We start from the raw sequence: 57,671 nt of genomic DNA, 5'->3' as shown, positions 1-57,671 counted from the left end.
CGGCATGTCTCAGGGGCTGATTTGTGCCGCAGGCACCCGTTCGCAAGTGGACAACGGGATTGCGGATGGGCCAGATCAGTTGTATCGAGACATCATGGAAAAGACTCGTGATCAGGCGGATCCGGTCGCCGCTCGTATTATTGCCGATCACTCTGGTGCAACCGTCGATTGGATGGTCGACAGTTTAAAGATGCCCTGGGCTCTGGATACGGGGTTTCGGCCCGGTTACGGCAATTCCACCTATCGGGTACACGGCTGGCATGGGCATAGCGGTCAGGATATGTTGGATCTGCTGCATCAGCGGCTGGCAGAAGCCGGCGTTGATGCGTTGCTCGGGGCTAGGCTCGACAAGGTTCACAGCAACGCGGAAGGACGCGTTATTGGCGTATCTCTGGTGCGACCCGATGGCGAAGTGGAATTGGTTGGGTGCGATACATTGATTTTGGCCTCTGGTGGCTATGCGGCTAACCACGAGTTGCTGGCGCAGTACATTCCTGAAATGGCAGAGGGGCGCAACAATGGCCATGAGGGCAGTCAGGGAATTGCTGTCCAGGTGGGGCTCGAGCTGGGCGCGGCGCTGGGTGATATGGGTGCCTACCAGGGCTACGGTATGCTCACAGAACCCCAAGGTGTTTCGGTGCCGCCCAATGTCCTGATCAATGGAGGTATTCTCATCAATTGTGAGGGCGAACGCTTTGTGGATGAAACTGAGGACATCGCAGGTGTCGTACAACCCGTCATGCAGCAGCAGGCGGATTTTGTGTGGGTAATCTACGATCAGCGGATCGAAGACAAGGTCGCCTACGTGCCTGAAACCCAGCAATTAAATGAACTCAAGGCGCCACGCGTTGCGGAAAGTTGTGAGGCGTTAGCCGAGAAAATTCAAGTACCCATCGCCTCTCTGAAAGCCACTTTGGCGGCGGCGGAGTCTGCCCGCGAGCGTGGTGAACCCGATACGTTTGGTCGTGTCTGGAATGAGGATTTGCCTCCCCATGGCAATTTGCGAGCGTTGAAAGTCGTCGGGGCCATCTATCACACCCAAGGGGGATTGCAGATCAACAGTGAGGCGCGGGTTGTCAGAGAGGATGGCTCGCCGCTACCCAATGTCTTCGCGGGTGGCGGGGCGGCGAGATCGGTCTCTGGCCCTGCGCACTGGGGATACCTGCCTGCCATGGGACTGTCAACGGCGGTAACCCTCGGGCGCATAGCCGGTATTCATGCCGCTCAACTCAGCCGCGAGACAGAGGCGGAGTAATACGTCTAACCCGTCATTGATTTTCGTTTTTAAGTCGGGCCTAGAACGGCAAAAAAACAGGCTAACTATTAAGCCTGTTTTTACTACCGTAGAGACACTGCATATTGAGAAAATCAACAGCCTACTAGGCTGCGCGACGTCGATTGAGGCGGTCGGCGTTGCTGGTCACCCGATGATGGATTGGATGCAGGCTTTTTTGCAAAATCGTATGGGTTGTGGAAATGGTATGTCCCATCAGTTTTTGTTTTTTGCGGCCTTTGGGGTTTAAGCAAATATTGTAGAGATCGCTGGCCATTGCAAAACTGAGCAGATACGGTGATTTGGCCGTTTCCAGCCAAAAGGTCAGTACCGCCTGCGAGGGAAAAATCACTTTTTCGCTGGTCATACTGAGGACTTCTTTTTGGACTTTCGCGGATGGCGGTAGTCCGCCCGTCGCGATCAAAAAAGACCGCATGAACATGATTTGAGGAGAGAGCATGGCGATTTCTGCGACCTGCTCAGCGACGTTGCGTTTTTTACGACTTCTGGCCATCTTACCTACACCCTGACTTCTGGATATGAAAAATAATTCGGTAGCAGAGAGGTCTTGCTCACATCTTTTGACTTACATTCGTAGGTCAAGCCTTCGGCGCGGATCCTGCCGCTAAACTCTGTCAGCGAACTACACATTGCATGCCAACTGTCGCTGTGGGTTCTGCTCGACCGATATTAGGCGCACAAAACCAACCGAGCGCGCGAATTGGCACTTACGTTATTGTTCAGTATGGACAAAATTCGAGAAAAACAAACTGATCTGCTGGTGTGGCCGCAATTATAGGCATTTCGCCCGGTAAAATCTGCATTCCTCGTGCAAAATACGCTAATGGCCATCTTGTGTCAGATCATTCAAACAGACCGTCCTTGCGGTCATACCAATCCCAGAGCGTCTGGCTGCTGACCAGGGTCAAATAGCCACCTTTGAGTAGGGTATCTATCCAGAATTGGTTTCCAGTACGTCGCGGCGAGCGGTCGTTCTGGTGGCCTGCCACCAATAGGTCGATACCGGAGACTGAGGCCTGCATGGCGGCATTGCCATGGCGCATCCACATGCCCATTTTTACATCGTCTTCGGGGAGATGTTCGGGGGTGTACAGGTCGGACCAATGCAAGTGCCAACCTGCGTGGATGACACCCACGTTTCCCCGGTCGGTCGTCAGGCTGATGGATAGCGGCAGAGTGTCGATCTGCGCGCGCACCTGTTGTTGGCTCGCATCGTTTAATTGACTGTACCAGAGGCCGCCGTGAAGTTCGTGGAGGGAGCAGGTGACATCGCGCTCTTCCTGGCTGCCACGATGACGGTTGAGGATGAGCTGTTCGTGATTGCCCCGCACGGCAAAAAACCAGGGCTCCCTGAGTAAATTGAGCGCTTTTTGACTGTCCGGACCTCGATCGACCAGATCGCCTGTGCTGATTAAGCGGTCCTTTGATGGGTTGAAATTGACCGATGCCAGGGCGTCGATCAAACGGTCCACTTCTCCGTGTATATCGCCAACAAAGTAGTCTTCGCCTCGGTTATTGGTCTGCAGGCGTTGATGAATGATCATGGAATTTTCTCAGCGAGTTAACAACACAAGATGAGACGGGGATTGCGTCGGTACATGGGTAAGAGGAGGCCAATTGTGCAGTAAGCGCAATTGGCGACAAGGTGGCGACACAAGACGGATGATCGTGTGGTCACGTGTCTTCGTTGCCATCAGGTCGTAAGCATCATGTCAAATCTGAACAGCAAAGGCAAAAGTTCTCTGTGGCCTAAGGTTTTCACTGATTTATCACCTTCAAGCCTGCAATTGTCAGGAATCACAGGGTAGAATGCGGCCTCTGAACTGAAACCGAGATATTTAACGCGCCATCAGCGTGAACCTTGAGCGACTGCTGTTGGGATAATAAGAACAACAATTCCTGCTAACCAGCAGTGCGCGAATTTACGAGCAATCGACAGGAAAAGCCTTTCATGATGAACCTGATGTCCTTTGTGGATTTTCTCATACTGTTAAGTTTACTCGGGGTCGTCTGGTTGTTGGTCGATATGCAGAAATCCCTGCGCAAATCGAATCGGCAGTCAGAGGCAATCTACTGTCGTTTACAGGCCTATGTAGATCTTGTGCGTTTGCTGGATATCAGAACGGGGTTGCCGGCGTTGTCAGGCTGGGCTGCCTATTCAGACTTGCTGTTGGTCATTGCCCGTGAAACCTTGAAACGCAAGCCTCAGACTGTGGTTGAATGCAGTTCCGGTGCATCGACCTTGGTGGTTGCTCGCTGCTTACAAATGAACGGCCAGGGGCATGTGCACAGCATTGAAAACGATGCGATCTACGCGGCAAAGACACAGGCCATGATCGACGACGCGGGTTTGTCGGACTGGGTGACGATTACCGTGGCTCCCTTGAAGCCTTTACCAGACCAGCCACAGCAGCATTGGTATGATTTGGAGGTTATTCCCGAGGTGCCCGCCATTGATTTCTTGATCGTCGATGGCCCGCCAAAGGTCAGTGGTGATCTCGCTCGCTATCCAGCGATGCCGTTCTTTGCGCAGAAGTTCAGTGATACGGCTGTCGTTTTGCTCGACGACAGCAAGCGTCCGTCAGAGGCGGAAATTGCCCGTCGCTGGGCTGCCGAACATTCCGGTTGGCAATTGGAGTTGCTCGATCTGGTAAAAGGCGCTGCAAAATTGACACGTAAGACTGCGCCTTGACGGATGGAAGAGATACAGGCCGACGGTTAATACGTCGGCCTGCAAAACGTTAGCTCAATAGGCTTGCAAGGGGGTGAAAGGTCTGCCCCAAAGACTCTGCGACGGCCTGGTTGGTCAGCTTGCCTTCGTAGACATTAACGCCGTTCGCCAAATGGGCATCTGCTGCAACAGCACCCGCAAATCCTCGATCTGCAATGTTCAGAACGTGAGACAGTGTTGCGTTGGTCAGTGCCAGGGTTGAGGTTCTGGCAACAGCTCCTGGCATGTTGGCTACGCAATAGTGCACCACGCCGTCGACAACATAGGTCGGCTCTTTGTGTGTGGTTGCCTTGCTGGTTTCAAAACAGCCTCCCTGGTCAATGGCCACATCCACCATGACGGCACCATTTTTCATCTTGCAGACCAGGTCGCGAGAAATCAAACGCGGCGCCGATGCACCTGGCACCAAGACGGCGCCAATGACCAAGTCAGCTTCAACAGCAAGGCGAGCGATGGATTGGTCGGTGGCGTAAACCGTTTGAATGCGAGCACCGAAAAGATTGTCCAATTCGCGTAAACGATCAATGGATTTATCCGCCAAGGTTACTGAGGCGCCGAGACCGGTCGCCATCTTGGCCGCATTTAAGCCGACGACACCGCCGCCAATAATCAGCACGCGAGCGGGTTCAACGCCGGGAACCCCGCCCAAAAGGGTGCCGTTGCCACCTTGGCTTACGTGCAAATGGTAGGCGCCAGCTTCTACGGCCAAACGGCCTGCGACTTCACTCATTGGTGCTAACAAAGGCAGTCCACCACGTGGTGACGTTACGGTTTCATAGGCGATACAGGCAGCGCCGGAATCCAACAGCAGATGGGTTTGCTCTGGGTCTGGAGCCAGATGCAAATAGGTAAACAACAGCTGTCCGTGACGGAGCTGGCGACATTCCTGGGGCTGAGGCTCTTTTACTTTCACGATCATATCGGCGCGAGCAAAGATCTCTTCAGCGCTGTCGATAATCTGCGCACCTGCTTCCAGGTAGTTTTCATTGGTAAAGCCGATGCGCAGGGCGGCATCTTTTTCGATCATGACTGAATGGCCATGATTGACGCACTCTTGGACCCCGGCCGGGGTCATTCCGATGCGATATTCTTGGGCTTTAATTTCCTTGGGGACTCCGATCAGCATAACTGAAAACCTTGTTGAATTTGTTGATTCGACCATTTTAAAGTAAAAAAAATAGTTTTATATTTATTAAAATATTTAATATGTGGTTGAATCGACTGTTCAAGTGCGGTTGTAATCTGAATTCCACTGTTACGGAGATGAGTAGAATTTGCTGGATGTCAATAGTGATTTTGAGAAATTGAGCCGTATCGATCGGCGCATTCTGAAATTTCTGCAAGAGGATGGCCGTCTTTCTTATGCAGAATTGGCTCGACGGGTCGGATTGAGCACCACGCCCTGTAAAGAGCGGGTGAAGCGACTGGAGAGAGAAGGGTATATCAGCGCCTATCAAGCCATTCTTAATCCTGCCAAATTGCAGTTGGGACTGATCGTGTTGGTTCAGATACGCCTCAATCGAACCGCGCAGGATGTGTTCGAAGAATTTAAACACCGGGCGCTGGAATTAAACGAGGTACAGGAGTGTTTTCTCGTCGCGGGCAATTTTGATTATTTGATCAAAGCGCGTGTTGCGGATATGAATGCCTACCGTCACTTTTTGGGCGATCGTCTGTTGAACATTCCCGGAGTTCAGGATTCAACCAGTTTCGTGGTGATGGAAGAAATTAAGGAGACCGTCAAGTTGCCCATCACCATTTGAGTCTTTAGCTGCCCAATATTTGATGGAAGATCTAGGGGCGAACTTTACTTAAATCCTTCGCTAGTAAGGCTTCATAGCGTTTTATCGATTGATCAGACAGTAGGTGATGAAAATTTTGATCGCTCTCACTGGTGATCTTGTTTTTATCGAATCCGTTGCCCGTATAACGAACGTTTCTCGCGGGAGCATCTAGCATGGCGGTAGCAAAGGGTAGCTCGATAAATTGACATAGATTCTCCAAGGTTGCTTGCGGGCGTTCTAGAAGACCTTCAAATGAAAGTACGGCAGGTGGCAATAGATTTTTGTGATGCTGATGTTCTTTGCCTAACTGGGTGATTAGCTCAATACAACGCTGCCAGCGATACGCGGCAAACTTGGCTCTGCGCCTCTCGCGTTTAATGATCGAGCTAATAACGGAATCAGGATTTCTGACGATACACACCGGCTGCACAGGGCCTCGCTCAAGATAATCCAACAAGCTTAGTTCGCTGCGGGGAATACGGTTGTAAAACATTTTTTTACGTAGAAAACCGCTGAAATTGACCAAGCAGTACCAAGGGTAGTAGCGCTTTGACCATTCCAATTGATTAGGCACACAGAGTTTATTGCCCCGAATTTTACCTCCTGTGACGTGGAAGACAGCCCCGGTAAACTCTTCATCTAGCATAGCAATATCTGGGTGGCTACCCAGAGCAGCTGTGATTAACGTCGTGCCACCGCGAGATGCTCCGAGTACGAGAAGAGAGGTGTTGCTATCTAGTGGCATTTTTGAAAGTTACTGAGGCGGCACACTGTAAGCCGGGCATTTTATCGATAATAAGCGACTAGTGACACCGTTTGAATGGAATTTAACCCGTTCTTTTGATAGAGGCTCGGGGTAGCGAAGACTAATAAATTACTTGTCTTTTCTTGATGTCGCGGTCTCCAATGTCTAGCGATGATATTTGGGCGTAAGCCAGCGTAAGGAATTCGCGTAAAGGGTTGGGCAGGAGTTGTGCTTGATTAATTCTCTACGCTTCGTTATGGTTCGAACCATAGTACCCTAACGAACGTTAGCGAGCTTTTGGTCGAGTGCCTTTTAACTGGGAATTTTCGGGACCTGAAAAGCTTTCAACGTGTGGATACTGCATTTTCTTTAGTGAACGAGAAGTAAAACCGGTGAGAGGGATGTAGAGGTATGCGAGGTGCTCAAGGTAACGAAGATTATTTGCCCTGGGCAAATGATGAATTTATTCGCAATCCCTACCCTTGGTTGCGGAAACTACAACAAGATAAGCCTCTCTATTTGATGGATGATGGCACTTACATCCTGTCTCGTTTTGACGATATCGCCAAATATTTGCGTTTACCTTCGATGAGTATTGTGGAGCCAGACTGGGTTCCGCCGACGGCGTGGTCAGCACTTGGCGACACAGTGCTCGGCATGGATCCACCTGATCATACGCAAGCGCGGAGAGTCTTTAATCGTTGGTTTACTCCCGCTAAAAATAAGGAATGGGTAGAGGCTGCCATTGCTGCGACTCACTCTGCTCTCGATTCTTATCAGCCTGGTGATGTCATCGACGGGCATCATACTCTCGCGGTCGTTCCGACCCATGCAGCAATGTGTAAAGCATTGCAGGTGCCAGTTTCAGAGCCTACGGAAGGACCTTTTCCTGCGCTCTCTGCTATGTTAACGGCCATGCGCTCTCTTAGTGTTTGTGCGTCGAAAGAAGATGACGAACGCACTGCAGAGGCGTTTCAGTATCTACGCTCTCAAGTTCTCAAGCTCATTAAGTATAAAGAAAAGCATCCTGGCGATGGTATGGTGGATGCTTTGATGGAGTTGAGAAATCAAGGTGAGATGTCTGAAGAGCAAATGATTCAAAGTATTTCTTTGTTCTGGGGATCAGGGCCCCATAATCCCTCTTATTTGATCGGTTCAGCGCTAGAGCATTTTGCCAGGTTTCCGGAGTGTTTTGAGTTATATCATCAGCAGCCTGAGAGCCGTCGAGCTATTCTCAATGAACTGATCCGGTTATATCCACCGGAGCTCTCCGTCGTGCGTTTTCCTACCGAAGATATCGATATTCATGGAGTAACAATTCCTGCTAAGTCTCGTATACGTTTTTTATTGAATGCGGCCAATCGAGACCCAGATGTGTTTCCTAATCCCGATGAGTTGATAGCAGACCGCCCACCGCAGACGGGACAGAGTTTGAGTTTTGGGGCGGGACCTCACACCTGTGCCGGTCAGGCTATAAGTCGAGCAGAAGCAGAAGCGGCGTTAAGTGTTTTCGTCGAGCGCATCGAAAAGATTGAGCTTGCAGATGAGCCGGAGTTTGATGCCACTCATCGATCTCGGGCTTATTTGTCATTACCATTAAGGCTAACTCTAGTTTCTTCCTAGTTAAATACGTGAACAAGGCTTTTGGAAAAATATTTTCAAAGTAGCGAATAATGATAAACATAGAGCAAAGGAAGAGTTTAGTTGTTGCAAAGCTGCCTTTAGAGTTACTGCTGTGAGTTTGGGATATATCGTGAAGGCGTAAAAAGACCTACAATGGGGTCGGGAAGATTAGGAGAATGACATGCCGCTGCCTAAACGAATTCTGCTAGCGCGCCAGGAATTGGAAAAACACCTCGAAAAATTTGATTGGTCGGATTTAACCAATGGACGTAAGAATATTCTCAATGCGTTCTTAAAACTGGCAACAACCCAAGGCTATGCTGCGGTTACTATGCGGGAATTAGGTAAAGTGCTCAACATGAAAGCACCTAGTATTTATTCTCATTTTGCTGGAGGGCGAGATGAGATTGTATCGGCATGTTTGCGCTGGCATTACTACAATTTTGGTATTGCGGTTCTCGAAGCGGTCGGGCCAACAGATAATGCTCGGGACTTCCTTCATGCAATGGTTCGCGTTCATTTTACTCGGCAATTACAACTCCCGGAAAACGATCTTTGGGATTTATTGGTGGCAAGCGACAAAATTGGTCAATTTCTTAACCCTGATATTCGACAAGAAGTCCAATACTGGTTGCGTTTATGTTTAAAGCTTTATGAAACTGCTGCCAGTGAGCTGTACGACGGTAACACCAAAGCCAAAGTGCCATTGGTGATGTCCATTCTGGATGGAGCGAACTCATGGAATCACTGGAACGGGAAACCGGCTCAGCTTGAAGAGTTGACGGAAGAAGCGCTAACCGTGGTAGACGCGATTTTTAAATCAGCAGGTTTACAGCCCTCTGATTCTCTATAGCTAAAATCTGCTTGCTCGTTTTCTTATCACTTGATTTAGGTGGTGCTGTCGGCTACACCAGTGTTTTGAGTTACCGCATTAAAACTAACGTACGATAGTTTGTGCGGTCGGATTGACTTTTACTTTGTAATTCTCATAAACCTCCAGGAGATATCTCGCGTGACTGACACCCAACAACTGGTTCTTAATGATGTACCAGAGGATGTATTAACGGCCATTAATGACAAACACGAATTGATGGTACAGGCCTATAACGAAGGTGATGCTGAAAAGATTGCCAAACAATTCTATACCCAGGATGCTTGGGTTGTCGGTAGTGACGATTCGACCTGGAAAGGAGAGAGCGGGATTTATCAGCTTTATAAAGATATCGTCGGTGTTTATCAGTGGCGGGTTGATCGTAAACATATCCAACGCCTTGCCGAGAATGCTTTGTCTGAATATATTATCGGTGCGATAGAGCCCGTCGAGCCGGGTGAAACCTTAGTTTATAAAATTCAATTTGTTTGGCAAAAAGTAAACAATGAATGGTTCTGTAGTTCTCAGTTTTTCGCTTTTGGTACTCACTTTGATGAAGCGAGCGATAGCTAGTTTTTTTCAGTTTTGATATCCGGCAGTTTGTTAGGGCTACACTGGATACCGTCGACATTGCGTCCATAATACTGCGTCGTCGGCTGTTCAGTGTTGCGAAAACGTGGTTGCATAACGTTAGCTAAGTTTATAGCCGGCCCTTAATAGAGGGGTGGATGTCTGCCTGCGCGATGATTGCTTTTTGGTTTAACCGCGTCATCGTGAGGTGGAAGTATATCGCTCGCCAGCTTGGCAATCATTTTTTCTTCATTGGTTGGAGCAACGTAGATTCCGACCTGGCTATGGAATGTCGATATTTCGCCGGCATTACTTTGGTTGCTATTGTCATCAAGAATAATACCCAGCCAAGACAAATGTTCGCAGATATTTTGACGAATCTCGGGGCAATGTTCACCAATTCCTGCGGTAAAAATAATGGCGTCCAAGCCGCCCAGTGACGGCAAGAGGGCGCTTATTTGTTTAGCGGCTTGGTAGCAAAAAAGTTCGATAGCCTGTCGGGCAGAATCGCTGCTACTGACGAGCAGCTCCCTCATATCGTTACTAATGCCCGAAACACCCAGGAGGCCGCTCTGTTTGTAGAGCAGATTCTGGACGTCTTCTGTTGCCATGTTTTTATCATGGCAGAGATGTAGTACGACTCCGGGATCTAAACTGCCGCAGCGAGTACCCATCATAAGACCATCTAGTGCGGTAAATCCCATCGTAGAGTCCACACTCTTACCGTTGAGCATCGCGCAGGCACTGGCTCCATTGCCGAGATGTACGGCGATCACTTTTTCTCTACTACGTAGCGGAATAATATGAGACAGCATACTGGCTAAGTACTGGTAGGATAGGCCGTGAAAGCCGTAACGTTTCACGCCTTCAGCATGCAGTTTACTTGGTATTCCAAAGCGTCGTGCAACTTCTTTGTAGCTGGCGTGAAAGGCGGTATCAAAACAGGCAATGTGTGGTATGCCGGGCAAAAGTGTCATCATGTGCTCAATAGCACTCAATTCTGCCGGTAGATGCAGAGGTGCTAAAGGATCAAGTTGATGGAGTTCTTTGATAATCTCATCTGTTATTAGCGTTGGTTCAATAAAATGATCACCACCGTGGACCACGCGATGACCGATAACATCAATGGTGGCAGTTGAGCTCTGGTTTTGAATGAGTTCGATGCACTCTTCCAACGCTTTTAGCATAGGACGAGTTCGGCTGAACTCAATTTTACCCTGTAATTGACAAGTAAAATTGGGCAGGGCCCAGGCCGAATACTTGAGATTGGAGGAACCAACATTGAAGGTTACGACAGTATGGGAAGCAACGGCTTGGCTCATAGTTGACTCCGCTTTTCTAGGTGAGATCGAGCGTAGAGTAGGCCCAGGGCACAGCTGGCGAGGCGCGTTGGACCAGGACCGGCGGCTCTACTGGTGAGAATGATAGGCACTCTAGCACCGAGAACAATTCCAGCACCATCGATACCAAACAAATAACCGATTTGTTTGTACAGCATATTGCCGGACTCTAAATCTGGTGCCACGATAATGTCGGCGTCTCCGGCAACCGGAGAAATGATGCCTTTGGCCTTCGCTGCTGCGGTGGAAATGGCGTTGTCAAATCCCAGAGGGCCATCGAGGATACCACCGATTATCTGGCCTCGTTCGGACATTTTGCAAAGAGCGGTTGCATCTAGAGTGGAAGGAATGGCTTCATTGACAGTTTCCACGGCAGAGACAATAGCTACCTTAGGGGTTGTGTGTCCCAGAGAGAGCACCAAATCGATCGCATTCTGCACAATGTCTTTTTTCGTGGCGAGATTAGGGTGAATATTGATCGCAGCATCGGTGAGAAAAAGGGGTTTATGGTAGGAGGGCACATCTAGGGCAAACACATGGCTCATCCGTCGCTCGGTGCGCAGTCCACCATTCTTGGATACGACCTCTGCCATTAATTCATCGGTATGTAGTTTCCCCTTCATGATGCCCCCGACCTCACCGGCGGCAGCCATTCTGACGGCAACGGCGGCAGCTTCGTGGCTGTGCTCCGTGGCGATCAATCGGTAAGGGCTAATATCTAGGTCAAGCTCTTCAGCGATCGCGCGTATTTTATATTCAGGACCAATTAAGACCGGCTCAATAATTTCCGCGTTCGCTGCTGACAAAGCGCCTTCCAGTGAAGCTGCATCGACAGGGTGTACAATCGCCGTTAAAAGGGGATGATGACTGCGCGCACGTGTCATCAGTTCATTGTATAAACGGCCTTCGTTGTCTTTAAATTCAATGTCAGGTAAAGCGATCCGTGGCCGACTGATTTTCTCTTCGGGAGCAATAACCACGGCCTCTCCGGTGATAACCTGTCGTCCTTCTTGGTTGGTACATTCACAAGTTAGCCGCAATCGATTATTGTCGAGCTTCTCTACCACGCTGACCGTGGCAGTAACACTGTCGCCAACTTTAACGGGGCGCACGAATTTAAGGCTTTGACTGAGATATATCGTACCGGGGCCAGGCAGTAGAGTGCCCATGACGGTAGATAACAGCGCGCCGCCCCACATGCCATGTCCAATGATTCCATGAAACATGTCGCTGGCAGCATATTCGGCATCCAGATGTGCCGGATTGACATCACCGGACATGACGGCAAACAGTTGTATATCCCGCATGGTCAACAAGTGCTCGACGCTGGCGACATCGCCGATGTCAATTTCCTTCCAGGTACGGTTCTCTATCACATTTTTCATGACACACTCCAACGAGCGCTAGCGCTCGAACACGTAAGTTCCTGGTGCATCCTCCAGAATCGGAAGTTGCTTTTCGGGTGCAGCCATCTCTGGAGGCGCAGCAAAGGCGCCGGATTTTTTATGTAACCAATCGCAGAGTGCTGGCCACCAGGAGCCTTCGGAGATCTGTGTTTGATCGAACCAGCGATCCGGATCCAAGTAACTGTCGGTATCGCTGCGACTGGACATCCTGAAATGTCGGTGGGGATGTCCAGGTTCGGAAACGATACCTGCGTTGTGTCCGCCGCTAGTGAGGATAAAGGTAACTGAGGTATCGCTTAACAAATGAATTTTGTAGACAGATCGCCAAGGAGCGATGTGGTCGGTTTCTGTTCCCACACAAAAAATCGGCGCACGAATATCGGTAATGGAGACAGGGGCGCCAGCCACTTCAAAATGACCTTGGGCCAATTCATTGCGTAGGAAGAAGTGATTGAGATATTCACTGTGCATACGGAACGGCATACGTGTTCCATCTGTGTTCCAGGCCATCAGATCATTGATTGGAGGCCTTTCCCCCATGAGATATTCGTGGATCACTCGTGACCAAATTAAATCATTGGATCGCAGCAGTTGAAAGGCTCCCAGCATCTGTTTCATATCCAGACTGCCTTTGTGCCACATCATATCTTCCAACAAGGTTACTTGAGCCTGATCGATGAACAGCATCAGTTCACCGGCTTCAGTAAAGTCGACTTGTGTCGTCAGAAAGGTCAGGCTCTTAAAGCGATTGCGGTTGTCTCTCGCTTGTGCGGCCGCGGCGACGGACAACAGTGAGCCGCCAAGGCAATACCCAATACCATGAATCTGAAATTGACCAGTGATGGTTGAAACCGCATCCAAGGCGGCTTCGATACCTAATTCACGATAGTCTTCCATCCCCATTTCACGATCTTCCCGCTCTGGGTTGTGCCAGGAAATGCAAAAAACCGTAAATCCTTGGCTGACCAGATAATTAATGAAGGAATTATGGGGAGACAGATCGAGAATATAGTACTTCATTATCCAGGCTGGAATAATGAGTATTGGTTCGGGCCTGACCTGTTCGGTATTCGGCGCATACTGGATAAGCTCGATCAAACGATTGCGAAATACGACCTTACCCGGGGTTACCGCCAGGGTTTCTCCCACCCGAAAAGCGTCCAATCCAGCCGGATCTTTTTGCCGGATAGTGCGCCACATGTCGTCCGTCCAGTTCCAGGCGCCACGCAGTAAATTTATTCCGACAGAATCAATGGTTTTGCGTAACACTTCGGGGTTGGTCAGGGCAAAATTCGAGGGAGAATAGGTATCGAGGATCTGACGTGCGCCAAAGGTCACCAAATTTTCATGGTGTGCCGCGACGCCTCGAACGTTCTGTGTTGCCGATTGCCACCAGGCTTCTGACAGTAGGAAGCCTTGCTTAAAAACGTTAAACGGCCAATTGCGCCAGCCTTTATGTGCAAAACGGCGATCATTGGCGCTTTGAGTTGCGCTAATTCCACCTTTTTCTTTAAAACCATTGACTAGAGCGAATTGCAAGAACCTGAGTCCATTGCTGATCGCTTCGGCGCTAAGCAGTCCGCGTTTACCTGGCGCCAATGACATGTGCATGACCCAGTCGGTGGCAGCTAAAGTGACGGCGGTTGGGGAGAGGGCGTAAGTGGCTTTTGCCACCAACGCATGGACGGTGCGGTCAAGGCGATCGGCAGTGATTTGAGTAGGGGAACTGATAAATTCTGTGTAGGCGCGCCAGAACTGTTGATAGAGCGAGGCCTCTGGCTGGCTTTGCTGGACAGGTAAACTGCTCGCCACTGGGACCGTTTCTGACTCGATGACAGTTGCAGGAAGTCGATCAGGTGTGGCCATGGACATATCTCCTCTCTGATAGGAGTTTATTCGTTAGGTCCAGTTTGCGCGTAGAAAGCGAACACAACCTTGATCTGGATAAAGTAAAGGATCTATATCAACGAATTGTCACGAAACTTATCATTGAATTAGGGGTTTTAATGCCACTTTGGCGCTTATAATAGTTCGTTATAGTGATGCTGGCAGCGGAGAAAAAGAAAAGTTTTAGGCTTCGAATAATGAATTTTAATATCTGGTTAGGTGAGAATAGCGTTGTTAAAAAAGACCAGTCAAACTCCACCTTACAAGGTAAGCTGGGATATATACGCTGCCACCTAAAAAGGCGGCAGCGGAATAACTGGCCGCAAGAGTTGAGTCAGAAAGAGGCTTAACGGGTAAAACTACATCGCGCCAAATTTGTAAGTGAACTGTAAACCATACCAACGAGGTCTGGCGTAAGACGCTAAGTTGTAGCCTAGAGAGGCTGGGTCGGCAGAATCATATGCGTAGGTTTGAATTTCTTCATCGAACAGATTATTGACGTAGGCTGAAATTTCCCAACCTTCATTTGAAATGTAACTGATGCGCGCATTACCTACGTAGTAGGAATCCATTTTGGTTGCAGGCGTATTGGAAACCGAAGAATATTGCTGTCCCACATACTGTCCATCCACTTGTGCCGCGATTTGGCCAAAATCCATGTCCCAATTCTTACGTAACATAGCGGTATAAGACGCTTTGGGGGATTTCGGGGTCTCCCGGTCGTAGAGGGTGTCTCCGATCGTTACATCTTTAACTTCTGATTCTAAAAATGCGGCGCCGAAGATAATATCAATGCCACCATTTAGCGTTGCAAAAAGCTCGATTTCGCTACCGTAAAGGGTAGCATCACGGTTTTGTACTATCGCAGTTAACGACTGAAAGCTAAATGCCTGATAGTCGTTATAGTCATAGTAAAATACAGAGGTATTTAAACGTACGCTGTCATTGATGGTCCACTTAGATCCACCTTCGTAGGCGTACAAGGTTTCAGGATCATAAGGTGTATTGTCGAAAGAAATTGTGCCATCGACTGCGCCATTAAAACCTCCCCCTTTGGTGCCTTTTGACGCGCTAACATACAGCAGTAGATCATCGACGGGACGATAATTTTGTTGAATTTTCCCGGACCATTCAGAATCCGTGCGGCTGGCTAGTTTTCCCGCCGTAGACGCGTCGAATTGATAACAAAGTTCAACGCCACAGAAAAATGTATCGGGATTGTAGGTGACGGAATCGAAGTCCATTTCGTCTCGGGTGTAGCGTAGACCCACAATCGTTGTCAGTGTATCGCTCATATCATATTCGACCTGACCAAAAAGTGCTGTCGATTGTGAGTCGAGACTGAATGTATTTTGTAATGACATTCCAAATTGGATAAATTGATAGTCAGTGTATTGATCAGCGGTTCGATCATAATAGTAAAGTCCGCCGACCCACTTCATACGCTCAAGTTGCCCTTCAAGTCGTAGTTCCTGAGTGAACTGGCTGAGTTCTTGTGTGGCAGGGAAACGACAGTATTCGACTGCCGAGCCATCACAATCTTCATCGTAGGCGAAAGAACCGTCTTGCCAGGCACTAATGGAGGTAAGGCTCAAGACGTCACTGATATCCCAGGTCAAATGATTGCTGACCAAGGTAATGTCTTTTTCCAGATAACCCGGTGTGAAAGAGGACTTAAATGCGTCGTTGGGTGCCGTATCGCGGACGTCCCAACCCCAGGTACAAATCAGTGTACAGCCGGCAATACCAAACTGGGTGGTGTCCCGGGGTAAATTAATTGGCATACCGTCAGCGTTTAGATCACCGGGCCGTAATTCATAATAGCCTTCGGCATGCTTTGGTTGCTCGGCATAGTTGACTGATATCCGGTTGGTGATTTTATCGCCGAAATCAAATTCAAGTTGGCCACGTATCGCTCTGGCATCTTGCTCAAACGCATCATCTTCGCCCTCCAGTTGATTTTCTACGTAACCATCGGCATTAATCCAGTTCGCGGAGAGCCTTCCTCTTACCGTATCGGATAGGGGACCGGTGACAGCTGCTTCAATACTTTTTGTGTTGTAGCTGCCGTATTCAGCTGTGATATAGCCACCGAACTCTTCTTTAGGTTTCGCGGGCACAAAGGAAATTAATCCTCCAGTGGCGTTACGTCCATAAAGCGTACCTTGAGGCCCACGCAATACTTCCGCACGCTCGGAATCGAAAAGGCTGAAGTCTAAAAATCCAGGAGAGCTAATATAGACTTCATCAACATAGATCGCGTTGGGCTGTTCATGGTGTGCCTGAAAATCATTCTGGCCAACGCCGCGGATAGTCGGTAAATTTATATAGCCACCACCCGCAGTTCCTTCGAATCTGAGACCGGGAGAGAATTTGGCAACATCAATGGCCTTGTTCATTCCCAGTGCACGCATCTGTTCACCACTGAAAGCCGTAATGGCGATACCGACATCCTGAACATTCTGTTCTCTTTTCTGAGCCGTAACGACTACTTCTTCAAGCACGTTGGCGGCATAGCTTCCAGTGGAGGACGTCACTGCAATGCCGATCAAGGCAGCAAGGCCGGTTGGCTTGTTTACATTTTTCATCGGTATACCTCGGTTCAGATAAAAGATTTATTTGTCGGAGTGCAAACTAACATTCGTTAGCAAAATTTAATGCGGTATGATCTGTAAACTTTTTCTTACGTTTCTTAAGTCGTTTATGCAAAGAGGTCTTGTTTGTGTTTTAGCAACCCTAGCAGTCAAACCGACTGAGCATGCTCTAGCCGGCTCGTCCCAATTGCTCATAGATCTCCGGACGTTTAAAACGAAAGAAGACTGTCAAAGCGACGCCGAACAGAAAAACCGCGGCAAACAGGAGAACTAGCCAATTGTATTGTCCTGGTAGTCCGCCAACCACTAGGTCTAGATGTAATGTCGCAAAGGTCGCCGTGGCCAATAATGCAATAGCGGCTAATCCTGGCGCGATGAGAGTTTTAAGTCGTGATTCACTAATTGTCAGGTTATATCTTAGAAACCAACTGACAATCGCTACGCTGACCAACCCCATCAAAAATAAAATACCTAGGCCGCCGAGCCCGATAGCGACGCCGTATAACGATTCTCCTCGGGTTTCGAACAACATTAATGGAGCCACTCCGATAGCGACGATTGTCGCTATCGTTGCTGACGCAACATGAGGTGAACGATGGCGTAAGTGGACTTTGGAAAACATTAGCGGTAACGCTCGATCAAGGGCCAGGTTACGAACATAGCGGGAAAGTACATTGTGAATGGAGATAGACGCAGCAATAAGAGACAGAAGGACCGAGCCATAGGTGATTTGCTTGAATACTGGGGCAACGAATACGCCAATTGCATTGGCGAACATACTAGCAGGTTCCTCTTTAGCGACCGACCACGCATCACTGCCATAGGCAGAGACTAACGCGTAAGTTGACAAGGTATAGAGCAAGCCAACAAAGATGACTGCCCCGTAGGTCGCTTTGGGAATCGTGGTTTCCGGGGTGCGTACTTCATCCCTAAATAACGCAGTTGCTTCAAAACCGAGAAAGACAAGAACGGTAAATAGTAGCGTGACAGCAACATCGCCAGACAAGAATGCGGATGGTGTGAAAGGCGTCAGACTTAAACCTTCGTGACCGCCTTGCCAGAGTACGGCAACATTGAAAATCATTACAATAATAACCTCGATAACCATAGCAATAGAGAGAAGCTTTGCCGATAGCTCGATATGAAAATGTCCCAGGGTACTCACCAATAGCCAGCCAATTACCGCCCATATCGCCCAGTTCGTTGCGGGACCATGTGTGCTTTCTATCAATGCTGATACGCTGATGCCGAGGAATACATAGGTTCCCCCCAAGATGGCAAGATAGGAAAGAATTGCGAGAAAGGCGCCACCAAGTCCAGCAGCCTTGCCCATTCCCTCAGAAATAAAAGCGTAGAAGTTGCCGGTTCGCGGAATATAGCGAGCCATAGTGACATAGCCAATGGCAAACAGAATGAGTAAAACAGTGGTAAGCAAAAAAGCAAATGCAGCGCCTGGACCGTCGAAGGCAATGGTAAACGGCAAAAAACCCTCGACGACCGCTATGGGTGCAGAAAAAGCTAACACGGTTAAACTCAGTGCCGTTGCGCTCATTCCACCGCTAAGTCGAGCTTGATGCTGGGTCGCCGTGTTGTCTTCCCCGCGCAGAAATCCTGTATCTATGCTGGGAGTGCTATCGATTGAATGTGGCACCGTCATCCTCATACCGTCTGTCAATTGACTGTTTAGAAATGCAAGCCTAACAATTGTTAGTTAGTGCATTTTGTGTGCCACCTAAATTTCTGGGGGTAGCGGGCATTTTCTGTCTTTCTTTGCGCCATGCTGGATCGTATACGCTCTAAGTGCACAGCTTTTGCGCAATTTAAATTTTTCTGTTTGGGCGTGAATGTAGCCTAGCCTCTCATTTACTCCGCTGGTGGCAATTATTTTCAGGTACTGCTTATTGTAAAAATTCGAGAATATCGTTGGCGCAACGGTCCGGGTCTTCCCAGTACATAGAGTGCCCTAAGCCATGATATTTTATAAATTTTGCACTGGGTATGGCCTTCCTTAATGTATTTTGATCACTCTCTAGTATCAAAGAATCCTGATCACCCCACATGATCATTGTTGGTGCCGAAATAGATTTAGCTGCGGGGGTCCAATCTAAAATTTGAAAGCCTTTGATGATACCCAGCCATGCACGTGCCGGAACCGCGGCTTCTTCTACTCGAAGTCTCTGCAAAAATGTCTCGTCGATTTTAGGTTCATTAGGAGCCCAAAACTGTTGAATAAACTCTCCTTCGGGATCCAATGGAAAATTCAATTGGGTTATGATGTCGTAAAGTGAGCTGGGCCCACCTGCAGCAGGATTTAAAGCAGAAGAAATTAAGATTAAATTTTTGACCTTTTGGGGATGCATAGCGGCAAATATACCTGCCGTAAAAGAACCCATGGAGTGTCCAATGATGTCAGCTTTTTTTATTCCTTTTGCCACAAGAAAGTCATTAATATCTTCGGCGAAGTCGCTCATATAATAACAGCACTGCGGGGCGCTACTGTCACCATGGCCTCTAAGGTCTACAGCGATAAAATGCTTTCCTTTTAAATAGGGAGCGATGAGAGAGTAGGCACGTGAATTATCCGAATAACCGTGAATTAAAATAACCGGCGCTTCCTGGGTATTTCCCCATTCTACATAAGCCATCGTCACGTCAGAATTAATCTTAATCCTCTTCTTGCTTGCTACCCAATCAATTTGGTTTGGCGGAGAAATGATGGAAGCCGTCGCTGTTTGGACCGCGATCATTAGCAAGCCTACAGCTAGACCAAATATATTTTTAATCATAGAAAGACTCTTATCTGAACCCTGGGAAAATAGAGTTTTGAACTGGTTTTTAAAAGGCCTCTCTGGCCCCTGTTAGCCAGCCGCCGTCAATAACGTAGGAGCTGCCGTGAATATAGTCTGCATCGTCACTGGTAAGAAACGTAACTAATTTAGCAATCTCACTGGGCTGGCACCAACGCTGAGCGGGAACTTTTTGAACAGCCGCTTCCATATCCGGTGAGTTGGCTGTTGTCGTGTCGGGAATAGCCATAGGCGTCGCTGTCGCGCCTGGACAAATTTCATTCACGCGAATTCCTTTTGAGCCATACTCGAAGCAAAGTTGTTTTGTCAAACCCTGTAAGCCATGCTTCGACGCGGTGTAGGCTGATCCGCCGCCGGCAGCGCTGAAAGAGGCCACGGAAGCGACGTTAATGATGATGCCTTTACCCTTTCGCAGCATGTGAGGAATAACATTACGGCACAGTAAAAAGGGACCGGTGAGGTTGATGTTTATAATGGATTGCCACTCATCCAACGTGACTTCGTGAGCTGGTGCGTAGGAATCGAGAACGCCAGCATTATTGATCAAGATATCAATGCCGCCCCAATGCTCAATAACCGCGGCGACGGATGTTTGGACATCAACTTCTGAAGCAATATCAGCTCTAACAATGAATAGTTCTCCTGGGCCTTTACATAGCTCAAGGGTTTTCTCCAGCTTGTCTTGGCTACGCCCGAGAGCAGCGACTTTTGCGCCTAGGCGAACATATTCCTGTGCCATGGCTCGACCCATTCCAGATCCTGCGCCAGTGATTAAAACAATTTTGTTAGTAAGGTCGGGCATTACGGTGTTGTCTCAGAGGGTCGTAGTTTGTTGATCGGTTAGGTCGACGGAATTTCTGCGATCGCGGAAATTTCTATCAACGCCTCGGTAATAGCTAAACTGGTCACGCCCATCGACGTCCAAGCCGGGTAGGGGGCAGGAAATAGATCTTTCTTCAAAGGAAGAAACCATTCATTGACGCGCGTACAATATCCGACATGGTAGGTATTCATGACAATAACATCCGCGAAACAACAGCCGGCCGCTGTAAGAACTTTTTCTAGATTCTTGAATGCTAGCTGAGCCTGTTCCTGCTCGGATTCTGGTAGTTCGCCGTGATCATTAATACCAATTTGTCCGGCAATATAGAGCAACCCATTGGCGATACGCCCTGGCGCAAACCCATAGTCGGGCCCTGAGCTTTCCATACCAGCAGGGACGACACTTTTTGGAGAAGGGGAAATTGACATAGTGTTAATTCTCAAGTGATGGGTAAGTTTGGTTGTACTCGTTTATGACTACTTCAAGAGAGTGACCGTGTCGTTGACATGAACTGAGGACGGACGCAAGACTTCTGCATAGGATCCGAATCCCGGTGTTGCATAGTCGGGCATCAGACTATTGGGTAGGTGAACCTTCTCCCTGTAACGGAGTAAGGCCGCCACCGTTTTAGCGTTATTAAGTCCGCTATCAGGATCAAGGTTGGTGACACTACAGCGGGGTATAGACGAACGCACCTTTAGGGTTGCATCACCGACCTGTAAGAGCTGACCATCCCACTGGTCTTCGATATGGGCTGGCCCCCCCTCGATAATGAGATTACTTCGGAAACGCCTCGGATCTACGGGTTTGCCAAGCCATTTTGATAACTCTGCCAGTGAGGCGGTGGTGACTAATGAAAGAGGAAGAACGTCAATACCGTCACCCGAAGTCTCGGTTTTAACCAACGAGACGGGGCGTCCTGAAAATTCTTTGAGTAATTCATTCCACGGGCCAGCAACTTCGCGAACCCAAATTTTACGCATACGCATATAATCAATAGAGAGTCTATTTTTACAGAGCTCTAGAGGTCGACTGACCGTTTTTCCATCTGGAAATTCAAGCGTCAACAGGTTTGCCGCGGGATCCCAGTTGAATTGCAGCGGTAAAAATAATCCGTGACGACTGGAGGATATGGGTTGCCTATCCTTGTCCAGGAGAACAAAGTCACGATCTCCCCGGAGCCCACGGGGTCCTACTAAGCTACTTTCCAAGCTGTGGAGTCGGCAGCATTTCACAGGGGTCATATGTATGGCTAATAACTTCATGGAGAGCTGCCGTCCAAAGACGTTACCTGGGCCATCTCATTGGAATCTACATGTAACATCTGTCGTTTTTTGAAAGGCGTAGTCAGGAAACTACTTTGATAAAGCCGATAAAATTTGCGCCGCCGCGGCTTCGCCAGCTTGTACAGCACCTTCCATATAGCCTGTCCAGTTTGGCGCGGCTTCTGTGCCGGCAAAATGAAGACAATGTATCGGTGCTCGGAGAGCACAACCGGCGGTACTCATTAAACCGGTTGGCATATGACAGACTGGACCTCCCATGGTAAAAGGAACTTCGTTCCAATTTGTTTCAATATAGTCCGCCGGCTGCAGGGCGTCGTCGCCTAGGCTGCGGGCGAGAGCCTGAAGCATTTCCGCTTTGCGAGCTTCGAGCCCCTTGTTAAACCAGCGGTCGTAATTACTGCCACCAATAAAGATCACTAAGGTTGCATGTTTATCTCCCGGGCGAGTGACATCCAGTGAAAAAAAGCCAGGATCTAGAGAAAATATTTCGCCGGACAATTGTTGTTGTAACCAAAACTGAGTCGTATATCGAATTTGCAATTTCATATAGCGGCCGAAATTGGTTCTTCGATTGATTTGACGTCGTGCACTGGGTAATTCAGGCGAGAAATATAGTTGTGCACTCGCTGCTGGTGGTAGGGCTAAAACAACTTTTTTAGCCTGGTAGATTCCTTTTAGCGTCCTTACTTTGGCGCCTTCAGCATCGTGCTCAATAGCGATAACCGCCTCATTCAATTTGACCTGTTCACTGCCTAAACGCTCTGCGATGGCCGTAGATATCTGTTGTGCACCGCCAGACCACAATAAGGTATTCGACGTCACCTGAAGCGCATACATATCCTCACATTGAGCTACGTAGAAAGCGAAAAATAAACAAGAGATTTCTGCCGCATCAACGCCGGTGATGATCGCAACGTCGCTTGCGACAATATATCTTGCGAGGGGATCAGCGATAGTTTTATCGAGCCAGGTGGCCATCGTCATCGCATCTAGCTCCGCTGCATTTGGAGCATCCCATGGGTTATCCTTACCCACTTGTCTGGCAATATCATCGATCGCTTGAAATGCGTCTGAGAGAGCTTGCTGGAGACTGATACCGTCGTTGAGCAGCTTATCTGGATAATGGCCTTCCTCGGCAATCAGGGTTTCATTGCCGAGATCCCAGACCGATTTTCCGGCCGGCCTAGCCTTGACTAATTCCAAGCCCATTTCTTTACCAAGGGCAGTAGAGCGGCTGTGAGTTGTACCGACGAACATACCTCCGAAATCAATAGCACCATTCGCAAACGTTTTATCCGACCAAGTCCGACCGCCAACTCGGTCTTTGCCATCAAAAACCAGTAGTGAGAGGCCCTTTTCCTGTAGCTGCTTTGCAGCCGTGAGACCGGATAAGCCTGCACCCACGACAATAACATCGACATCAATTAGGTTTGTGGATGACATGAAACAATTCCTTACATATTAAATAGCGTTGTAGAGATATGAGGTATCGGTAAAAAATGGGTTAAACAACCAGCCGCAGGGGAAGTCGTTTGTAATTGGCCGCGCGATCATTCTGTCCGTAGATCGGTTTGCCGCCCATTTCAATTTCTTTGACTCTTTCAGAAATAAGGTTAAATGCCGCTATCGCCTCTGCTTGTGATATGACCATCCCTGGGCAGGAATGTGCGCCGATACCAAACGTGAGGTGACGACGCTGGCTTTCTGGTCGTTCAAGGTCAAACTGATGTGGGTTACTGAAGGCTTCGGGATCCCGATTTGCCGACGCGATGAGAAAACGAATTTGTGATTGTGGCGGGATAGTTACGCCACGTATGTTGATTTCTTCAGTAGTGAAGCGGGTGAAGTATACTTCTGGCGTATGCAGACGGGCTATTTCATTGAGAATCGCCTGTTGCTGACTTGGGTCTTCGCGCCACAGCTTATAAATGTCTGGATGATGAGCAAAAGTCTCAAGTCCTCCGGCGATCAGATACGCCGCGTTCGGGGTTCCGGTTGCCCAAAAAAGTAGTACGCCTTCGAACAATTGAGTCTCGGTCATTTCCCCTTGGGCAACCAGGTCTATCCACGATGAAACCATGCCTTCGGCAGGTTCTTTACGCCGTAGATTGATGTAATGCTGAACACGGTCTCGAAGATAGTTGAATGCGGCTTCGCATTTCTCTTCCTCTTCACCGGTTGGGGCTGCGCCAAGCGCAATCATTGCATCGTGCATAAAAGCCGATGCCGTATCATAACCATCATTGGGTAAACCCAAAGCCTTACACATGGCGTGGTGAGCAGGAATTAATGCCAGATTACGATAGGCCTCAATCATGCCGCTGGGTCCCAGGTCGTCCAGAGCTGCATCGATCGCAGTGGTGGTTGCCTCTGCCCATTGTTTGGCCAGCTTCGGTGTAAACCATTTGTTAGAGCGACGACGTATTGCGGCATGTTCCGGTGGATCTTTAACGATCATGGAGTCTTTGAAAAAGCTCCATGGGCCTTTAGGTATCCAGGCGGGGGGCTTAATCGTGAGTGAAGGCAGCCGGCCATAAGTCATCACGTCCTCAAAGCGTGATATAACGTAAGTCCGCTCACTGATTGGATCCTCATAAACCGGCGCTTCTCGTCTAACTCGCTCATAAAACGGATAGGGATTTTGATGAAATTCTTTGTCTGTCCAAGGTAACAGAACCGGCTGGCGGGTATTTGGGGAGCCCATGGCGTATCTCCGTTTAGTTTAATCGCAAAGGAGTGGCTTTATGGATTCTATCCAGCTATTGGCGGCATCAGGTAGGGCTTCGCTTTTCGCTGCGTCGTGACGACCGGTAACTCCGATCTGCGTTGCGCCAAGTTCAGTTAACTTGGTAGCGACAATATCAATTCCGTTGCCGTAAGTTTCGTAGGTACTGTCACCAAGGCCAAAGGCGGCGAAGGTTAGATGACTGAGATCGGGAGCACTTTCGATTAAGCTATCAAAAAAAGGTTGTGTCGTTTCGGGCAGTTCACCATCTCCGTAAGTGGAAGTGATGACAATGGCCTTTGCAACGTCGGAGAGATCTGCGGCGTTTACATCTTCCATGGGAACTACTTGCGCAGCGACATCAGCATCTTGCAGATAACTGACGATATCGTCGGCCGCCATTTCTGAATTGCCACTTTCCGTTCCGTAGTACACGTTGATCATATTTCTATTCCTAACTGCTCATTCTTTTTAACGATATAAAGCGGTTTACTGATAAGAGATTGATTACTGGGCGGTATAACCCCCGTCAATTATGTGTTCAGCGCCGGTAATATATTTCGATTCGTCGGATACTAGGAACAGAACCAATGAGGCGATTTCTTCGGGAAGACCAAATCTCTTGAGAGGAACGAAATCGGCGTTGTAGCCACGACCTTGAATCATAGGCGTATCAGTATCACCGGGGTGCACGCTGTTTACCCTGATACCTGCGTCGGCTAAATCGAGTGCAGCAGCTTTCGTCATGCCCCTCACACCCCATTTTGCACCTGTGTAAGCAAAAAATCCGGGATAGCCCACCATACCGCCGGTAGATGACACGTTGACAATGGAACCACCGCCACCGCGGCGCATCGACGGAGCAACCGCTTTCATGCCTAAAAACACGCCGGTGTACATAACATCCGTTAGAAACCTGAAACTTTCCAGAGACGTCTGCTCGAGACCTTCTTCCACTAAGATGCCAGCATTGTTTACTAGGGCATCTATTTCACCAGTAAAGAAATTTTCCGCTGTTTTGATAACTTCGTCCCACTGTTCTTCTTCACGGACGTCAAGGGGAGCAAAGCGAGCTCCATCACCGAGCTCTCTAGCCAGCTGCTCTCCGAGAATCTCATTGCGATTAGCTATGACGACCTTGGCACCCTCAGCGATAAAGCGCTGTACTTCGGCGAGACCCATGCCGCTGGTACCTCCAACGACAATAATATTTTTTCCCGCAAGTCTCCCAGTCATAGTGCTACCTTCATTCAATTTATGGTTCGGCAAGTGTTAAGTTTTAATGTGTTAACCTATTGTCGAGCAATGGCGATCATAGACATAACATCGGTCAATTTTTGTCGGCAGCGATTAGCGGGGGCCGTCGTTAATTCGTGCTGATCAATTTTCTTCCAGCCATAAAAATCGATGACTTTACTGCTTAATGAATCCGCAATTCCCGCGTACCCGGGCTTACTCAAATCTAATTCGTTGTTTGTAATCGAGCGAGCGATATTTCCCACCAGCGCTTTTGCATCTTTGCGCGTTGAAGCGATGGTGCCTTTACCATTTTTGCTCAACCACCCAACTTTATAGAATGCATCCTCTTCTTCTGTGACTCTAGGATCGATCAATGTTCCTTCCTCGAATCCAATTGCGGTTATAAGCGTATCGAATACAATCGAATCTCGTTGACTGGGTGTATTACTAATTTCAAGATAGTGTTCATCACCGCGATGTATAACTGCTTCCGGACAGGACGCAAAATAAAAAACGACCTCAATCTTTCCGTCATCAGAGTAAGTTGCCAGTGAATGACGATACGCTTGGATAAGCGTAGCTGCTTTAGAATTATCTTTAGGTTGTATTCCTTCAAAAGTACAGTGAACAGAGCTAAGAGAAAGAATTTCTTTTAGCATAGATAGATCAAACTTTGCCTCGGAGAGAGGGGAGCGCCCAATAACATTAATTCGCTTGATTCCTTTAGCTCGCAGAGCATTAAGACATATTTCGTCAACGTCTGTGGTGTCGAATTCGGTCAGAGGTTTTGCCAGTAGTCGGATGACATCCATCGCGACGTTGCCGTTACCTATAATGGTTAGTCTTTCTCCCAGCGCTCTGAAGGATCCATCCATGTTTTTATGTAGTCCATGCGCTGGGTGGCCGTTGAGGGCTTTAAGTACCGCACCGGCACCAATGACAGGACAGGTTTCGCTGAGTTTCAGGTTTAGTTTTTTATCGGAGGGAAGCCCTGTCGCTTGTACAACGATATCGAAATTATTTCGTAGATCGGCCAGACTTAAATCTTGGCCAATAGTAATGTTTCCGGCAAAGCGAATATCGCCCCTTTCAAATAAACGATCAAATTGCACTGCAATTGCTTTTGTCCCCTGATGGTCTCCGGCAACGCCATAGCGTAAAAGACCGTAAGGTACGGGTAGAGCCTCGAATATTGTTATCTCGGCGGCAGGCCACGTTTTACGGAGAAATTGCGCGGTATAGCAGCCCGATGGACCGCTGCCAATAATTGCACAAGTTGGAGCAAGGTTTTTCATTTGACCAACAGTTCCTATTCTTCAGACTGCTAACTAACGAGCGTTAGGTTTTGTAACGCACAGTTCGTGCCAGTCTTATTGAGCCGAAAAAGCAAGGGAAAATCGTCACAATTGGGTGTAATCGTGTTTCAAAATTGGGCGTAATTTACTTAAAAGCTCCGACGGGGTGCATTTTTATCAAAAATTGATTAGCGTATCGCTTCGCTTCTATGCGTATCTAAAATTATTACCGTAGTACTAGTTCGATGATATCAGTCAGGAGCAATTGGAGCTGATAACGATGCTGTCTAGATTTCTGACGTGATCGGAAATTTGAATCGGAAGTCATTACCACCGCAAGATTCTGGGACGGTATCACATAAAGCATTTGGCCGCCGTAACCCCAGGCGTAATAAGCCCGCTCTGAAGCGATGGTTTTGATAAACCAACCATATCCGTAGGCGTCTCCCGTATAGCGGGATTGGGTGCGAGGCATCCAGGATTGCTCAATCCAGTGTTTCGACACGAGTTGTTCGCCGGTTGCGCTGCGGCCATCGCGGAGATATAGCTCGCCAAACGCCAGTAGGGACAGTGGGCTCATGGCCATCTGATTCCCGCCGAGGTAAATCCCCTGAGGATCTTGCAGCCAGTCGGTAATGGCAAAATCTTTTACAGGCGAGAACCAATCCCTGGCCAGCTCCAAGGTTGAGCGGCCCGTCGCTTGAGTGAGAATCGCCGACAGCAAATGACTGGTGCCCGTGGAATATTGCATCGCACCACCAGGATCATCCACAAACGGCTGTGCGAGCGCCGCTTGCACCCAATGTTTGCTGGCAACCCAGCGGCCATAATTGGGCCCGGATGTTGGTCGCAGCCCGGCTTGCATGGATAGCAGGTGGGAGATCGTTATGGTGTCGAGACGTGGATCGTGATTCTCTGGAAAGTCTTCCGCCAACCAGGTGCGTAGCGGTTGGTTTTCATTGGCCAAAATCCCTCGATCGATTGCCATCCCCGCCAGGGCGGCGAGTAGGGTTTTTGAGGCGGATTTAATGTTGGTCGACCGGTGTATGTCGCCACCGTGAAATCCCTGTTGAAATACCCGTTGGCCATCTCGGCTGATCAACAGACTGCGGAGATCTGGAAGGCCTTCGGCCTGTTGTCGAATCTGATCGAGTTCATCGGCGCACAGGACGTGAGGTGAGGCTAATAGGAAAAATGCCAAGCAAATAGAACGAACCACAGGTATCTCAGAATTGCGGGATAAACGATACCTTACGTTGTACCCGCTAGAGCGGTTGCAAACCCATAAAATACAGGCAGAGGGATAGGGTAATCAACGACCCGAGTGTGGAGATCAGAATCGTGCGTGACGCCACAGCGGCTTCCCGTTGATAAAGTTCAGCCAGCATATAAGGGCCTGTGCCGGTCGGCAGTGCGCTGAGCAACAAGGCAGAGTTCGCCCACAGTGGCGGTAGCGCAAAAACGTTGAATGCCAGATGCCAGGTCAGCAGCGGGTGCAGAATCAGTTTTACACCGACGAGGCCCCAGGCACCGTCGGTTTTCCCCTGGTGTTTTTGAGCGAGAAACGCGCCCAGCGAAACCAGAGCGCAGGGTGTCGTTGCCATGCCGAGCAGGTGCAAGAGGTCGTTGGCCATTTCAGGTAGAGGATAACCAAATACTGCCCAGAGAGCGCCAAGAAGTGGTGCTATCACCAGCGGGTTTTTTGCGAGCGCGAGAGCAACCTTGCTGCTGGCGGTACGCAGCGAGTTGCCGGACTGCAGCCCGATCTCAATACAGGCCAGAGCTATCGCGAACAACACGCAGACAATAATGAGGGTTGCAACTAACGCAGGCTCCATCCCGGCATCTCCCAGCACCAGCAGGCACAGTGGGATGCCGACATAGCCGGTATTCGCATAAGCCGACGCCAGGCCATCGATACTGGCATCGACCCAGGGGCGAGATCGGAGTAATCGGTAGCCAAGCGTCGCGACAAACAGCAGTAGCGTAGATAGGCACATTACTGCAATAAAGTCTGGATGCCAAATTTCCGCCCATTCTGCCGTCGCGATTGTTTTAAAAAGCAGCGCTGGCAGGCACAGCCACACCACCATCTTGTTTAACTCTGCGGCCGCTGTTGGTCCGAGTTTACCGGTGCGACGGCATAAAAAACCCAGTCCGATCAGAGCAAAGATCGGCAGCACTATGGCGAGAATGGCTAACATTGGAACCTGCAAGAAGGGGGATCGTTCAAAGATGGCGTCAGGATAACGATTTTAATTGATGCCTTCCAATGCTATTTTAGTGTCTTATTGATACCAAATGAGCATCAATTAGTGGAATTAAAACACCTCCGTACGTTCATTACCCTGGCGGAAACATTGCATTTTGGTCGCGCCGCGGAGCGATTGAATATGACGCAACCGCCGCTCAGTCGCCAGATCGCTGCGCTAGAGGATTCTTTAGACGTGCGTCTGTTTGATCGTTACACCCGTCACGTCTCCCTAACCACTGCCGGTGAACAGCTTCTGATTCACGCACGTCGGATACTTGATGATGTGGATATGGCGATAAATTCTGTGCGGGGTAGTGCGCAAAAGGAAAGCCGTCAATTACACATTGGTTTTACCATGTACGCGGCCTGGAATTTACTGCCGAACATGGTAAAGCGTTACGGCGAGACCTATCCGCAGGATAAAATCGCACTGGATGAAACGCTTCCCAGTGATTTGAACAGCAAGCTGGCAAAGTGCGACATTGATGTTGGGGTAAGCTTCGGTACTCCGGGAGAAAAAAACCTTAAGTACTTGCCAATGTTGCAGGAACATTTGTGCGCTGTTTTGCCAGAAGGGCATCGTTTAGCGGCTAAAAAGCGAATCTCTGTAGCGGCGTTAGCCACTGAAGCTTTTATCACATTTCCTGCGGTTACCGCGCCCGTGTTACATAAAGCGGTCATGGCCTGTTGCCTACAGGCACAGTTCACCCCAGAGATTCGGCTTGAAACACATCTGCAACAAACGATTGTGAACCTTGTTGCGGCCGGTTTGGGCGTTGCGTTGGTGCCTGAAAGTATGCAGAGATTGCAGATTCCCGGCGCTGTTTTTCGCCCGTTGCGGCAATCGCAAATCATTGAGCAGGGGATTTTCTGGAGTTCCAAAAACAGCAATCCAGCTTTGGTGGATTTTATTGCGATGCTTCGTCAAAAATAAAATGATTTCGGCGGATTCGTAGGAGCTGGCCAGAGATGTCCAACCAGCTCCAAGTGGAGTTATGTTCGAATTTCTGCTCCTACCGTTAAGCTGTTACGTTCATGCTGAAGCCCCATGTACAAAGTCACGCACATGGCCAGCAGAACCAGGGTAAAAGGCAGCCCCACTGAAATTGCTGCCGCCTGAAGCGCACCCAGGGCATCGGCGCCACCGCCGACCAACAGGGCAATGGCAATGACACCTTCCATGGTTGCCCAAAAGATCCGCTGGGGAACAGGTGCATCCAGTTTGCCACCCGCAGTAATGCTATCGATAACCAAAGAGCCGGAATCCGAAGAGGTCACAAAAAACACTAGAACGAGCACAATACCAATGAATGATGTGACCGTGGCTAATGGTAAGTTCGCAAGCATTTGAAACAGTGCCAGTGATACATCACTGATACCGTTAGCGAGTTCACCAACACCGGCTTGAACCTGGGATAAGCCAGTATCGCCAAAGGCGGTCATCCAAATAATGGTCACCAGAGTGGGAACCAATAAAACTGCGCTAACAAACTGTCGAACGGTACGGCCGCGAGAAATACGTGCGATAAACATACCGACGAAGGGTGACCAGGAAATCCACCAAGCCCAGTAAAAGATTGTCCAGCCGTGATAAAAGGTTTCATCCTCGCGACCAATCCAATTGCTCAAGGGGATAAGATTATTCAGGTAGGCACCAGTAGTGGACGCCAGTCCGCTGAAGAACCCCAACCCCTGACCCAGTACGATGACAAACATCATCAGAATCAGAGCAATACTCATGTTGACGTTGCTGAGGAGTTTAACACCGCCATCGAGTCCTCGGATCACCGAAATCAAGGCGACTGCCGTGACACATACGATAATAATAATCTGAAGGTTAATGCCAGCATTCACACCAAAGAGAAAGTGCATGCCGCTGGCTGCCTGCTGTGCACCAAATCCGAGTGAGGTAGCCAGACCAAATATCGTTGCTAAAACGGCGACCACATCAATGATGTGACCAAACCAGCCCCAGCAACGATCTTTCAGTAGCGGGTAAAACGCCGAGCGAATGGTTAAGGGAAGGTCTTTGTTGTACGCAAAGAATGCCAAAGACAAGCCCACAACCGCATAAATGGCCCAGGGATGCAGCCCCCAATGAAACATGGTCGCGCCCATGGCTTTTTGTGCCGCTTCGGGTGTGTTGGCTTCGACATTCAGTGGCGTACCATACCAACCTGTGTAATAGGCGGTGGGTTCAGCCACTGACCAAAACATTAAACCGATACCCATGCCTGCGGCAAACAGCATGGCGAACCAAGACCAGAGGGTATAGTCAGGTGTCGCGTCGGCTCCACCGAGACGAATACTGCCGACTGGAAGAAAGATTAACGCCAGGCAAAAAATCACAAAAATATTGCAGGCGACGATAAAAAACCAATCAAAATTATTGATCGACCAATTCTTGGCGCCGTCAAAGACAACCTTGGCGTCGGCGGGAAAGATAAGTGTGGATACAACAAAGATAACAACAAGAATTGCGGAAATGCCGAATACCGGATTATGGATATCCATTCCCCAGCGCCGGATATTATCCTGCCCTGGTGTGTAGTCAGTATCATATAGGTCAGCCACAATGATTACTCCTTCTGCTCTAGTGTGGATTCGAGTCAGTGCAACGGCCGCAACAAATGCAGAATCCGACGCCTATCTCATGTTGTGGTGAAACCGGGTGACAATTGGCTTCATTTTATCTCTCTAACTGAGCAAGCATTTTTCATATCTTACTTAAGCTCATTAGCAGTCTCTATTGTTATCTGAGAAATGACTGCGGCGGCTCTTCAATACCATCGAACCTGACGACGGCCAGTCAATGACTGTACCTGTGTCCTTTACGTATGGGGCCAGATGATAATCTGTCACTTGCCGGTCAGGTTCATTCACCCAAACGACCACTGCATCTACAAACACGACATTTCAAAAATTTGCTCTGGATTATTTTTTCAAAGAGAGACAAATTTTAGCTTGTGAACTTGAACCAGACATTCGACGCGATTTTCTATTGATTGGCAACAAGGAGTTACAGCATGAAAGGCAGTAAAACGGATTGGTCCTTTTTTTACCGAAGCTTCTGTGTGGGACTTATGACAGGAATGCTGCCTGCAACAGCAATTCACGCGCAGGAGGAGACAGAATCTTTAGAAACTTCAGTTAAAATGCTGCAAGCAGAGCTCGCAGAAGCCGAAGCCAAATTAAAAGAAGCTGAAGCGCAGAGTGCCGATGAAAGCGAAGCGGTAAGCGACGACATTTTATTCAATGTCGCTGGAGGAGAACTGAAAGTGGGCGGCACCATTCGCGCAAACTATGCTATCGGTGATTACGCTGAGACGGGAGGGGCATCACGAGCTACCGAAGATGGCGGTGATTTTGCGCTAGACACCTATCGAATCAACCTGGATTACACCAATGGCCCCTGGGTTGGTAAGCTGGAGTATCGTTGGTACAGCGGCTACAATTTTTTGCATACCGGTTGGTTGGGCTATAACTTTGATGAAGACAGCCAGCTACAAGTTGGCGTTAATCGAGTGCCCTTTGGTCCCGGTGCCTATGGTATTTCCCAAAGTTGGTTTTTCGATCAGCACTATTATGTAGGCCTTTCCGATGATATGGATTTGGGCGTCAAGTATTCCAGCACAGCCGGTTCTTTGAGCTACGATGTTGCTTACTATTTTTCTGATGAAGGTACCTATACCGGCGCATCAAAAGACAGTGCTCGCTATTCCTATGATGTAGTGAATGAGAGTGGTGATGGCTATGAAGAAAAGAATCAATTTAATTTTCGCGCCATCAATCACTTCGACGGAGAGATAACAACTGACCTAGGAATTTCTCTGCAGTATGGTGAATTGGAAAGTCAGGGGCCGCAGGATGACGGTAGCCAATCGGCGTACTCCGTTCACATGGTGAATAAAATATCGGGCTTTACCCTCGCCAGCCAATTGACCTACTTTAAATTTGATGTGGAAAGTGATCAACCACTGGGTACAGATACCTTGGTGCAAATGGGCGCTTACGATTTTCCTAGCACCGCGGCGGCAGAGGGGTGGATTCCTGCAGTATCCCTCAGCTACTACTTGGAAACGGCGTCTATCCCCTGGTTGGATTATGTCATTCCCTACGTTGAATACAGTTCTATCATGAAAGAAGAAAGTGGCTTCAACGACAGTGATTTGGTGACGCTTGGTGCGGCCTGGGCGCACGGAGGCTGGTATATTTATTCGGACTTGGTGTACTCCAACGGGAACGAATTTGTCGGTGGAGAAGCGACCTATGGTGACAGATTGGGTGCGAACGCCGATGATGAATGGCAGACTCGGTTTAATATTAATTTCGGATACTACTTTTAAAAGCCAATCTCGGATTTCGGCGGACTTGCGAGAAAACGTGCAATGAATACCGTGTGTACTAAGTACACTTTAATATCCTGATGCAGCATCTCTGCTGCATCGGATTTTCCGTAGTATTTATTCGCGTTATTAATTAGGGCGGTAGGAAGGTCAACCTTAAATAGGACTGACCAAATTTTAAGACGAATCCTTAAAATATCTGAGGATGTTGCCAGCCGCACTGGCAACCGAGTCGTTCAATGTTCACAAACGGTTAGCGTAACACCGCTCGCCGCTCTTCCCGGGGTGGGTTGCCATACATTTCACTGTAACACTTGCTGAAGTGTGGGGCGGTATTAAAGCCACAGCTGATGGCGATTTCGACAATGGGTCGACTCGTTTGCAACAATAATAAGCGTGCCCGTTGCAGTCGCAATTGCATATAGTAACGTGACGGTGCACAGTTTAAGTAGTTGTGAAAAAGCCGCTCAAGCTGTCGTCTGGATATGCCGACATAACTGGCAACTTCATCGAGCGCCAAGGGTTCTTCTGTATTGGCCTCCATGAGTGCTACGACTTCAACAAGCTTTGGTTGATTCACGCCAACCATATGTCGCAGGGGGGTTCTTTGAGGATCTTTATCGGTGCGAACACGCTCATAGCCGATTTGCTCAATGATATCCTGTACGACTTTTTTGCTGTATTTTTCAGATATCAATTTCAGCATCATGTCGATCGAGCTGGCACCGTTGGAGCAGGTATACCGATTGCGATCGATAACGAAGAGATTATTGTTGACCGTAAGATGCGGAAACTCTTCCCGTAAGCTGTCGGTATTCTCCCAGTGGATGGTGCAGCGGTAGTTGTCGAGGAGGCCGGCAGCAGCAAGTACGTAACTGCCGGTACACATTGCACCCATCGCCTTATCGGTTTTTCCAAATGCTCTGAGTTTTTGCAGTAAGGGTTTACTTACATACTGCTTAATGTCGTAGCCGCCGCAGATGATCAGTAAGTCGATATCGCTGACGTCATCGAGGGATCGATCAGGGTTGATGAGCAGTTCATCACTGGATCGGACAGCACTGCCATCCAGCGTAAACGTTGACCATCGCAATCCACTGGTCATGGACTGGCGGTTGGCCATTCGAAGTACAGCCACGGCGTTAGCAAATGTGACCATTGTGTATTGCGGCATTAGCAGAAAGCCGATGTGGTAGACCCCATCGGTTTCGGGTTTGCGAGGAACAATTTGGTGCATTAATCACCCCGTCGCCTTGTAACGAAACACGGTAAAAACGGTTTCTTTTCGTAACGCTCTTTCGAACGAGTGTTTCTCAAGAAAACCAGTCAAATATCAACAGTTTAGAAGCCTTTTTTTGATCTTTTCGCCTAAATGCTCAAGTATTTTTCGGCAGCTGTTTCTGTTTGTTTTCGGAGAGCATTTATTATGCCATATTGTCTGTCGCTCGAAGTGTCTTATTTCTGGCGATACTAATGCAAAGAAAGAAGTTTCCGCAATGAAATTTTATCGGTCGGGAATTGTTCTGGCTTGATGGGGAAGGTCTGGGAGGTGGGTAGGGCGGACAAAAAAATAGCCAGAGTGCGTCTGGCTATTTTAGAGTGCAAAAGAAATAAATCAGCAAGGTATTAAGAGGGGTCCGAGTTCTCTAAAACCCGATCGCTATACCAGTTAAGAAAGTTCACGATGCCAAATTCATAGGTTTCAGAATAGGGACCGGGTTCATAGGCGATGGAATTGATGCCTTCCTGATTTTGTTCCGCCAGAATACGATCCTGATCATTGGTGGCATCCCAGACTCTGCGCAATTGTTCTGGATTATAATCGACGCCTTCTACCGCATCTTTGTGCACCAACCATTTGGTGGTCACCAAGGTTTCCTCTGGGCCGATGGGTATCACACGAAAAGCGATGATATGATCGCCCTGGGCGTGGGACCAAGAGTTTGGAAGATGCAATATACGTAGGGAGCCCAAGTCCGCATTGCGAATCCGGCCCATAGGTTTATTGCACGCACGACGGCCATCGATGGTCATTGCCAGAGTGCCTTTTTTTAACGGCATGCGCACTAAGCGGTTACGGTTGTTTGCGAAGCTGATGTGCTTGTGTGGAATGTTCTCAGCATCCCAGGCTTTCGCCATTTCAGCAACATGTTGTTTAAAGGCATCTGTGGCGCGAGGATCTTCTGTATCGTCCCATTCCAGCAACGTATTCAACAATTCTGGGTGAGATCCGTTGCAGTGGTAGCATTCCCGGTTGTTTTCGATGACTAACTTCCAATTGGCTTTTTCAACGATGTTGCTCTCGACAGCAACCTTGCTGTTGTCCAGGTCATAGGGTTCTAGATAGCTGGCTAAAGCGTCGAGATAGTCGTCAAAGTAGGGGGGCTCTTCAGATAGGCATATGTAGATATAACCCCCTGCCACTTTAACGTTAACGTCTTTGAGAGCGTAATCGGACAAATTGAAATTGCTGCCCATTTCCGTGCCCGCATAGAGCAGTTTGCCATCCAATTCGTAAGTCCACTGGTGGTAGGGGCACACCAACTTTGCGGTTTTGCCTCGGTGACTCAAGCAGATTTTCGAGCCCCGGTGGCGACACACATTGTGAAATGCTTTGATCTCTCCCTGTTGGTCGCGGACGACGACAATGGGATTGCGTCCAATATTCAACGTGAAATAGCTGCCTTTCTCGGGCACGTCTGCCGTCACACCCGCAAACAACCATTCCTTTTGGAAGATCTCTTCCATATCCAACGCAAAGGCTTCCTGGCTGTTGTAAAACGGTTGTTCGAGGGAATGTGTTGGCTTGCGACGTCGGAGTAGATCGCAGAGTTCAGGAACGAGATTGTTGTTGCGAGTTGAAAAAACGAGGGAGGTCATCAGGAATCTCCAAAGAGCAGCTTATCAAGTGTGTTTAGTTCGATTTTCCAGGAAAGCCCGTGGCGCTGGTATACCCGTTTTGATCCGGCTTGGTTATCGATTCTGAACTAAGGGGCCGCGCAGGAGTTGCCTATAAACGACTTTCAGGAGGTCGTTTTGCGACTTCTTCGAATCGGCTATGGCAGCCGCCAAGTCCAGAGGGTTGAGCGAGATTCATAACTGACGCAAATGAATCATTTGCTAGTCGCTTTTAGCCAACTCGCAGAGAGAGCCTGTGCCCACAATAGCGGTCACTCCTCACTACTTTTGTCCGTCAGGCGAGCGACTATGAATGACGAATTTGCCAACTCGATCCGAACGCAGGCTTGGACCAATGGTCGCCATATCGTTCGATGCGTGAAAATCATCTACGAAACAGATGACATCAAGACCTTCTGCTTTGCCGCAGATAAACCCGTGATGTTTTTCTTTAAGCCTGGGCAATTCGTCACCTTGGAATTGGAAATCAACAATGAGCCTGTTTTGCGAAGCTATACGATTGCTTCCAGTCCGTCGATTCCCTACAGCTTTTCTATCAGCGTCAAACGACTTCCTGGCGGCAGAGTTTCCAACTGGCTGCACGACCATTTGGCGACGGGGGATGCCATCGCGGTTCACGGGCCGGTCGGGCGCTTTAATTGTATTGATTTTCCTTCCGAGCGAGCTCTCATGCTCAGTGGTGGCATTGGCATCACCCCGGTGATGTCGATGGCGCGCTGGTGGTTCGATACCAACAGTCAGGTGGATATCAAATTTATTCACAGTGCGCGGACGCCCCGAGACATTGTTTTTCGCCGAGAACTTGAACACATGGACTCCCGTGTGCCGAGCTTTGATCTGACGGTCATTTGTGAAAGATATGACATCGGCGATACCTGGTGTGGATATACCGGCTATTTAAGTCGCCTAATGTTGGATTTAATCGCGCCAGATTTTATGGAACGGGAAGTCTACTGCTGCGGCCCCGAGCCTTACATGAATGCCGTTAAAAAGTTGCTCGTTGAGGCCGGCTTCGACATGTCGCGCTATCACGACGAAAGCTTCGGAGTGACTCCTGAACCCGCACTCGAAGACGCGATCGATCAGGTGGAGCAGGCCCAGGTTGATCAAGAAGAGGCTCAGATTACTGAGGGTAACTGGGTAGAGTTTCGCAATTCTGGTAAGAAAATTTGCGTCTCCGAAACAGAAACCGTCAGCCTGGCTGCTGCCAAGGCTGGTCTGCACATACCCAAGGCTTGCGGTATGGGCATCTGCGGTACCTGCAAAGTTAAAAAATTGCAGGGCAGTGTCACTATGCAACACAACGGCGGGATCACCGACAGCGATGTTGAGGAAGGCTATATCCTCAGCTGTTGCAGCGTTCCAGATGGCGATGTCGTCATCGAATTTTAACTCTCACTTTTGACATCCACCCGATTTTATTTTGGGGCTTTTACTATGTTCACACGACAAGACACTATTGAAGAGTTTGACAGCGAGCTGTGGCACGCCATGGCCAATGAAGAACGCCGACAGGAAGAGCATATCGAACTGATTGCCTCTGAAAACTACACCAGCTGGCGTGTTGTTCAAGCCCAGGGCAGTCTGCTGACCAACAAGTACGCTGAGGGTTATCCTGGCAAACGCTATTACGGTGGTTGCGAGTATGTCGATGTGGTTGAAACTCTCGCCATCGAACGCGCCAAGGAGCTGTTTGGTGCGGAATACGTTAACGTACAGCCCCATTCCGGGTCACAGGCGAACTCTGCGGTCTATATGGCACTGTTGCAGCCGGGCGATACCATTCTGGGTCTGAGTTTGGATCACGGTGGACATTTAACGCACGGTGCGAAACCGAATTTCTCCGGCAAGATCTACAATGCTGTTCAGTACGGCCTGAATGATGAAACGGGCGAAATTGATTACGAGCAGGTCGCAACCCTCGCGCGTGAACATCAACCCAAGATGATTGTCGCCGGATTTTCCGCCTATTCCCGCATTATGGATTGGCAGCGTTTTAGGGATATTGCCGACAGTGTTGGTGCTTACCTTTTCGTTGATATGGCCCACGTTGCGGGTCTCGTCGCCGCTGGCCTTTATCCGAATCCGGTACCGATTGCCGACGTGGTCACAACGACAACCCACAAAACATTACGTGGCCCTCGCGGCGGCTTGATTCTGTCGCGCGATGCAGAAACCCTGGGCAAAAAATTCAACTCTTCTGTTTTTCCTGGCGGTCAAGGCGGCCCGTTGATGCACGTGATTGCGGCGAAGGCGGTCGCTTTTAAGGAGGCGTTGAAGCCGGAGTTCGCTGTCTACCAGCAGCAGGTATTGGATAATGCGAGAGAGATGGTTGATGTCTTTCAAAAGCGTGGCTTCAATGTTGTCTCTGGCGGCACTGACGACCATTTGTTCTTGCTCGACTTGGTCGATAAAGGCATCACCGGTAAAGCAGCCGATGCCGCGTTGGGGCGCGCTTACATCACCGTCAACAAAAACGCAGTCCCCAACGACCCACAGTCTCCGTTTGTCACCAGCGGCCTGCGTATCGGCACACCGGCGGTCACCACGCGTGGGTTCACGGAATTCGAATGTAATCAGGTCGCCCATTGGATTTGTGATGTCCTGGAGTCCATCGATGACGAAGGCGTCATTGATGCCGTGCGGGAAAAAGTCCGTGGCCTCTGCGGTGACTTCCCCGTCTACCGTTGATCCCGGCGCGTCAGGACAGGCGACGCATTCGCACAACTGACGGTCGCAATTGTTAATTCTGTCAGCGATAGAGTAGGACAAAATCGCTGACAGTTAACCAACTTCACAGTGAGAATAGCCCATGCAAACCCAGCAGCTGCACGAAGAAATGATTGTTATTGATGGCCTCGTCATTGCCAACTGGAGCCGCGACTTGTTTCTAGACATGCGCAAAGGCGGATTAACGACGGCCAGTTGTACCGTATCTGTTTGGGAAGGGTTTCAGGCGACCATGGACAACCTGGTTGAATTCAATGGTTTTTTCCGGGATCACGCCGATCTCATTATGCCAGTCAAGAGCACCGACGATATCCTCGACGCCAAACGTCAGAATAAAACCGGCATCATCTTAAGTTTCCAAAATGTCAGCGCCTATGAAGATCAGCTGGGTTATGTCCAACTGTTTAAGGACTTGGGCGTTGGTGTCGTGCAGATGGCCTACAACACTCAGAATCTGGTGGGGTGTGGTTGCTATGAGCGCGACGGTGGGCTCTCGGGCTTTGGTCGTGAAATCGTGGCTGAAATGAACCGCGTCGGCGTGATGTGCGATTTGTCCCACGTGGGCGCAAATACCTCTCGGGAAGTGATCGAAGCGTCGGCAAAGCCGGTTTGCTATTCCCACTGTTTACCGGCCGGACTTAAAGAGCATCCGCGCAATAAGTCCGATGCAGAATTGAAATTTATCGCAGATCACGGCGGTTTTGTCGGCGTCACCATGTTCGCACCTTTTTTACGTAATGGTATTGAGTCAACGGTAGACGATTACGTCGAAGCCGTGGGTTACGTGATCGACATCGCTGGCGAAGATGCTGTTGGTATCGGAACGGATTTCACCCAGGATCACGGTCAGGATTTTTTTGATTGGCTGATGCACGACAAAGGCTACGCCCGCAAGCTGACGGAATTTGGCACCATCGTTAATCCCGACGGCATACGAACCCTGGGCGATTTCCCCAATTTGACCGAAGCCATGCATCGTGCTGGCTGGGGAGAGCAACGCATCCGCAAAATTATGGGCGGTAACTGGATGCGGGTTCTTAAGGATGTCTGGGGCGAATAATTCGCCTCTTACCTAACACCTATTTGGGCGCTGCCCGTGACTGTTTTTGATTTGGAGACCATTATGGCAAGCCACGCTCCCGAAATGCCAATTACTGTTGATGACGAAACCGGTGTCTGGACGACAGACGCTCTGCCAATGCTCTACGTTCCCCGTCATTTCTTTGTGAACAATCACGTTGCGATTGAAGCGGAATTGGGTGCCGAACGCTATGCGGCGATCCTCTACGATGCCGGTTACAAATCCGCCTGGCACTGGTGTGAGAAAGAAGCTGAGGCTCATCAGTTACAAGGCGTCGCGGTATTCGAGCATTATATGAAGCGTCTTTCTCAGCGGGGCTGGGGAATCTTTACCATTGAAGCTCTCGATATTGAAGCGGGGACGGCCAAAGTTCGACTTGATCATTCAGCGTTCGTTTATCAGATGGGCAAGTGTGGGCGCAAAATTGATTATATGTTTACTGGCTGGTTTGCCGGGGCCATGGATCAAATCGCCCAGAGTTTAGGTTATACCGTTAAGACCCGTGCGGAGCAGACCTGCTGTGCCGCAGAAGAAGGTGTTGATCACGGTATGTTCGAAGTCAGCCCGCTGTAAAACGCTTTGTTTTGTGTCGCCGGCTGCTCTGGTAGCCGGTGTAGCAGCAGTCTTATCGACATCACGTTTTCCTCGGTTTATTGGCCGTTTATTTTCAGTGGAGTTCTTCCATGTCCCAGTTCGGCGCTCTGTTTCAACCACTTAACATCAATCAGCTGACGATTCGCAATCGCGTTGTCAGTACCGCTCATGCAGAGGTCTATGCCACCGACGGAGGTATGACCACTGAGCGCTACGTAAAATATTACGAAGAGAAAGCCAAAGGTGGCTGTGGCCTGTGTATTTGCGGTGGCTCCAGTGTGGTTGCTATCGACAGTCCTCAGAGTTGGTGGAGCTCCGTCAATTTGTCGACCGACAGAATTATTCCACACTTCCAGAATCTTGCCGATGCCGTGCACAAACACGGCGGCAAAATCATGATTCAAATAACCCATATGGGACGGCGGTCACGCTGGGACGGTGAAAACTGGCCAACCCTTATGAGTCCCAGCGGCATACGTGAGCCAGTGCATCGCGCGACCTGCAAAACGATTGAGGAAGAGGAAATCCAGCGCATCATCGGCAACTTTGCGTCGGCAGCGGCCCGCGCCAAAGCTGGTGGCTTGGACGGCGTCGAATTATCCGCTGTGCACCAACATTTGATCGATCAATTCTGGTCCCCCAGGGTTAATAAGCGCACCGATCAATGGGGCGGCAGCTTTGAAAATCGCATGCGTTTTGGTATGGAAGTCCTCAAAGCTGTGCGCGCTGAAGTTGGCCGTGATTTTGTGGTCGGCATGCGCATCTGTGGTGATGAATTTCATCCTGACGGTCTGTCGCACGATGATATGAAAGAAATCGCCGCCTACTACAACGCCACAGGTTTGGTTGATTTTTTCGGTGTTGTCGGTTCCGGTTGTGACACTCACAACACCTTGGCGAATGTGATTCCCAATATGAGCTATCCGCCTGAACCCTTTTTGCATCTTGCTGCGGGTATCAAAGAGGTTGTTGATGTGCCGGTGATTCATGCCCAGAACATTAAAGATCCCAATCAGGCCCAACGCATTCTTGAGGCCGGTTATGTGGATTTTGTGGGAATGACGCGAGCCCATATCGCCGACCCGCACATTATCGCCAAAATCAAAAACAACCAGATTGATCAGATTCGCCAGTGTGTTGGCGCCAATTATTGTATTGATCGTCAATACCAAGGTTTGGATGTTCTGTGTATTCAAAACGCGGCGACATCCCGTGAACATCTGGGTATGCCTCATATCATTGAGCGTACCACCGGCATGATTCGCAATGTCGTGGTGGTTGGCGGTGGTCCTGCCGGTATGGAGGCGGCTCGTGTTGCGGCTGAGCGGGGGCACAAGGTGACTTTGTTGGAAGCGAAAGAATCCCTGGGCGGGCAGATTACGCTGGCGGCGAAAGCGCCACAGCGAGATCAAATCGCCGGTATCACTCGTTGGTACGGCCTGGAACTCCAGCGTCTTGGCGTTGAGGTGCAATTTAATACCTGGGCAGACACGGCGATGATCCGCGATCTGGGCGCCGATGTGGTGATTCTGGCTACCGGTGCCGATCCCTATCTCGAGCAGGTCGACGAGTGGGGCGCTGCCGAAGGGCTGGTGGTTTCTACGTGGGATATTCTCAGTGGCAAAGTCGCGCCCGGAAAAAATGTGTTGGTTTACGACACCATCTGTGAGTTTTCCGGCATGTCGGCTGCAGATTATCTGGCTCAGCAAGGCAGCCTTGTGGAGCTCATTACCGATGATACCAAGCCAGGGGTTGGCATCGGTGGGACAACTTTCCCAACCTATTACCGCAGCCTCTACGAAAAAGACGTCATCATGTCGTCTGACCTCGCCCTGGAAAAGGTGTATCGTGAAAATGACAAGCTGGTGGCATTGTTGGTAAACGAATATACCGGACAACAGGAAGAGCGATTGGTCGATCAGGTGGTTGTCGAGAATGGTACGCGTCCCGATGAATCCCTCTACTACGACTTAAAGGCCGAATCCTGTAATCGCGGGCAAGTCGATATCGAAGCGCTCTACGCCAGTCAGGCGCAGCCCATTCTCCAGCAACAGGCTGATGGCAAAACGTCGAGCTACATACTGTGGCGTATTGGTGACTGTGTGGCGCAGAGAAATGTTCACGCGGCGATTTACGACAGCCTGCGACTTTGTAAAGACCTCTGATCGGTTTGCGCCGGAGTTACCGCTATGGATTTACTCAGCTCGGTTAGTCTGCTGTTACTGGCAGGTGCGCTTTTTCTGGTAGCCCTTGGTGCTTTGCGTCGCATTCTGCTGTGGCGCAGAGGCCGACCCGAGGCGGTTGCCTTTTGGTCTGGTCTGGCGGCAATACCCAGACGTTATCTTGTGGATTTACATGCGGTCGTTCATCGTGACCGCTATATGTCCAATACCCATGTGGCAACCGCTGGTGGCTTCGTCTTGGCACTGGTGATCTGGCTGTTACAGCTTTTGGTCTGGCAAGACAGCCTGCTGTTGGATGGCGTTTTACTGAGTGCCAGTACGCTCATGTTTGTCGGTACCGTGTTTGTCTATCGGCGTCGACTCAATCCGCCCGCGCGTTTATCAAAAGGCCCGTGGATGCGCTTTCCGAAAAGCTTGATGACCTTTGCGATAGCGCTGTTTGGCTTAACGTTGCTGAAAATGATCGCGTCTATTGATGGTGCCGGGACGATCATGGGCGGTGTATTGCTATTGGTTGGGATCGCCATCGGTCTCGCCGAATTGGTGGGGGGAATCGCTCTTGGAGGGCCTTTCAAACACGCGTTTGCAGGCTCCTTGCATCTGGCTTTTCACCGACGCCCGGAACGTTTTGGCGGTGGTCGCTCTACCGGATTAAAGCCTCTTTATGTCGAAAAGGTTGTCGCAGATGGTGGCAGCTTGGGAGTTGGCAAACCCGAAGATTTTGCCTGGAATCAGTTACTCGGCTTTGATGCCTGCGTCCAGTGCGGCCGCTGTGAAGCTGTGTGCCCAGCCTTCGCGTCCGGACAGCCGCTCAACCCCAAAAAATTGATACAGGATTTGGTGGTGGGCATGGCGGGTGGCAGCGATCACAAGTATGCGGGATCTCCCTATCCCAATGTACCCGTTGGCAAGGCTCAGGGTGGGCCCCACGACCCCATCGTCGGTGGATTAATTGCCGAAGAAACACTCTGGTCGTGCACCACGTGTCGCGCGTGTGTTGAAGAGTGTCCGATGATGATCGAGCATGTCGATGCCATCGTCGACATGCGCCGATTCTTAACCATGGAACGGGGCATCACGCCGGTTAAAGGTGTTGAAACCCTAGAGAACTTGATCGCGACGGATAATCCCGGTGGGCTTCCACCGAGTAGCCGCATGCACTGGGCGGCGGATCAGAATCTGCCGTTGATTCAGGATCGTGGTGAAACGGATGTGCTTTACTGGGTGAGTGACGGTGCATTTGATATGCGCAGTCAGAAAATTTTACGCGCCCTGGTTGGTATCCTGCGTGCGGCCGGTGTGGATTTCGCCGTGCTCGGCGATGAAGAACGTGACAGCGGTGACGTCGCCCGCCGCCTTGGCGACGAATCCGCGTTTGAGGCTCTGGCGCAGGCCAATATCACAACGCTCGCACAGTATCGGTTTAACCGAATCGTTACGACGGATCCCCATGCGTTTCATTGTTTGAAAAATGAGTATCCTGCGTTCGGTGGTCAGTATACTGTCTTGCACCATACGACGTTTATTAGAGACTTGGTCGATACCGGAAAATTACAGGTCGACGGTGAAAAACTGCAATCCACACTTGGAACCGTGAGCTGGCACGACCCCTGTTACCTGGGGCGTTACAACGGCGAGTATGACGCACCTCGGGAGCTGTTGCGGGCGCTTGGGTTAAACCTGGTGGAAATGGAGCGTTCCGGTTTTCGCTCCCGCTGCTGTGGCGGCGGAGGGGCGGCGCCGATTACGGATATTCCCGGCGAGCGTCGTATTGCCGATATGCGTATGGACGATGTTCGCGCTACCGGAGCGACGACGGTGGTGGTTGGCTGTCAACAGTGTACCGCCATGCTCGAAGGCGTGGTTGAACCCAGGCCCGCCGTCATCGACATTGGTGAGGTGATTGTCAGCGCGCTGGTGCAGAAGGATACTGGCTCTGTGCAACCGACCCGCACCAAGGGCGTCACGCCACAACGAGTAGAATCGGACAGCACTGAGCTTCTGGAAGAGGAGGTCGTGTAATGAGTGTTCAGGTTTTACGCCGCAATCGGCGGGAGGAATGGATTCTTCGCAACCGTCTGCATCCCCAGCACGCCGCGCTTTTACAGATGCAGATGGGGGACGCTGAAGAGGTTGTGATGGGGCCGTCCGGTGTACGGCGGCGCAATCCTAGGCTGCGCTGGTTTACGGGTCCAAACGGCCTGCGTCGAGTCGATCGCTCGCCAGATCGCCAGCGTGGATTGGTGGCTGTCGCGGCGTCCAAGACAGCGAACAGCAAACCAGTGTTACCCCTGCATCGCATCGTCGCACCGGATTCGTACATTGCTGTCGTTGCCGATCTGACGGGTGGTCGCCTCAGTAGCCACGATCGAGATGTGTTGGGGTTAGCCCAGGAGTTTGCTCAGCAATTCAATGACGAAATGTCTTTGCAGGCGGAGACCGTGTCTGGCACACAGGATACCCAGCTTGATGCGGGATGTGGCGTAGTACTGATTGCCTTCGGCGAACTGCGGGATGAATCACTGCAGGAAAATGGCGTCGATCGACTGCTTCTCTTCAACGGGAGTGAATTTCTCGGTTACTCTCCAGAGGCCCGGTTATCGGCACTTTCTGCGGTGGAAGAAACCTTAGCGCCACAGTTTTGGCTGTTCCCGGATTCTAATGGCGGCGGTCGCGACCTCGGTTTGAGGTTCGCAGCTCAGTCACAATTCACCGTTGCTCGCAACGTTTGGCAGGCCACTGTCGCGGATATTACCGCGCGTGGCGGCAGTGGGCTGACCGATTGTCAGCGGCCGACGCCGCGAGTGATTTTAGCGGCAGAAGAATGCGCAATGCCTGTTGTATCTCGGCGTCATGAAGCGTTGACGCTTGATTTAGGTACTGAGTTGTCTCTTGGGGGAGCCGTCCATATTGAAGATCGAGGTTTGATGGATGTGGATCCCAATGAAGTCCCCCTAGCCGAAGCCGAGTTTATTTTGGCTGGCGGCAACGGCATTGATGATTGGCCAAAATTTCACGCTGCGGCGTCTGCACTGGGTGCCACCGAAGGGGCCAGCCGCGTGGCGGTTGATGATGGCTTTATGCCGAGATTTAGACAGGTCGGCGCTACCGGTACTTGGGTGACCGCCCGTGTGTATTTCGCGGTGGGGATTTCCGGCGCGATACAACACCTTCAAGGTATTGGCAGCTGTGACAAAGTGATTTGTATCAATACGGACAAATCCTGCGCCATGGTTAAACGTGCGGATTTAAGTGTCATCGGCGATGCCGATGAGTTGCTTGCCGAATTGACAGAGCTCGCCCAGAAACGCCGTGCGGAAAATATTACAGGTCAGCAACCTGCTGATGAGCACTCAACAGTGATGGAGGTCAGCTATGCAGTATGAACCTCAACGGAAAGTGTACGATAAAGACCGAGGCCAGGAGGCGGGTTTGGAAATTGCCGTCTTGGTTTCCGCGGGTATTCATCCGGCATCACAGCGCATGCGACGCGCAGGGATGGATGCCAGGGCGATCGAATTAGCGTTGCAGATGCAACCTCAGCGTCTCGATATTGTTTTCGCGGGTGATCCGGAATGTCCCGCGTTGCGGGAATATTTGGGGATGGGAATTGCACGACTGCAAGTACTGCCGGTTGAATCGGCGTGTGATCCCTATCCGGCGTTACTTTGGTGGCTAAGAAACCATTCGCCGGATCTGATCCTCACCGGATGTCTTGCGGAACAAGGAGAAAGTTCGGGGATGATTCCCTATTTATTGGCGTCGGCTCTAGAGAGGCCCATGGTCAATAACATCACGTCCTTTGTTACTTGGGGCAAAGGTCACGCGGAGGTATTGCAGGCATTACCGAGAGGCCAAAGGCGCTGTGTTAAGGTGCAGATGCCATTGCTGGCCAGTGTCGATATGATGGCAGAGCTGCCGCGTCAGAGTGCTGCTGGACCTGCGCGGCGGGGAACCATTGATGTCTGCCAGCAGGTACCCAGAGAGCTTCTCTGTCAGGGGAGTCTCTACGGCAGTGAATGGGATATCAGTGCTGCCCGCAAAAGACCCAAGCGCCTCGCCGTTGCTGCGGCACCTGCGGGTCGCAGCGCTGCAGATCGTTTTAAAGCGGCGACGGCGAAAGCCGCATCGTCATCGGGCACCGTTATAGAGGCGGGTTCGACATCCGAAAAAGCGCAAGCCATGTTTGATTTCCTGCAACAGGAAAACGTGTTTCGCTAATTCATGTGGGGTTGGTGTTAGGTCAATAACCGGTGGTGTCTAGGCATCACCGGTATTGGCGTGTCATTTTACGGATCGCCCTCCACAAAACCTCTGAATTATTGTTTGACCCCGCGCAATTGACTTTCTGAAAAGACAGGTATTTCCCTAGTCTCTTTTGTCATTGAATGAGTCGCTTTTGGATAAGTTACCTCACCGGGCTTTCTTCACAATAGCCTGAAATTGACCAACCAGAGTAGGCGGTTATTGTGAGAATCAGTGTCTTTGAGCTTTTCAAAATTGGCATCGGCCCATCGAGTTCACATACCGTTGGTCCTATGCGCGCCGCCGCCCTCTATATCTCAAAATTAAAATCAGAAGGCGTATTAGATCGGGTGCATCGAGTACAGGTGGAGCTGTATGGTTCCCTGGCGTTAACCGGAAAAGGTCACGGTACAGACAAGGCCGCGCTACTGGGTCTGATGGGAGAGGATCCCGCAACGGTTGATCCTGACCATGCCGATACCCTGTTTGATCATGTTCTCAAAGAGAATACCTTGCCGCTGGCGGGTTTGCGTCAGGTTCCCTTTGTCTATTCGCGTGACCTCCAATTTCTACGTCGTAAATCCATGCCGGGTCACGCCAACGGTATGCGGCTTTTTGCTTATGGTGAATCCGGTGAGTTGCTGTTTTCAGAAGGCTACTATTCGATTGGTGGTGGTGCCATTGTGACAGAAGCCGAATTGGATGGGACAGATCCGGTTCCTGTTTCGTTAGATGCCTGCATACTGCCATTCCCGTTTGAATCTGCAGCGCAATTGTTATCGTTGTGTGAAACCACCAATCGTTCAATTGCATCACTGATGTATGCCAACGAGCTGGCGCGAGCGCCCGAGTCTGAGGTAACGCAGAAGTTAACCGCCATCTGGACGACCATGAAGTCCTGCGTCACCCGAGGCATTCGCACGACGGGCGTATTACCGGGCGGATTGAATTTGCAACGCCGCGCGCCGGATTTGTACAAGGGCATGATTGATCTTGATCGTCGTCACCTGGTATTTCCAAATATGGATGGAATGACGTGGATTAATCTGTATGCCTTGGCCGTTAGCGAAGAAAACGCGGCGGGTGGCCGGGTGGTCACAGCACCGACCAACGGTGCTGCAGGTATTATTCCTGCCGTAATGCACTATTACCAACGTTTCTGTTCCGGCCAGCAATCACAAGACAGCATGCTGCCAAGGCGTTCCGATGGCGGAGATCCTGCCATGGAAACCTTTCTGCTGACGGCCGCGGCGATCGGCGCGTTATTTGTAAAAAATGCATCCATTTCTGGTGCCGAAGTTGGTTGTCAGGGCGAAGTCGGCGTTGCTTGTTCCATGGCCGCGGCAGGACTTGCCGCAGTGCTGGGTGCATCGCCCAAGCAAGTGGAAAACGCCGCTGAAATCGCTATGGAACACAATCTCGGGCTGACGTGTGATCCGGTAAAAGGATTGGTTCAAGTGCCTTGTATTGAAAGAAATGCAATGGCCGCGGTCAAAGCCATCAATGCCGCTCACATGGCATTAAATGGCGATGGGACTCACTACATTTCTCTCGATAAAGTGATTCGCACCATGCGTGCAACCGGTAAAGATATGAAACGAAAATACAAGGAAACCAGCCAAGGTGGGCTGGCGGTAAATGTCAACCTGGTGGAATGCTGATTTCCCCTGAATCTGAATGAGCTATCAACATGTCGCAATCTGCTTCTGCAATTAAAAATCGTTATTCCGGATTCGGACTTGTCCGCCATGCCGTGCAACATCACGAAAATTGGCAGCGTGTGTGGCGCAATCCAAAACCGCAGAAAAAATACGACATCATCATCGTTGGCGGCGGTGGTCACGGCTTGGCAACCGCGTATTACCTTGCCAAAAAATATAAAAAAACACGTGTAGCCGTGCTGGAGAAAGGCTGGCTGGGTGGTGGTAACACCGCCCGTAATACCACGATTGTGCGCTCTAATTACCTGTGGGATGAAGCGGCTCATCTTTACGAGCATGCTATGAAACTCTGGGAAGGGTTATCGCAAGATCTCAATTATAACGTCATGTTTTCTCAGCGCGGCGTCCTCAATTTAGGTCACACATTACAGGACATGCGCGACATACAGCGACGAGTCAATGCCAACCGATTGAATGGCATTGACGGTGAGGTTCTCGATACACAGGGTGTTAAAGAAATCTGTCCGGTATTGGATTGCTCTGATCGTACCCGCTATCCGATATTGGGTGCGTCCTGGCAGCCGCGCGGCGGAGTCGCTCGACATGATGCTGTCGCGTGGGGTTTTGCTCGCGGTGCAGACGCACTCGGTGTCGATCTGATTCAGCAGTGTGAAGTGACTGGCATTCAAATTGAAGACGGTGCGGCGACCGGCGTGACCACGCGTCAATATGGCACGATCGAAGCGGATCGCATTGGCTGCGTCGTGGCGGGTAACTCGGGCGTTATGGCAGGGCTCGCCGGTTTTGAATTGCCGCTGGAGTCGCATCCCTTGCAGGCGTTGGTGTCTGAGCCGATCAAACCGGTTCTGGATACGGTTGTCATGTCCAATCACGTACACGGTTATGCCTCTCAGTCCGACAAGGGCGATTTGGTGATAGGTGCCGGTATTGATGGTTACACCGGTTACGGTCAGCGGGGATCTTACGGTGTTATCGAGCACACCATTCAGGCGATCTTGGAAATGTTCCCGACCTTCAGCCGCGTACGCATGAACCGACAGTGGGGTGGAATCGTCGACACTTGTCCAGACGCCTGTCCGATTATCTCTGCAACGCCTGTAGAAAATCTCTTTTTTAACTGCGGTTGGGGAACCGGTGGCTTTAAGGCGACACCCGGTTCCGGCGATGTTTTTGCGGCAACCTTAGCCCGTGGTGAAGCCCACGAGTTGGCCAAGCCATTTTCTATGTTCCGATTCCACAGCGGGGCGCTCATTGATGAGCACGGTGCCGCAGGCGTGGCCCACTAACAGCGATTTTTATTTTTTTAAGCAGGAGTGACTGCCGTGTTTCAGATCTTTTGTCCTTACTGTCACGAATATCGGGATGAAGAAGAGTTTCATCCAAAAGGGCAGGCGCATATTGCGCGACCGCTTGATCCCGAAGCCTGTAGTGATAAAGAGTGGGCGGAATACATGTATTTTCGCAACAATCCGCGAGGACTTCGTCATGAGATGTGGGTTCATGCAGCAGGCTGTCGTAAGTATTTCAACATGACTCGCGATACCGTGAGTTACAAAATCGAAGAAGTGTACCGAATGGGTGAACAACCCACGGTCAAAGGCTGAGGCGCGTTATGGCACAGGTTAATCGTCTTTCCCAAGGTGGTCGCATCGACCGCAACAAGTCTCTGACGTTCCGATATGGCAATAAGTCCATACAAGGCTATCAGGGAGATACTGTTGCGTCAGCGTTGCTTGCTAATGGTATCAATGTGGTCGGTCGCAGTTTCAAGTATGGTCGGCCACGGGGTGTGTTTGCCGCCGGCGCGGACGAACCCAATGCGATTTTGCAGGTAGGTGGCAGTGAGGCAACACAGATTCCCAATGTCCGTGCGACTCAACAGGAAATTTACCCGGGTTTGACCTGTGGGCCAACAAATGGCTGGCCGAGCACGGATCTCGATATGAAGGGCGTCATCGGTCGCCTGGCGGGACGTATGATGCCGCCGGGATTCTACTACAAAACCTTTATGTATCCTGCCAAGTTGTGGATGACCTACGAAAAGTTCATTCGCAAGGCGGCCGGTCTTGGTCGCGCCTCCCGAATGGCGGATCCCGATGAATACGATCATCTGCATCACCATGTGGATGTGATGATTGTAGGCGCCGGTCCCAGTGGTATTGCGGCGGCTCTCGCGGCCGCTCGCAGTGGTGCCAGGGTGCTGTTGGCAGATGAACAAGCGGAATTTGGCGGCAGTTTGCTGGATACTGCGCGCGCAGGATTGTCCGAGTCTGAGAAACAGTCCACTGACGCATGGATAAAGACTGCTTTGGCGGAACTGGCGTCTCGGCCGGACGTTACCCTGTTGTCCCGGGCCACCGTCAACGGCTATCACGACCATAATTTTTTGACCGTGCACGAGCGCCTGTGGGATCACCAGGGTGATAATGTTCCGCAGCATACGCCACGGCAGCGGCTGCACCGGGTAAGAGCGCACTGGGTCGTGCTCGCAACAGGGGCCCAAGAGCGACCTCTGGTTTATGGTAACAACGATGTGCCGGGCAATATGTTGGCATCTGCCGTGACCACCTATATCGAACGCTATGCCGTAGTGCCCGGCAAAGCGTTGGTGTTGATGACCAGCAACGACAATGCCTACACCGCGGCGATTGCCTGGCACAAAGCCGGTCGCAAGGTGGCTGCTATTGTTGATACCCGAACCAACGTCGACGGCGCCATGCAGCAACGTGTTCGCGACATGGGCATTCAACTGTACACCGGCAGTGGTGTCATCAGTGCCGAGGGGCGCAAGCGAGTCACTGGTGCTATCGTCTGCAAACTGGACGCGGCGGGCGAAAACGTCATTGGCGGCTCGCAGTTGATTGCCTGTGATACCATTGCCAGTAGTGGCGGCTGGAGTCCGCTGGTGCATTTGGCGTGTCACACTGGTAGTCGCCCTCAGTGGAATCCGGACATTTATGGTTTTGTACCGGGCGCCACCATCCAACGCCAGCTGACTGCGGGTTCCATTGACGGTAATTACAGCCTGCAAGGATGTCTGGAAGCCGGCTGGAAAGCGGGTTTGCAAGCCGCGTCGGACGCCGGCTTTGAAAGCTCTGCAGAGGCGACATTACCGGAAGTTGCAGCGGTTTCCGAAGTGGCGCCGATGGAGATTTACCATTTGCCGCACACATTAGCCACCAGCCGCGCACCCAAGCAATTTGTTGATTTTCAGAACGATGTTACCGCCGCGGGCATTGAACTGGCAACGCGGGAGGGCTTTGAGTCCATCGAGCATGTTAAGCGCTATACCGCGCTGGGTTTCGGCACGGATCAGGGCAAGCTCGGCAATATCAACGGTATGGCCATCACGGCAAAAGCGCTGGGCAAAACCATTCCGGAAACGGGCACCACGGTGTTTCGTCCAAACTATACGCCGATCACCTTTGGCGCCCTGGCGGGGCGTCACTGTCGTGAACTCTTCGATCCCTGGAGAACCACATCGATTCATCCTTGGCATGTGTCACACGGTGCAAAATTTGAGACTGTGGGGCAGTGGATGCGCCCCTGGTACTACCCGCAAGCGGGTGAAAGTATGCAGGATGCGCTCAACCGTGAGTGTCTTGCGGCACGGTCTGGTGTTGCGATTCTCGATGCGTCAACACTGGGGAAAATCGATATTCAAGGTAAAGATGCCCGCGAATTTATCGGACGAATCTACAGCAATGCTTGGGCGAAACTCGCCGTTGGTAAGTGTCGCTACGGGTTAATGTGTGGTGAAGACGGAATGGTCTTCGACGATGGTGTTACGTCTTGCCTCGGAGAAAATCACTTTCATATGACCACCACAACGGGCGGTGCGGCGCATGTTCTCGATTGGTTAGAGCTTTATCACCAGACGGAGTGGCCAGAGCTGGAAGTGTACTTCACGAGCGTCACAGATCACTGGTCGACCATGACGGTTTCCGGTCCTGACAGTCGTAAACTACTGGAGGAAGTCACCGAAGGTATCGATTTGAGCGCGGACGCCTTCCCGTTTATGGACTGGCGTGAAGGTACGGTTGCGGGGGTACCTGCGAGAGTCTTTCGTATCTCGTTCACAGGCGAATTGTCATTTGAGATTAATGTTCAATCCAATTACGGGCATTTCGTTTGGCAAAAACTGTTTGAAGCCGGTGAGAAATACAACTTGACGCCCTATGGGACGGAAACCATGCACATCCTCAGGGCCGAGAAAGGGTTCATTATTGTCGGCCAGGACACAGATGGCTCTGTACATCCTCACGATCTAAACATGAGCTGGACAGTGGTCAACAAAAAGCCGTTTAGTTTTATTGGTAAAAGGGGCATGGCGCGTGAAGATTGTGTCCGTGAAGACCGTAAACAATTGGTCGGTTTGAAAACCTTGGATCCGTCCATTGTGCTTCCGGAAGGCGCGCAGGCGGTTGCCGATCCTAATCAATCCTTACCAATGACGATGTTGGGGCACATTACCTCGAGCTACTACAGTGCTAACCTGCAGCGCAGTATTGCCATGGGGTATATTCGTGGTGGCCTCAAACGTATGGGTGAAACCGTTTACTATCCACTGGCCGATGGCCGAGTCGTCGCTGCTGAAATCTGCAGCTATGTTTTCTACGATCCAAAAGGAGAGCGCCAGCATGTCTGATCTATCAGGAACCGATGTTTTTAACCAGGGCAGTGTGCTTGTCGCCAGCATGGAGCAGAATCCCGAATCCTCTGGGGTGACCGCGGAATCACCGCTGACTCCGGTATTTGAAAAGACACCTGTTGGCTCACCATCGGCGAGCGCAACAGTTCATATGGAGGAGGTGGGTTTGCTGACTCACCTTTCGCTGCGGGGTAACGCAGAGGAGAGCGGTTTTGCGGCAGGCGTTTCTAGCGCGCTCGGAACCGGCTTGCCAAAAGCACTGCAGTCAGAGGTGAAAGGCGAAATTTGTATTCGCTGGATTGGACCGGATGAATGGCTCATCACGGCACCCGGTACCGAAGCCTTTGCCCTGGAGCGCAACTTACGTTCACAACTTGACGGCCACTTTTCGATCGTAAACGTCAGCGGTGGTCAGACGGTTATCACATTACGTGGTGCAAATGCGGCGACTGTACTGAGAAAGTCAACCCCGTACGATGTACACCCACGTAATTTCCCCGTGGGCAAAGTCGTTACCAGTGTGCTGGCGAAATCGCAGGCGGTGATTCGGCGCAGTGGCGAGCAGGAATGGGAGCTTGTTGTCAGACGAAGTTTTGCCGAATATCTGTGGGCCTGGTTGCAGGATGCCGGTCGAGAGTTCGTCTAAACCTACTGACGATAGAAAACCGTGGCGTTTTTCCAGATCTATACCCGTTGTTTTCACAACAACGGGATCTGTAAAACGGCCATTTTTTGAGTTTTAATGGTGCAGCGGTCGTTATTTTTATCGGTGTGTTTTGTTTAGGAAACGCTGCCAAAACCCTGTTAATCCAAGGGCTCAGCGTCGTGAAAAACGCCTTTTGGGGTGTGTGTGATTCCTGTCGCACACAGCATCTGTCTTAAAAAACCTCTTTTTTCCTAGTAAGCTATGCTTTCTGAACAGGCACTTCACCTGCGTACGGTTTAGAAATGCCAGGTTCACTGACCGCCAAAAAATGATAGGGAGTTTCAGTGCAAGTTGTTCTTTCAATCGCCATTGCCGCAGTGTTGACTGCAGCATTTGTCATCGCGATACGCTGGCGTAATCTCCCAATATCCGGTTCATCACCCACATCCCTGTTTACCTTCATCGCAATTTTGTTTACTTCGGGACTGGATGTTGGGTTGATCATGTTTCCGCTAACGGAATTCCCGGTTTATGAACAGGAAAGCGTCTATCAATTTGCCAATCCTTTGGCGATTGAGTTTGGATTTTGGGGCTTTCTGATTTGGGCATTCTATTTTTTGACGACTTTTTATTTTTGTGTGTTGGAACCCCGCTTCCGCCTATTTGAGATTCCCTGGATTCGATTTCTGAATAATGTGGTCATTATAGGTACCTGTGCTTTTACGGGGTATTTGTTTTTGGGGTATCTCCCGGATTACATTCAGGGCATTCCACCGTTATTTCAATTCGGTTTTGTCGCGCTCGTCGTTTTATGTGCGGTTTTATCCAGTACTCATGTACGTTATGTAAAAATTCTCAGTGTCTCTTCAACCTGGGTTTTCTTCGCTCTGGTGGGCGGGATGTGGTTGGCAAGCGGTATGGGGCTCTCCGGTCTCATAACAACAAGCGCGGGTATCGGTGAATATTTTACCCATATCCAGCATTTTGTTTTTCCAATGTCGGATTATCATGCATTTTACCTGTTCTGGTGGTTTTCCTGGAGCATCATGATCGGTCAGTTTGTGTCGCGGTTTGTCGGTGGAATGAAAACCTGGCAACTTATGGCGGCTCTGTTGATTTTTCCGTCGATTCCCATCGGCCTCTGGTTTTCGGTACTGTATTTTTATTACTCTCAAACCTTAGCCATCGCCCCCATCATTAATTTTTCAATGATTGTCGTTGGGGTGATTTTTGTCATCAATTCACTCGATTCTTTGACGCGCTTGTATACGGATAATTTAAATCTATCCTACGAGCGTCTGGGACGATTGCGTTATATTGGGTTCAATTGGGGAATGATTTTTGGTTTGATTCTTCTCTATCAATTTACACCGTTACAAATTGAATGGATTGGTTTGGTTGTTATCGGAATTTTCACTCTTATCGCTGGACTGTTGCTGGCGCGATACCGTCAAAGCTCAGTAAAAACGCTTCAAGAGTAGTGCCGTTTTTTATTTATATTGGACATTCAATAAAAATTAATTCACAATTTGTCATCGAAGTGTTTCGACACCGAGGTAATTCATGCCAAAAGTCGGTATGCAGCCCATTCGCCGGGCCCAATTGATTCAGGCAACATTTGAAGCCATAAATCGTCATGGTTTTGCGGGCACAACGATTGCCCGTGTCAGTCAGCTCGCGGGAGTGTCGACCGGCATCGTCAGTCATTATTTTGGTGACAAGGATGGCTTGCTGGAAGCCTCCATGCGCGAATTGTTGAAAGGTCTGGGGTCCGCTGCCATCGCAGCCGGTGATCAGGCCACTCCCCGCGAACATATACAAGCGATCATCGAAGGTAACTTCGCGACCGAGCAAATTGCTCCTTATGCGGTAACAACCTGGTTGGCTTTCTGGACTCAAGCGCTGCACGTGCCGAAACTTGCGCGTTTGCAACGTGTGAATATGCTGCGTTTGCGTTCGAATTTGCGCTACTGGCTGGTGCAGTTGCTACCGCGTCAACAAGCGTATCGCGCGGCGGATGGCTTGGCGGCTCTGATTGATGGGCTATGGTTAAGAGGAGCGTTTCAAGCAGGCGGATTTGATACTGCTGAAGCCAAGCAGATCTGTTTGGATTACCTCGAACGGCAACTCAGTTTACATAAGTGATTTCATACGATGACATCAATTCCTTCTTTTAGTCAGTTTATTCATGGACAGCAGCGTGATGGTGAAGGCGAGGTGTTCGCCTCTGTCAATCCAGCGACTGGTGAGACCATTGCTGAGATCCATCAGTCAACAACGGCCGATATTGATGCAGCGATCGCTTCGGCAAAAGAAGGATTCGCCGTATGGTCGGCAATGAGTGCCACTGAGCGCTCTCGTTGTTTGCTTAAAGCTGTCGACATTTTGCGTGCTCGAAATCGCGAGTTGGCAGAACTCGAGGTATTGGATACCGGTAAGCCTATTCAGGAAGCCGAAGCCGTTGACGTCATCAGCGGTGCTGATTCCCTGGAGTATTTTGCGGGCCTGGCGCCAACCCTGGCAGGAGAACACGTCGATTTAGGATCTGCTTTTTACTACACCCGGCGCGAGCCTCTGGGAATCTGTGTCGGCATCGGTGCTTGGAATTATCCCATTCAAATTGCCTGTTGGAAGTCGGCACCGGCGCTGGCGTGTGGCAACGTCATGATTTTTAAGCCGTCTGAGGTAACGCCATTGACGGCCTTGCGACTGGCAGAGATTTATCGCGAAGCGGGCGTTCCTGAGGGCGTGTTTAATGTTCTGCAAGGGGATGGACGGGTCGGGCAGGCGCTTGTCGCACATCCCGAAGTCGCAAAGGTTTCGATCACCGGCGAAGTCGGTACCGGCAAAAAAATTATGGCCGCGGCAGCGCAGACATTAAAGCATGTAACCATGGAGTTGGGCGGCAAATCTCCACTCGTAATTTTTGCAGACGCGGATTTGGACAACGCCGTTTCTGCGGCGCTGATGGCAAACTTTTATACCCAGGGTGAAATTTGTTCCAACGGGACCCGCGTCTTTGTTGAGTCCAGCGTACAGTCAGAGTTTCTTGAGCGTTTGCAGGCTCGGGTGCAAAAAATGATCATTGGTGACCCTATGCATCCCGATACCCATGTTGGCGCCATGATCCACCATGAGCATTTACAGAAGGTGCTCAACTATGTGCGACTTGGTAAAGAAGCTGGTGCCACCCTGGTGTGCGGCGGTGAACAGGTTAAGGTGCAGGGGCTGGAGCAGGGGTGTTTTATGCAACCGACGGTCTTCAGCAATTGCACCGATGATATGCCGATCGTCCAGGAAGAAATTTTTGGCCCCGTGAT

General features: G+C 50.2%; 47 protein-coding genes (2 of these 47 cut by a window edge). 24 read left to right on the top strand and 23 right to left on the bottom strand.

All coding sequences use genetic code 11. The features are described 5' to 3' along the window. Positions 1 to 1,255: the 3' portion of an FAD-dependent oxidoreductase gene (locus ACXAFR_RS20545; protein WP_475180375.1), read on the top strand. 143 nt of this gene lie to the left of the window's left edge; the window shows 1,255 of its 1,398 coding nt (coding positions 144-1,398); its start codon lies beyond the left edge, outside the window; it ends in the stop codon at positions 1,253 to 1,255. A gap of 124 nt (positions 1,256 to 1,379) precedes the next feature. Here the strand turns inward: ACXAFR_RS20545 and ACXAFR_RS20540 are convergent, their stop codons facing one another. Together ACXAFR_RS20540 and ACXAFR_RS20535 are read right to left on the bottom strand one after the other, a co-directional pair. Further along, positions 1,380 to 1,787, bottom strand: a complete 408-nt coding sequence (locus tag ACXAFR_RS20540; RefSeq protein WP_475180374.1) for a hypothetical protein — start codon at positions 1,785 to 1,787, stop codon at positions 1,380 to 1,382. Positions 1,788 to 2,136: 349 nt separating this feature from the next. Beyond that, positions 2,137 to 2,838 carry a metallophosphoesterase gene (locus tag ACXAFR_RS20535; RefSeq protein ID WP_475180372.1) on the bottom strand — a complete coding sequence of 234 codons (702 nt, stop codon included), beginning with the start codon at positions 2,836 to 2,838 and terminating at the stop codon, positions 2,137 to 2,139. A 407-nt stretch (positions 2,839 to 3,245) separates the two neighbouring features. Here ACXAFR_RS20535 and ACXAFR_RS20530 point away from each other — a divergent pair, with 407 nt between their 5' ends. Next, a complete protein-coding gene (locus ACXAFR_RS20530) occupies positions 3,246 to 3,986 on the top strand; it encodes a class I SAM-dependent methyltransferase (protein WP_475180370.1) in 741 nt (246 codons plus the stop codon). 49 nt (positions 3,987 to 4,035) lie between these two features. Here the strand turns inward: ACXAFR_RS20530 and ald are convergent, their stop codons facing one another. Then, positions 4,036 to 5,151 carry an alanine dehydrogenase gene (gene ald / locus ACXAFR_RS20525; protein ID WP_475180367.1) on the bottom strand — a complete coding sequence of 372 codons (1,116 nt, stop codon included), beginning with the start codon at positions 5,149 to 5,151 and terminating at the stop codon, positions 4,036 to 4,038. A gap of 148 nt (positions 5,152 to 5,299) precedes the next feature. Here ald and ACXAFR_RS20520 point away from each other — a divergent pair, with 148 nt between their 5' ends. Then, positions 5,300 to 5,788 (top strand): Lrp/AsnC ligand binding domain-containing protein, encoded by a 489-nt coding sequence (locus ACXAFR_RS20520; protein WP_475180365.1) that lies wholly within the window; start codon positions 5,300 to 5,302, stop codon positions 5,786 to 5,788. A gap of 31 nt (positions 5,789 to 5,819) precedes the next feature. Here ACXAFR_RS20520 and ACXAFR_RS20515 read toward each other — a convergent pair whose 3' ends face one another. Next, complete coding sequence (locus ACXAFR_RS20515; RefSeq protein WP_475180362.1) at positions 5,820 to 6,554, bottom strand: hypothetical protein; 735 nt, start codon at positions 6,552 to 6,554, stop codon at positions 5,820 to 5,822. 411 nt (positions 6,555 to 6,965) lie between these two features. Between ACXAFR_RS20515 and ACXAFR_RS20510 the strand changes: the two genes are divergently transcribed. The 3 genes from ACXAFR_RS20510 (at position 6,966) to ACXAFR_RS20500 (ending at position 9,621) form a co-directional block, all read left to right on the top strand. Next, on the top strand, positions 6,966 to 8,177 hold the full coding sequence (locus ACXAFR_RS20510; protein WP_475180359.1) for a cytochrome P450: 1,212 nt from the start codon (positions 6,966 to 6,968) through the stop codon (positions 8,175 to 8,177). Between the two features lie 181 nt (positions 8,178 to 8,358). Then, positions 8,359 to 9,030, top strand: coding sequence for a TetR/AcrR family transcriptional regulator (locus tag ACXAFR_RS20505; RefSeq protein WP_475180355.1), 672 nt, complete (start codon positions 8,359 to 8,361; stop codon positions 9,028 to 9,030). 159 nt (positions 9,031 to 9,189) lie between these two features. Beyond that, entirely contained in the window at positions 9,190 to 9,621 is a 432-nt protein-coding gene (locus ACXAFR_RS20500) for a nuclear transport factor 2 family protein (protein ID WP_475180354.1), read from the top strand. A gap of 140 nt (positions 9,622 to 9,761) precedes the next feature. On the opposite strand, the gene ACXAFR_RS20495 is transcribed toward ACXAFR_RS20500, so the two are convergent. From ACXAFR_RS20495 to ACXAFR_RS20420, 16 genes are all read right to left on the bottom strand, one after another. Beyond that, complete coding sequence (locus tag ACXAFR_RS20495; protein ID WP_475180351.1) at positions 9,762 to 10,940, bottom strand: acetate/propionate family kinase; 1,179 nt, start codon at positions 10,938 to 10,940, stop codon at positions 9,762 to 9,764. Further along, positions 10,937 to 12,343 carry a bifunctional enoyl-CoA hydratase/phosphate acetyltransferase gene (locus ACXAFR_RS20490; protein ID WP_475180349.1) on the bottom strand — a complete coding sequence of 469 codons (1,407 nt, stop codon included), beginning with the start codon at positions 12,341 to 12,343 and terminating at the stop codon, positions 10,937 to 10,939. Before ACXAFR_RS20490 ends, ACXAFR_RS20495 begins: the two co-directional genes overlap by 4 nt. An 18-nt stretch (positions 12,344 to 12,361) precedes the next feature. Continuing rightward, positions 12,362 to 14,230 (bottom strand): PHA/PHB synthase family protein, encoded by a 1,869-nt coding sequence (locus ACXAFR_RS20485; protein ID WP_475180343.1) that lies wholly within the window; start codon positions 14,228 to 14,230, stop codon positions 12,362 to 12,364. A 380-nt stretch (positions 14,231 to 14,610) separates the two neighbouring features. Continuing rightward, positions 14,611 to 16,839: a TonB-dependent receptor gene (locus ACXAFR_RS20480; protein ID WP_475180340.1), complete on the bottom strand. Its 2,229-nt coding sequence runs from the start codon at positions 16,837 to 16,839 to the stop codon at positions 14,611 to 14,613. Positions 16,840 to 17,014: 175 nt separating this feature from the next. Next, entirely contained in the window at positions 17,015 to 18,496 is a 1,482-nt protein-coding gene (locus ACXAFR_RS20475) for an APC family permease (protein ID WP_475180335.1), read from the bottom strand. Positions 18,497 to 18,743: 247 nt separating this feature from the next. Next, positions 18,744 to 19,631 carry an alpha/beta fold hydrolase gene (locus ACXAFR_RS20470; protein ID WP_475180331.1) on the bottom strand — a complete coding sequence of 296 codons (888 nt, stop codon included), beginning with the start codon at positions 19,629 to 19,631 and terminating at the stop codon, positions 18,744 to 18,746. A gap of 49 nt (positions 19,632 to 19,680) precedes the next feature. After that, positions 19,681 to 20,454: an SDR family NAD(P)-dependent oxidoreductase gene (locus tag ACXAFR_RS20465; RefSeq protein WP_475180328.1), complete on the bottom strand. Its 774-nt coding sequence runs from the start codon at positions 20,452 to 20,454 to the stop codon at positions 19,681 to 19,683. 38 nt (positions 20,455 to 20,492) lie between these two features. Next, a complete protein-coding gene (locus tag ACXAFR_RS20460; RefSeq protein ID WP_475180326.1) occupies positions 20,493 to 20,903 on the bottom strand; it encodes a Rid family hydrolase in 411 nt (136 codons plus the stop codon). Positions 20,904 to 20,951: 48 nt separating this feature from the next. Continuing rightward, positions 20,952 to 21,740: an MOSC domain-containing protein gene (locus tag ACXAFR_RS20455; RefSeq protein WP_475180325.1), complete on the bottom strand. Its 789-nt coding sequence runs from the start codon at positions 21,738 to 21,740 to the stop codon at positions 20,952 to 20,954. Between the two features lie 90 nt (positions 21,741 to 21,830). Next, positions 21,831 to 23,204: a flavin monoamine oxidase family protein gene (locus ACXAFR_RS20450; RefSeq protein WP_475180321.1), complete on the bottom strand. Its 1,374-nt coding sequence runs from the start codon at positions 23,202 to 23,204 to the stop codon at positions 21,831 to 21,833. 61 nt (positions 23,205 to 23,265) lie between these two features. After that, a complete protein-coding gene (locus ACXAFR_RS20445; protein ID WP_475180319.1) occupies positions 23,266 to 24,465 on the bottom strand; it encodes a cytochrome P450 in 1,200 nt (399 codons plus the stop codon). A gap of 18 nt (positions 24,466 to 24,483) precedes the next feature. Beyond that, a complete protein-coding gene (locus ACXAFR_RS20440; protein ID WP_475180317.1) occupies positions 24,484 to 24,930 on the bottom strand; it encodes a flavodoxin domain-containing protein in 447 nt (148 codons plus the stop codon). 63 nt (positions 24,931 to 24,993) lie between these two features. Continuing rightward, entirely contained in the window at positions 24,994 to 25,722 is a 729-nt protein-coding gene (locus ACXAFR_RS20435; protein WP_475180315.1) for an SDR family oxidoreductase, read from the bottom strand. Between the two features lie 56 nt (positions 25,723 to 25,778). Then, on the bottom strand, positions 25,779 to 27,020 hold the full coding sequence (locus ACXAFR_RS20430) for an NAD(P)-binding protein (protein WP_475180313.1): 1,242 nt from the start codon (positions 27,018 to 27,020) through the stop codon (positions 25,779 to 25,781). Between the two features lie 226 nt (positions 27,021 to 27,246). Further along, positions 27,247 to 28,239, bottom strand: coding sequence for a serine hydrolase domain-containing protein (locus ACXAFR_RS20425; RefSeq protein WP_475180312.1), 993 nt, complete (start codon positions 28,237 to 28,239; stop codon positions 27,247 to 27,249). A gap of 46 nt (positions 28,240 to 28,285) precedes the next feature. After that, entirely contained in the window at positions 28,286 to 29,224 is a 939-nt protein-coding gene (locus ACXAFR_RS20420) for an AEC family transporter (RefSeq protein ID WP_475180309.1), read from the bottom strand. A gap of 111 nt (positions 29,225 to 29,335) precedes the next feature. On the opposite strand from ACXAFR_RS20420, the gene ACXAFR_RS20415 reads away from it, so the two are divergent. Beyond that, positions 29,336 to 30,208: a LysR substrate-binding domain-containing protein gene (locus tag ACXAFR_RS20415; RefSeq protein WP_475180306.1), complete on the top strand. Its 873-nt coding sequence runs from the start codon at positions 29,336 to 29,338 to the stop codon at positions 30,206 to 30,208. 59 nt (positions 30,209 to 30,267) lie between these two features. Here ACXAFR_RS20415 and ACXAFR_RS20410 read toward each other — a convergent pair whose 3' ends face one another. Further along, positions 30,268 to 31,848, bottom strand: coding sequence for a BCCT family transporter (locus ACXAFR_RS20410; protein ID WP_475180303.1), 1,581 nt, complete (start codon positions 31,846 to 31,848; stop codon positions 30,268 to 30,270). A 452-nt stretch (positions 31,849 to 32,300) separates the two neighbouring features. Between ACXAFR_RS20410 and ACXAFR_RS20405 the strand changes: the two genes are divergently transcribed. Then, entirely contained in the window at positions 32,301 to 33,620 is a 1,320-nt protein-coding gene (locus ACXAFR_RS20405) for a hypothetical protein (protein WP_475180300.1), read from the top strand. A 253-nt stretch (positions 33,621 to 33,873) separates the two neighbouring features. Here ACXAFR_RS20405 and ACXAFR_RS20400 read toward each other — a convergent pair whose 3' ends face one another. Together ACXAFR_RS20400 and ACXAFR_RS20395 are read right to left on the bottom strand one after the other, a co-directional pair. After that, a complete protein-coding gene (locus tag ACXAFR_RS20400; RefSeq protein WP_475180297.1) occupies positions 33,874 to 34,857 on the bottom strand; it encodes a GlxA family transcriptional regulator in 984 nt (327 codons plus the stop codon). A 389-nt stretch (positions 34,858 to 35,246) separates the two neighbouring features. Then, the gene (locus ACXAFR_RS20395; protein ID WP_475180296.1) at positions 35,247 to 36,500 is read right to left on the bottom strand and encodes an aromatic ring-hydroxylating oxygenase subunit alpha; all 1,254 of its coding nucleotides are present in this window, start codon (positions 36,498 to 36,500) and stop codon (positions 35,247 to 35,249) included. A 327-nt stretch (positions 36,501 to 36,827) separates the two neighbouring features. On the opposite strand from ACXAFR_RS20395, the gene ACXAFR_RS20390 reads away from it, so the two are divergent. From ACXAFR_RS20390 to betB, 16 genes are all read left to right on the top strand, one after another. Next, positions 36,828 to 37,931, top strand: a complete 1,104-nt coding sequence (locus ACXAFR_RS20390) for an FAD-binding oxidoreductase (protein ID WP_475180293.1) — start codon at positions 36,828 to 36,830, stop codon at positions 37,929 to 37,931. A gap of 45 nt (positions 37,932 to 37,976) precedes the next feature. Next, a complete protein-coding gene (gene glyA / locus ACXAFR_RS20385; protein ID WP_475180292.1) occupies positions 37,977 to 39,230 on the top strand; it encodes a serine hydroxymethyltransferase in 1,254 nt (417 codons plus the stop codon). A 121-nt stretch (positions 39,231 to 39,351) separates the two neighbouring features. Then, positions 39,352 to 40,329 (top strand): dipeptidase, encoded by a 978-nt coding sequence (locus tag ACXAFR_RS20380; RefSeq protein ID WP_475180291.1) that lies wholly within the window; start codon positions 39,352 to 39,354, stop codon positions 40,327 to 40,329. Positions 40,330 to 40,392: 63 nt separating this feature from the next. Then, on the top strand, positions 40,393 to 40,923 hold the full coding sequence (locus ACXAFR_RS20375; protein WP_475180288.1) for a DUF5943 domain-containing protein: 531 nt from the start codon (positions 40,393 to 40,395) through the stop codon (positions 40,921 to 40,923). Positions 40,924 to 41,033: 110 nt separating this feature from the next. After that, positions 41,034 to 43,109, top strand: a complete 2,076-nt coding sequence (gene dgcA / locus ACXAFR_RS20370) for a dimethylglycine demethylation protein DgcA (RefSeq protein WP_475180287.1) — start codon at positions 41,034 to 41,036, stop codon at positions 43,107 to 43,109. A gap of 24 nt (positions 43,110 to 43,133) precedes the next feature. Beyond that, positions 43,134 to 45,149, top strand: a complete 2,016-nt coding sequence (locus ACXAFR_RS20365) for a (Fe-S)-binding protein (protein ID WP_475180284.1) — start codon at positions 43,134 to 43,136, stop codon at positions 45,147 to 45,149. Further along, positions 45,149 to 46,513 (top strand): electron transfer flavoprotein subunit alpha/FixB family protein, encoded by a 1,365-nt coding sequence (locus tag ACXAFR_RS20360; RefSeq protein WP_475180281.1) that lies wholly within the window; start codon positions 45,149 to 45,151, stop codon positions 46,511 to 46,513. The genes ACXAFR_RS20365 and ACXAFR_RS20360 overlap by 1 nt, the downstream gene beginning before the upstream one ends. After that, positions 46,503 to 47,348, top strand: coding sequence for an adenine nucleotide alpha hydrolase family protein (locus ACXAFR_RS20355; RefSeq protein WP_475180278.1), 846 nt, complete (start codon positions 46,503 to 46,505; stop codon positions 47,346 to 47,348). The genes ACXAFR_RS20360 and ACXAFR_RS20355 overlap by 11 nt, the downstream gene beginning before the upstream one ends. Before the next feature lie 248 nt (positions 47,349 to 47,596). Further along, positions 47,597 to 49,033 carry an L-serine ammonia-lyase gene (locus ACXAFR_RS20350; protein ID WP_475180275.1) on the top strand — a complete coding sequence of 479 codons (1,437 nt, stop codon included), beginning with the start codon at positions 47,597 to 47,599 and terminating at the stop codon, positions 49,031 to 49,033. A gap of 29 nt (positions 49,034 to 49,062) precedes the next feature. Then, positions 49,063 to 50,340 carry a sarcosine oxidase subunit beta family protein gene (locus tag ACXAFR_RS20345; protein WP_475180274.1) on the top strand — a complete coding sequence of 426 codons (1,278 nt, stop codon included), beginning with the start codon at positions 49,063 to 49,065 and terminating at the stop codon, positions 50,338 to 50,340. A 36-nt stretch (positions 50,341 to 50,376) separates the two neighbouring features. Then, positions 50,377 to 50,658, top strand: coding sequence for a sarcosine oxidase subunit delta (locus ACXAFR_RS20340; RefSeq protein ID WP_475180272.1), 282 nt, complete (start codon positions 50,377 to 50,379; stop codon positions 50,656 to 50,658). 8 nt (positions 50,659 to 50,666) lie between these two features. Further along, positions 50,667 to 53,702: a sarcosine oxidase subunit alpha family protein gene (locus ACXAFR_RS20335; RefSeq protein ID WP_475180269.1), complete on the top strand. Its 3,036-nt coding sequence runs from the start codon at positions 50,667 to 50,669 to the stop codon at positions 53,700 to 53,702. After that, positions 53,695 to 54,351 carry a sarcosine oxidase subunit gamma gene (locus ACXAFR_RS20330; RefSeq protein ID WP_475180265.1) on the top strand — a complete coding sequence of 219 codons (657 nt, stop codon included), beginning with the start codon at positions 53,695 to 53,697 and terminating at the stop codon, positions 54,349 to 54,351. Before ACXAFR_RS20335 ends, ACXAFR_RS20330 begins: the two co-directional genes overlap by 8 nt. A gap of 344 nt (positions 54,352 to 54,695) precedes the next feature. Further along, positions 54,696 to 55,832, top strand: a complete 1,137-nt coding sequence (locus tag ACXAFR_RS20325) for a BCCT family transporter (RefSeq protein ID WP_475180262.1) — start codon at positions 54,696 to 54,698, stop codon at positions 55,830 to 55,832. An 82-nt stretch (positions 55,833 to 55,914) separates the two neighbouring features. Next, entirely contained in the window at positions 55,915 to 56,496 is a 582-nt protein-coding gene (gene betI, locus ACXAFR_RS20320; RefSeq protein WP_475180259.1) for a transcriptional regulator BetI, read from the top strand. A gap of 9 nt (positions 56,497 to 56,505) precedes the next feature. Continuing rightward, a protein-coding gene (gene betB / locus ACXAFR_RS20315; RefSeq protein ID WP_475180257.1) for a betaine-aldehyde dehydrogenase crosses the window boundary here: on the top strand, positions 56,506 to 57,671 show its 5' portion. Its footprint extends 295 nt past the window's final position; the window shows 1,166 of its 1,461 coding nt (coding positions 1-1,166); its start codon is at positions 56,506 to 56,508; its stop codon lies off the right edge, out of view.

The organism is Pseudomaricurvus sp. ABR4_320 (assembly GCF_056159445.1).
The sequence above is the reverse complement of the archived record's forward strand: the minus strand, read 5'-3'. Positions and strand labels throughout refer to the sequence as shown.

Bases quoted from the DNA above. Each gene is read 5' to 3' on its own strand.
- ACXAFR_RS20540 (WP_475180374.1), bottom strand. From the start codon at position 1,787: ATGGCCAGAAGTCGTAAAAAACGCAACGTCGCTGAGCAGGTCGCAGAA.
- ACXAFR_RS20535 (WP_475180372.1), bottom strand. From the start codon at position 2,838: ATGATCATTCATCAACGCCTGCAGACCAATAACCGAGGCGAAGACTAC.
- ACXAFR_RS20530 (WP_475180370.1), top strand. From the start codon at position 3,246: ATGATGAACCTGATGTCCTTTGTGGATTTTCTCATACTGTTAAGTTTA.
- ald (WP_475180367.1), bottom strand. From the start codon at position 5,151: ATGCTGATCGGAGTCCCCAAGGAAATTAAAGCCCAAGAATATCGCATC.
- ACXAFR_RS20515 (WP_475180362.1), bottom strand. From the start codon at position 6,554: ATGCCACTAGATAGCAACACCTCTCTTCTCGTACTCGGAGCATCTCGC.
- ACXAFR_RS20510 (WP_475180359.1), top strand. From the start codon at position 6,966: ATGCGAGGTGCTCAAGGTAACGAAGATTATTTGCCCTGGGCAAATGAT.
- ACXAFR_RS20505 (WP_475180355.1), top strand. From the start codon at position 8,359: ATGCCGCTGCCTAAACGAATTCTGCTAGCGCGCCAGGAATTGGAAAAA.
- ACXAFR_RS20495 (WP_475180351.1), bottom strand. From the start codon at position 10,940: ATGAGCCAAGCCGTTGCTTCCCATACTGTCGTAACCTTCAATGTTGGT.
- ACXAFR_RS20490 (WP_475180349.1), bottom strand. From the start codon at position 12,343: ATGAAAAATGTGATAGAGAACCGTACCTGGAAGGAAATTGACATCGGC.
- ACXAFR_RS20485 (WP_475180343.1), bottom strand. From the start codon at position 14,230: ATGGCCACACCTGATCGACTTCCTGCAACTGTCATCGAGTCAGAAACG.
- ACXAFR_RS20480 (WP_475180340.1), bottom strand. From the start codon at position 16,839: ATGAAAAATGTAAACAAGCCAACCGGCCTTGCTGCCTTGATCGGCATT.
- ACXAFR_RS20470 (WP_475180331.1), bottom strand. From the start codon at position 19,631: ATGATTAAAAATATATTTGGTCTAGCTGTAGGCTTGCTAATGATCGCG.
- ACXAFR_RS20465 (WP_475180328.1), bottom strand. From the start codon at position 20,454: ATGCCCGACCTTACTAACAAAATTGTTTTAATCACTGGCGCAGGATCT.
- ACXAFR_RS20460 (WP_475180326.1), bottom strand. From the start codon at position 20,903: ATGTCAATTTCCCCTTCTCCAAAAAGTGTCGTCCCTGCTGGTATGGAA.
- ACXAFR_RS20455 (WP_475180325.1), bottom strand. From the start codon at position 21,740: ATGAAGTTATTAGCCATACATATGACCCCTGTGAAATGCTGCCGACTC.
- ACXAFR_RS20450 (WP_475180321.1), bottom strand. From the start codon at position 23,204: ATGTCATCCACAAACCTAATTGATGTCGATGTTATTGTCGTGGGTGCA.
- ACXAFR_RS20445 (WP_475180319.1), bottom strand. From the start codon at position 24,465: ATGGGCTCCCCAAATACCCGCCAGCCGGTTCTGTTACCTTGGACAGAC.
- ACXAFR_RS20440 (WP_475180317.1), bottom strand. From the start codon at position 24,930: ATGATCAACGTGTACTACGGAACGGAAAGTGGCAATTCAGAAATGGCG.
- ACXAFR_RS20435 (WP_475180315.1), bottom strand. From the start codon at position 25,722: ATGACTGGGAGACTTGCGGGAAAAAATATTATTGTCGTTGGAGGTACC.
- ACXAFR_RS20430 (WP_475180313.1), bottom strand. From the start codon at position 27,020: ATGAAAAACCTTGCTCCAACTTGTGCAATTATTGGCAGCGGTCCATCG.
- ACXAFR_RS20420 (WP_475180309.1), bottom strand. From the start codon at position 29,224: ATGTTAGCCATTCTCGCCATAGTGCTGCCGATCTTTGCTCTGATCGGA.
- ACXAFR_RS20405 (WP_475180300.1), top strand. From the start codon at position 32,301: ATGAAAGGCAGTAAAACGGATTGGTCCTTTTTTTACCGAAGCTTCTGT.
- ACXAFR_RS20400 (WP_475180297.1), bottom strand. From the start codon at position 34,857: ATGCACCAAATTGTTCCTCGCAAACCCGAAACCGATGGGGTCTACCAC.
- ACXAFR_RS20395 (WP_475180296.1), bottom strand. From the start codon at position 36,500: ATGACCTCCCTCGTTTTTTCAACTCGCAACAACAATCTCGTTCCTGAA.
- ACXAFR_RS20390 (WP_475180293.1), top strand. From the start codon at position 36,828: ATGAATGACGAATTTGCCAACTCGATCCGAACGCAGGCTTGGACCAAT.
- glyA (WP_475180292.1), top strand. From the start codon at position 37,977: ATGTTCACACGACAAGACACTATTGAAGAGTTTGACAGCGAGCTGTGG.
- ACXAFR_RS20380 (WP_475180291.1), top strand. From the start codon at position 39,352: ATGCAAACCCAGCAGCTGCACGAAGAAATGATTGTTATTGATGGCCTC.
- ACXAFR_RS20375 (WP_475180288.1), top strand. From the start codon at position 40,393: ATGGCAAGCCACGCTCCCGAAATGCCAATTACTGTTGATGACGAAACC.
- dgcA (WP_475180287.1), top strand. From the start codon at position 41,034: ATGTCCCAGTTCGGCGCTCTGTTTCAACCACTTAACATCAATCAGCTG.
- ACXAFR_RS20365 (WP_475180284.1), top strand. From the start codon at position 43,134: ATGGATTTACTCAGCTCGGTTAGTCTGCTGTTACTGGCAGGTGCGCTT.
- ACXAFR_RS20360 (WP_475180281.1), top strand. From the start codon at position 45,149: ATGAGTGTTCAGGTTTTACGCCGCAATCGGCGGGAGGAATGGATTCTT.
- ACXAFR_RS20355 (WP_475180278.1), top strand. From the start codon at position 46,503: ATGCAGTATGAACCTCAACGGAAAGTGTACGATAAAGACCGAGGCCAG.
- ACXAFR_RS20345 (WP_475180274.1), top strand. From the start codon at position 49,063: ATGTCGCAATCTGCTTCTGCAATTAAAAATCGTTATTCCGGATTCGGA.
- ACXAFR_RS20335 (WP_475180269.1), top strand. From the start codon at position 50,667: ATGGCACAGGTTAATCGTCTTTCCCAAGGTGGTCGCATCGACCGCAAC.
- ACXAFR_RS20330 (WP_475180265.1), top strand. From the start codon at position 53,695: ATGTCTGATCTATCAGGAACCGATGTTTTTAACCAGGGCAGTGTGCTT.
- betI (WP_475180259.1), top strand. From the start codon at position 55,915: ATGCCAAAAGTCGGTATGCAGCCCATTCGCCGGGCCCAATTGATTCAG.